The sequence below is a fragment of the Falsiroseomonas stagni DSM 19981 genome (assembly GCF_900114315.1).
In the GTDB taxonomy this organism is placed as follows: domain Bacteria; phylum Pseudomonadota; class Alphaproteobacteria; order Acetobacterales; family Acetobacteraceae; genus Falsiroseomonas; species Falsiroseomonas stagni.
In genome coordinates this window covers 1-54,430 of the sequence record NZ_FOSQ01000014.1, presented here as the reverse complement: position 1 = coordinate 54,430, position 54,430 = coordinate 1, and the positions used below count along the sequence as shown (strand labels likewise).

General features: G+C 71.6%; 52 protein-coding genes, 1 tRNA gene and 1 pseudogene. 35 read left to right on the top strand and 19 right to left on the bottom strand.

The features are described from left to right. The first annotated feature begins 4 nt into the window (after window positions 1-4). From BM041_RS24925 to BM041_RS24915, 3 genes are read left to right on the top strand one after another with little or no spacing between them, the layout of a single operon-like run. On the top strand, window positions 5-340 hold the full coding sequence (locus tag BM041_RS24925; RefSeq protein ID WP_092962627.1) for a PepSY domain-containing protein: 336 nt from the start codon (window positions 5-7) through the stop codon (window positions 338-340). Then, the gene (locus tag BM041_RS24920) at window positions 340-999 is read left to right on the top strand and encodes a response regulator transcription factor (protein WP_092962626.1); all 660 of its coding nucleotides are present in this window, start codon (window positions 340-342) and stop codon (window positions 997-999) included. Before BM041_RS24925 ends, BM041_RS24920 begins: the two co-directional genes overlap by 1 nt. Beyond that, a complete protein-coding gene (locus BM041_RS24915; RefSeq protein WP_092962625.1) occupies window positions 999-2,345 on the top strand; it encodes a sensor histidine kinase in 1,347 nt (448 codons plus the stop codon). Before BM041_RS24920 ends, BM041_RS24915 begins: the two co-directional genes overlap by 1 nt. On the opposite strand, the gene ilvD is transcribed toward BM041_RS24915, so the two are convergent. The 3 genes from ilvD to BM041_RS24900 all read right to left on the bottom strand — a co-directional run bounded on the left by ilvD (window position 2,323) and on the right by BM041_RS24900 (window position 5,819). Continuing rightward, complete coding sequence (gene ilvD, locus BM041_RS24910; protein ID WP_092962624.1) at window positions 2,323-4,179, bottom strand: dihydroxy-acid dehydratase; 1,857 nt, start codon at window positions 4,177-4,179, stop codon at window positions 2,323-2,325. The genes BM041_RS24915 and ilvD overlap by 23 nt on opposite strands. Window positions 4,180-4,266: 87 nt before the next feature. Then, window positions 4,267-4,962 (bottom strand): 2OG-Fe(II) oxygenase, encoded by a 696-nt coding sequence (locus tag BM041_RS24905; protein WP_092962623.1) that lies wholly within the window; start codon window positions 4,960-4,962, stop codon window positions 4,267-4,269. Window positions 4,963-5,009: 47 nt separating this feature from the next. Next, window positions 5,010-5,819: an HpcH/HpaI aldolase family protein gene (locus BM041_RS24900; protein WP_092962622.1), complete on the bottom strand. Its 810-nt coding sequence runs from the start codon at window positions 5,817-5,819 to the stop codon at window positions 5,010-5,012. A 96-nt stretch (window positions 5,820-5,915) separates the two neighbouring features. On the opposite strand from BM041_RS24900, the gene BM041_RS24895 reads away from it, so the two are divergent. From BM041_RS24895 to BM041_RS24880, 4 genes are all read left to right on the top strand, one after another. Beyond that, the gene (locus tag BM041_RS24895) at window positions 5,916-6,260 is read left to right on the top strand and encodes an ArsR/SmtB family transcription factor (protein WP_092962621.1); all 345 of its coding nucleotides are present in this window, start codon (window positions 5,916-5,918) and stop codon (window positions 6,258-6,260) included. A gap of 8 nt (window positions 6,261-6,268) precedes the next feature. Continuing rightward, window positions 6,269-6,694 (top strand): SRPBCC family protein, encoded by a 426-nt coding sequence (locus BM041_RS24890; RefSeq protein ID WP_175534173.1) that lies wholly within the window; start codon window positions 6,269-6,271, stop codon window positions 6,692-6,694. A 42-nt stretch (window positions 6,695-6,736) separates the two neighbouring features. Continuing rightward, window positions 6,737-7,213 carry a DUF1579 domain-containing protein gene (locus BM041_RS24885; RefSeq protein ID WP_092962619.1) on the top strand — a complete coding sequence of 159 codons (477 nt, stop codon included), beginning with the start codon at window positions 6,737-6,739 and terminating at the stop codon, window positions 7,211-7,213. Window positions 7,214-7,321: 108 nt separating this feature from the next. Then, complete coding sequence (locus tag BM041_RS24880; protein ID WP_092962618.1) at window positions 7,322-8,509, top strand: hypothetical protein; 1,188 nt, start codon at window positions 7,322-7,324, stop codon at window positions 8,507-8,509. 12 nt (window positions 8,510-8,521) lie between these two features. Here BM041_RS24880 and BM041_RS24875 read toward each other — a convergent pair whose 3' ends face one another. After that, window positions 8,522-9,514: a PhnD/SsuA/transferrin family substrate-binding protein gene (locus tag BM041_RS24875; RefSeq protein WP_092962617.1), complete on the bottom strand. Its 993-nt coding sequence runs from the start codon at window positions 9,512-9,514 to the stop codon at window positions 8,522-8,524. 5 nt (window positions 9,515-9,519) lie between these two features. Then, entirely contained in the window at window positions 9,520-10,839 is a 1,320-nt protein-coding gene (locus BM041_RS24870; protein ID WP_092962616.1) for a Rieske 2Fe-2S domain-containing protein, read from the bottom strand. A gap of 131 nt (window positions 10,840-10,970) precedes the next feature. Here BM041_RS24870 and BM041_RS24865 point away from each other — a divergent pair, with 131 nt between their 5' ends. The 13 genes from BM041_RS24865 (at window position 10,971) to BM041_RS24805 (ending at window position 24,283) form a co-directional block, all read left to right on the top strand. Continuing rightward, the gene (locus tag BM041_RS24865) at window positions 10,971-11,939 is read left to right on the top strand and encodes a PDR/VanB family oxidoreductase (protein WP_092962615.1); all 969 of its coding nucleotides are present in this window, start codon (window positions 10,971-10,973) and stop codon (window positions 11,937-11,939) included. Continuing rightward, window positions 11,936-13,117 carry a Gfo/Idh/MocA family protein gene (locus tag BM041_RS24860; protein ID WP_245762263.1) on the top strand — a complete coding sequence of 394 codons (1,182 nt, stop codon included), beginning with the start codon at window positions 11,936-11,938 and terminating at the stop codon, window positions 13,115-13,117. The genes BM041_RS24865 and BM041_RS24860 overlap by 4 nt, the downstream gene beginning before the upstream one ends. Before the next feature lie 9 nt (window positions 13,118-13,126). Beyond that, window positions 13,127-13,309: a hypothetical protein gene (locus BM041_RS24855; protein WP_092962614.1), complete on the top strand. Its 183-nt coding sequence runs from the start codon at window positions 13,127-13,129 to the stop codon at window positions 13,307-13,309. 152 nt (window positions 13,310-13,461) lie between these two features. Beyond that, the gene (locus BM041_RS24850; protein ID WP_092962613.1) at window positions 13,462-13,776 is read left to right on the top strand and encodes an STAS domain-containing protein; all 315 of its coding nucleotides are present in this window, start codon (window positions 13,462-13,464) and stop codon (window positions 13,774-13,776) included. Next, window positions 13,773-14,135 carry a response regulator gene (locus BM041_RS24845; RefSeq protein WP_092962612.1) on the top strand — a complete coding sequence of 121 codons (363 nt, stop codon included), beginning with the start codon at window positions 13,773-13,775 and terminating at the stop codon, window positions 14,133-14,135. Before BM041_RS24850 ends, BM041_RS24845 begins: the two co-directional genes overlap by 4 nt. Further along, the gene (locus tag BM041_RS24840; RefSeq protein ID WP_092962611.1) at window positions 14,132-16,108 is read left to right on the top strand and encodes a chemotaxis protein CheA; all 1,977 of its coding nucleotides are present in this window, start codon (window positions 14,132-14,134) and stop codon (window positions 16,106-16,108) included. Before BM041_RS24845 ends, BM041_RS24840 begins: the two co-directional genes overlap by 4 nt. Beyond that, complete coding sequence (locus BM041_RS24835; protein ID WP_092962610.1) at window positions 16,105-16,557, top strand: chemotaxis protein CheW; 453 nt, start codon at window positions 16,105-16,107, stop codon at window positions 16,555-16,557. The genes BM041_RS24840 and BM041_RS24835 overlap by 4 nt, the downstream gene beginning before the upstream one ends. 32 nt (window positions 16,558-16,589) lie before the next feature. Next, window positions 16,590-18,278: a methyl-accepting chemotaxis protein gene (locus BM041_RS24830; protein WP_092962609.1), complete on the top strand. Its 1,689-nt coding sequence runs from the start codon at window positions 16,590-16,592 to the stop codon at window positions 18,276-18,278. Between the two features lie 42 nt (window positions 18,279-18,320). Then, window positions 18,321-20,126: a methyl-accepting chemotaxis protein gene (locus tag BM041_RS24825; protein ID WP_092962608.1), complete on the top strand. Its 1,806-nt coding sequence runs from the start codon at window positions 18,321-18,323 to the stop codon at window positions 20,124-20,126. Between the two features lie 24 nt (window positions 20,127-20,150). After that, the gene (locus BM041_RS24820) at window positions 20,151-20,633 is read left to right on the top strand and encodes a chemotaxis protein CheW (RefSeq protein WP_092962607.1); all 483 of its coding nucleotides are present in this window, start codon (window positions 20,151-20,153) and stop codon (window positions 20,631-20,633) included. Window positions 20,634-20,637: 4 nt separating this feature from the next. Further along, window positions 20,638-21,489, top strand: coding sequence for a CheR family methyltransferase (locus BM041_RS24815; protein ID WP_092962606.1), 852 nt, complete (start codon window positions 20,638-20,640; stop codon window positions 21,487-21,489). Then, on the top strand, window positions 21,486-22,577 hold the full coding sequence (locus tag BM041_RS24810; RefSeq protein ID WP_092962605.1) for a protein-glutamate methylesterase/protein-glutamine glutaminase: 1,092 nt from the start codon (window positions 21,486-21,488) through the stop codon (window positions 22,575-22,577). Before BM041_RS24815 ends, BM041_RS24810 begins: the two co-directional genes overlap by 4 nt. Continuing rightward, window positions 22,568-24,283, top strand: a complete 1,716-nt coding sequence (locus tag BM041_RS24805) for a methyl-accepting chemotaxis protein (protein ID WP_092962604.1) — start codon at window positions 22,568-22,570, stop codon at window positions 24,281-24,283. Before BM041_RS24810 ends, BM041_RS24805 begins: the two co-directional genes overlap by 10 nt. A gap of 26 nt (window positions 24,284-24,309) precedes the next feature. Here the strand turns inward: BM041_RS24805 and BM041_RS24800 are convergent, their stop codons facing one another. The 4 genes from BM041_RS24800 to BM041_RS24785 all read right to left on the bottom strand — a co-directional run bounded on the left by BM041_RS24800 (window position 24,310) and on the right by BM041_RS24785 (window position 27,031). Beyond that, window positions 24,310-24,897, bottom strand: a complete 588-nt coding sequence (locus BM041_RS24800; protein WP_092962603.1) for a HupE/UreJ family protein — start codon at window positions 24,895-24,897, stop codon at window positions 24,310-24,312. Between the two features lie 22 nt (window positions 24,898-24,919). Then, complete coding sequence (locus tag BM041_RS24795; RefSeq protein WP_092962602.1) at window positions 24,920-26,314, bottom strand: amidase; 1,395 nt, start codon at window positions 26,312-26,314, stop codon at window positions 24,920-24,922. Continuing rightward, window positions 26,311-26,502, bottom strand: a complete 192-nt coding sequence (locus tag BM041_RS24790; protein WP_092962601.1) for a hypothetical protein — start codon at window positions 26,500-26,502, stop codon at window positions 26,311-26,313. The genes BM041_RS24795 and BM041_RS24790 overlap by 4 nt, the downstream gene beginning before the upstream one ends. Window positions 26,503-26,593: 91 nt before the next feature. Then, window positions 26,594-27,031, bottom strand: coding sequence for a DUF892 family protein (locus BM041_RS24785; RefSeq protein WP_175534155.1), 438 nt, complete (start codon window positions 27,029-27,031; stop codon window positions 26,594-26,596). Between the two features lie 114 nt (window positions 27,032-27,145). On the opposite strand from BM041_RS24785, the gene BM041_RS24780 reads away from it, so the two are divergent. Further along, window positions 27,146-27,219: transfer RNA gene (locus BM041_RS24780), tRNA-Arg, on the top strand. Between the two features lie 52 nt (window positions 27,220-27,271). On the opposite strand, the gene BM041_RS24775 is transcribed toward BM041_RS24780, so the two are convergent. Together BM041_RS24775 and BM041_RS24770 are read right to left on the bottom strand one after the other, a co-directional pair. Next, a complete protein-coding gene (locus tag BM041_RS24775) occupies window positions 27,272-27,502 on the bottom strand; it encodes a hypothetical protein (protein ID WP_092962599.1) in 231 nt (76 codons plus the stop codon). Then, on the bottom strand, window positions 27,499-27,777 hold the full coding sequence (locus tag BM041_RS24770) for a hypothetical protein (RefSeq protein ID WP_139226174.1): 279 nt from the start codon (window positions 27,775-27,777) through the stop codon (window positions 27,499-27,501). The genes BM041_RS24775 and BM041_RS24770 overlap by 4 nt, the downstream gene beginning before the upstream one ends. A gap of 387 nt (window positions 27,778-28,164) precedes the next feature. Between BM041_RS24770 and BM041_RS24765 the strand changes: the two genes are divergently transcribed. From BM041_RS24765 to BM041_RS24735, 7 genes are all read left to right on the top strand, one after another. Further along, a complete protein-coding gene (locus BM041_RS24765; protein ID WP_092962597.1) occupies window positions 28,165-28,977 on the top strand; it encodes an HpcH/HpaI aldolase family protein in 813 nt (270 codons plus the stop codon). Between the two features lie 118 nt (window positions 28,978-29,095). Continuing rightward, window positions 29,096-30,229 (top strand): OmpA family protein, encoded by a 1,134-nt coding sequence (locus BM041_RS24760; protein WP_245762262.1) that lies wholly within the window; start codon window positions 29,096-29,098, stop codon window positions 30,227-30,229. A 180-nt stretch (window positions 30,230-30,409) separates the two neighbouring features. Then, entirely contained in the window at window positions 30,410-32,032 is a 1,623-nt protein-coding gene (locus BM041_RS24755) for a carboxyl transferase domain-containing protein (protein WP_092962596.1), read from the top strand. 142 nt (window positions 32,033-32,174) lie between these two features. Next, window positions 32,175-34,157 (top strand): acetyl/propionyl/methylcrotonyl-CoA carboxylase subunit alpha, encoded by a 1,983-nt coding sequence (locus BM041_RS24750; RefSeq protein ID WP_092962595.1) that lies wholly within the window; start codon window positions 32,175-32,177, stop codon window positions 34,155-34,157. A 76-nt stretch (window positions 34,158-34,233) separates the two neighbouring features. Continuing rightward, window positions 34,234-35,202 carry a Bug family tripartite tricarboxylate transporter substrate binding protein gene (locus BM041_RS24745; RefSeq protein ID WP_092962594.1) on the top strand — a complete coding sequence of 323 codons (969 nt, stop codon included), beginning with the start codon at window positions 34,234-34,236 and terminating at the stop codon, window positions 35,200-35,202. An 8-nt stretch (window positions 35,203-35,210) separates the two neighbouring features. Next, window positions 35,211-36,194, top strand: a complete 984-nt coding sequence (locus BM041_RS24740; RefSeq protein WP_217648836.1) for a Bug family tripartite tricarboxylate transporter substrate binding protein — start codon at window positions 35,211-35,213, stop codon at window positions 36,192-36,194. Between the two features lie 248 nt (window positions 36,195-36,442). Continuing rightward, window positions 36,443-38,569: a hybrid sensor histidine kinase/response regulator gene (locus BM041_RS24735; protein ID WP_139226173.1), complete on the top strand. Its 2,127-nt coding sequence runs from the start codon at window positions 36,443-36,445 to the stop codon at window positions 38,567-38,569. Window positions 38,570-38,594: 25 nt separating this feature from the next. On the opposite strand, the gene BM041_RS24730 is transcribed toward BM041_RS24735, so the two are convergent. The 6 genes from BM041_RS24730 to BM041_RS24705 form a co-directional block, all read right to left on the bottom strand. After that, complete coding sequence (locus BM041_RS24730; protein WP_092962591.1) at window positions 38,595-39,257, bottom strand: ankyrin repeat domain-containing protein; 663 nt, start codon at window positions 39,255-39,257, stop codon at window positions 38,595-38,597. A gap of 44 nt (window positions 39,258-39,301) precedes the next feature. Next, window positions 39,302-39,658: a hypothetical protein gene (locus BM041_RS24725; protein WP_092962590.1), complete on the bottom strand. Its 357-nt coding sequence runs from the start codon at window positions 39,656-39,658 to the stop codon at window positions 39,302-39,304. 31 nt (window positions 39,659-39,689) lie between these two features. Then, window positions 39,690-41,843: a hypothetical protein gene (locus tag BM041_RS24720; protein ID WP_092962589.1), complete on the bottom strand. Its 2,154-nt coding sequence runs from the start codon at window positions 41,841-41,843 to the stop codon at window positions 39,690-39,692. A gap of 22 nt (window positions 41,844-41,865) precedes the next feature. Continuing rightward, window positions 41,866-44,616, bottom strand: a complete 2,751-nt coding sequence (locus BM041_RS24715) for a DUF4159 domain-containing protein (protein ID WP_175534154.1) — start codon at window positions 44,614-44,616, stop codon at window positions 41,866-41,868. Between the two features lie 106 nt (window positions 44,617-44,722). Beyond that, window positions 44,723-45,601, bottom strand: a complete 879-nt coding sequence (locus BM041_RS24710; protein WP_245762261.1) for a DUF58 domain-containing protein — start codon at window positions 45,599-45,601, stop codon at window positions 44,723-44,725. Further along, a complete protein-coding gene (locus BM041_RS24705; RefSeq protein ID WP_092962588.1) occupies window positions 45,594-46,598 on the bottom strand; it encodes an AAA family ATPase in 1,005 nt (334 codons plus the stop codon). The genes BM041_RS24710 and BM041_RS24705 overlap by 8 nt, the downstream gene beginning before the upstream one ends. A gap of 276 nt (window positions 46,599-46,874) precedes the next feature. On the opposite strand from BM041_RS24705, the gene BM041_RS24700 reads away from it, so the two are divergent. The 6 genes from BM041_RS24700 (at window position 46,875) to BM041_RS24675 (ending at window position 52,597) form a co-directional block, all read left to right on the top strand. Beyond that, entirely contained in the window at window positions 46,875-47,480 is a 606-nt protein-coding gene (locus BM041_RS24700) for a DUF1285 domain-containing protein (RefSeq protein WP_245762260.1), read from the top strand. Continuing rightward, a complete protein-coding gene (locus BM041_RS24695) occupies window positions 47,477-48,130 on the top strand; it encodes a CoA pyrophosphatase (protein WP_092962587.1) in 654 nt (217 codons plus the stop codon). The genes BM041_RS24700 and BM041_RS24695 overlap by 4 nt, the downstream gene beginning before the upstream one ends. A gap of 405 nt (window positions 48,131-48,535) precedes the next feature. Continuing rightward, the gene (locus BM041_RS24690) at window positions 48,536-48,793 is read left to right on the top strand and encodes a hypothetical protein (RefSeq protein ID WP_092962586.1); all 258 of its coding nucleotides are present in this window, start codon (window positions 48,536-48,538) and stop codon (window positions 48,791-48,793) included. Further along, window positions 48,790-50,046 carry a CCA tRNA nucleotidyltransferase gene (locus BM041_RS24685; protein ID WP_245762259.1) on the top strand — a complete coding sequence of 419 codons (1,257 nt, stop codon included), beginning with the start codon at window positions 48,790-48,792 and terminating at the stop codon, window positions 50,044-50,046. Before BM041_RS24690 ends, BM041_RS24685 begins: the two co-directional genes overlap by 4 nt. 113 nt (window positions 50,047-50,159) lie before the next feature. Next, window positions 50,160-51,914 carry an ABC transporter ATP-binding protein gene (locus tag BM041_RS24680; protein ID WP_092962723.1) on the top strand — a complete coding sequence of 585 codons (1,755 nt, stop codon included), beginning with the start codon at window positions 50,160-50,162 and terminating at the stop codon, window positions 51,912-51,914. Next, a complete protein-coding gene (locus BM041_RS24675) occupies window positions 51,911-52,597 on the top strand; it encodes a CatB-related O-acetyltransferase (RefSeq protein WP_092962585.1) in 687 nt (228 codons plus the stop codon). Before BM041_RS24680 ends, BM041_RS24675 begins: the two co-directional genes overlap by 4 nt. Window positions 52,598-52,691: 94 nt before the next feature. Here the strand turns inward: BM041_RS24675 and pal are convergent, their stop codons facing one another. Together pal and BM041_RS24665 are read right to left on the bottom strand one after the other, a co-directional pair. Then, a complete protein-coding gene (gene pal, locus BM041_RS24670) occupies window positions 52,692-53,219 on the bottom strand; it encodes a peptidoglycan-associated lipoprotein Pal (protein WP_092962584.1) in 528 nt (175 codons plus the stop codon). A 133-nt stretch (window positions 53,220-53,352) separates the two neighbouring features. Then, window positions 53,353-54,015 (bottom strand): tyrosine-protein phosphatase, encoded by a 663-nt coding sequence (locus BM041_RS24665; protein WP_408735419.1) that lies wholly within the window; start codon window positions 54,013-54,015, stop codon window positions 53,353-53,355. A 139-nt stretch (window positions 54,016-54,154) separates the two neighbouring features. Between BM041_RS24665 and BM041_RS24660 the strand changes: the two are divergent. Beyond that, window positions 54,155-54,430, top strand: a pseudogene (locus BM041_RS24660) (hypothetical protein); the annotation flags it as partial.

Here is a 54,430-nt window from a genome sequence, read left to right as displayed (position 1 = left end):
TGCCATGCGCCGCGCCCTTCTCCTTCTCTCCCTGCTGCTGCTGGCATCGCCCGCCCGCGCCGATGACCGGCGCGAGGGCCGGAGCGTTGACAGGCGCGGCCATGAACGTGCCCGCGCCGCGCTGGCCGCCGGGGAGATCCGCCCGCTGGCGGATCTGCTGGCGGAGGTGGAGCGCCGCTGGATCGGCCGGGTGATCGAGACGGAGCTGGAGCGTGAGGACGAGCGCTGGGTCTATGAGTTCAAGCTCCTGCCCCCCTCCGGCCGGGTCTTCGAACTCAAGCTCGATGCCGCCACGGGTGCATTGCTGCGCAGCCGCGGCCCGGTGCAGGAACGCCCCTGATGCGCCTGCTGGTGGTGGAGGACCACGCGACCCTGGCCGGGCAGCTTCGCGCGGCGCTGGAGGAGGCGCATTTCGCCGTCGATGTCGCGCCGGATGGGGAGGAAGGTCACTTCCTCGGGGATACGGAGCCCTATGACGCCGTGGTGCTCGACCTCGGCCTGCCGGTGCTGGATGGCATGACGGTCCTGCGCCGCTGGCGCGCCGCGGGGCGGTCCATGCCCGTGCTGATCCTGACCGCGCGCGATGGCTGGACGGAGAAGGTGGCCGGGCTGAATGCCGGCGCCGACGACTATCTGGCGAAACCCTTCATGATGGCGGAGCTGGTGGCGCGGGTGCAGGCGCTGGTGCGGCGCGCCCATGGCCAGGCGCGGGCCGATATCACGCTCGGCCGGCTGGTGGTGGATACGGCCGCGGCGCGCGTGATGCTGGATGGCGCGGCGGTGCGGCTCACCGCGCTGGAATACCGGCTGCTCGCCTATCTCGCGCATCATGCCGGCCAGGTCGTCTCCAAGACCGAACTGACGGAACACCTCTACGCGCAGGATTTCGACCGGGACAGCAACACGCTGGAAGTCGTGGTCGGGCGGCTGCGCAAGAAGCTGGGGGAGGGGATGATCGAGACGCTGCGCGGGCAGGGCTACCGCCTGGCCGCCGGGTGATGCGCTCCCTCACGCTGCGGCTGGCGCTGCTGGCGGGGCTCTGGGTGGCGGCGGGGCTGGGCGGCGCCGCCTGGTTCGTGACCGGCATCGTGACGGCGCAGATCGAGGCCGCGCTGGAAGCCCGCCTCGGCGCCGTGCTCGACAGCCTGGCGGCGGCGGTGGAGGTCGATGCGGCGGGCCAGGCCAGCCTGGCCCGTTCCCCGGCCGGTGCGGATTTCGAGGCACCCTTCTCCGGCGCCTATTGGCAGGTGACGGGGCCGGATGGCGGGGTCGTCACCTCCCGCTCCCTCTGGGACCAGTCGCTGCCGGCGGCATCGCGTGACCATGCCGGGGTGCTGCTGCGCCAGGCCACCGGCCCGCGCGGGGAGCCGCTGCTGATGGCGGAGCGCGACCTGCTGCTGCCCGATGGCGCGGCGCCGCTGCATGTCGCTGTCGCACTTTCCCGCGCCGCGACAATGGCGGAGGTGGCGCGGCTACAGCGCGGCCTCGGGCTGGTGTTCCTGCTGCTGGGCGTGGGGCTCGTGGGCGGCGTGGTGCTGCAGGTCGTGGTGGGCCTGGCGCCGCTGCGCCGCATCCGCCGCGCGCTGGCCGAGGTCCGGGCCGGGGAGCGGGAGGCCCTGGCGATGCCCGCGCCATCGGAGATCGCGCCCCTGGTGACGGAGGTGGATGCGCTGATCCGCCAGAACCGGGATACGGTGGCCATGGCCCGGACCCATCTCGGCAACCTCGCCCACGCCCTGAAGACGCCGATCGCCGTGCTGCGCAACGCGCTGGAGGCATCGCCCCCCGCCATCCCCGTGGCGCGGGCGGAAGCCGCGGCGCTGGATCGCCTGGTGCAGCACCACCTGGCCCGCGCCCGCAGCGCCGCCCTGGCGGCTGGTGCGGCGGAGGTCGCGCCGCTGGCGCTGGTGGAGGAAGTGGCGCAGGCGCTGCGGCGGCTGTTCCGCGGTATCGCCATCACGGTCCAGGGCGATGCCCGCGCGCGGCTGCGCGCCGATGCGCAGGACCTGACGGAGATGCTGGGCAATCTGATGGAGAATGCCTGCCAATGGGCCGGCGCCACCGTCACCGTCACCATCGCCGCGGAGGGCGATACCATGCGCATCGCGGTGGAGGATGACGGCCCCGGCCTGACGCCGGGCCTGGCGGCGGGTGACGCCATGGCGCGGGGCGTGAGGCTGGATGAGGCCAAGCCTGGCAGCGGCCTCGGCCTGGCCATCGTGCGGGATCTGGCGGCGCTGGCCGGCGGTTCCCTGGAACTGGCAGAGGGCGCGAAGGGAGGCCTTCGCGCCCTGCTGGTGCTGCCGCGCCGCGGCGCCGGCGCTACTTCCGGCGCAGGCCGTTGAGGTCCCGCACCGCGCCACGCGATGCGCTGGTCGCCAGCGCCGCGTAGGCCTTGAGCGCGGTGGAGACGGCGCGCTTGCGCGGCTCCGCCGGCTGCCACGCCGCATCGCCCTTCGCTTCCATCGCCGCGCGGCGCGCCGCGATCACGTCATCCGGCACGGCCAGGTGGATGCGGCGGTTCGGGATGTCGATCTCGATGATGTCGCCTTCCTCCACCAGCCCGACGAGGCCGCCCTCGGCGGCTTCCGGCGACAGGTGGCCGATGGAAAGGCCGGAGGAGCCGCCGGAGAAGCGGCCATCCGTCACCAGCGCGCAGGCCTTCCCGAGGCCGACGGACTTCAGGTAGCTCGTGGGGTAGAGCATCTCCTGCATCCCCGGGCCGCCGCGCGGGCCTTCGTAGCGCACCAGCACGATGTCGCCGGCCTTCACCTTCTTGCCGAGGATGGCCTCGACCGAGGCATCCTGGCTTTCGAAGACGCGGGCCGGGCCGGTGAACTTGAGGATGGAGGCATCGACGCCGGCCGTCTTCACGATGCAGCCTTCCTCCGCGATGTTGCCGAACAGCACGGCAAGACCGCCATCGGCGGAGAAGGCGTGTTCCTTCGAGCGGATCACGCCCGTCGCGCGGTCGGTGTCCAGGCTCTCCCATCGTTCGGCCTGGCTGAAGGCGACCTGCGTCGGCACGCCGCCCGGTGCCGCCTTGAAGAATTCCAGCACGCTGTCATCGACCTTGCCGGCGATGTCCCATTCGGCCAGGGCTTCGCCGAGCGTTGGGCTGTCCACGCGGCTGGTGGAGGTATCCAGCAGTCCCGCACGATCCAGCTCGCCGAGGATGGACATGATGCCGCCGGCGCGGTGCACATCCTCCACATGCACATCGGCGACGCTCGGCGCCACCTTGCACAGCACGGGGACACGGCGGGACAGGCGGTCGATATCCGCCATGGTGAAGTCCACCTGGCCTTCCTGCGCCGCCGCCAGCAGGTGCAACACCGTGTTCGTGGAGCCACCCATGGCGATGTCGAGCGTCATCGCATTCTCGAATGCCGTGCGCGTGGCGATGGCGCGCGGCAGGACGGACATGTCCTCGGTCTCGTAGTGGCGGCGCGTGATCTCGACGATCCGGCGGCCGGCTTCCAGGAACAGGCGCTTGCGATCCGCATGGGTGGCCAGGACGGTGCCGTTGCCCGGCAGCGCGAGGCCCAGTGCCTCCGTCAGGCAGTTCATCGAATTGGCGGTGAACATGCCGGAGCAGCTGCCGCAGGTCGGGCAGGCGCTGCGTTCGATGACGGCCACTTCCTCATCCGTCACGCTGGCATCGGCGGCGACGATCATGGCGTCGATCAGGTCCACCGACCGCTTCTTGCCGCGATGGATCACCTTGCCCGCTTCCATCGGCCCGCCGGAGACGAAGATGGCGGGGATGTTGAGGCGCATCGCCGCCATCAGCATGCCCGGCGTGATCTTGTCGCAGTTGGAGATGCAGACCATGGCATCCGCGCAATGCGCGTTGACCATGTATTCGACGCTGTCGGCGATCAGCTCCCGCGACGGCAGGCTGTAGAGCATGCCGTCATGCCCCATGGCGATGCCGTCATCCACCGCGATGGTGTTGAATTCCTTCGCCACGCCGCCCGCGGCCTCGATCTCCCGCGCCACCATCTGGCCCAGATCCTTCAGGTGCACGTGGCCGGGGACGAACTGGGTGAAACTGTTGACGACGGCGATGATGGGCTTGCCGAAATCGCCGTCCTTCATGCCGGTGGCGCGCCACAGGCCCCGCGCGCCGGCCATGTTGCGGCCATGGGTGGTGGTGCGGCTGCGGTACTGGGGCATCGTGGACGGTCCTGTGCCGGGTTTGGGTGCCGGGCAGGCCCGGCCACCAGCCCGATCTAGACCCTGCGCCACGCCTCGGCCAGACGGTCAGGCCGCGTCATGCAGGATGATGCCCAGCGTCCGGCGCAGACCTGCCCGCACGCGGCTGACGCCATGGCGCATGGCGACGCGGTAGATGCCGCGGGTGCCCTGCACCGGCCGGTGGTTGACGGCGAAGATCACGGCCTGGCCCTGCGCCAGGGGCACGACCTCGACCCGCGACTGCATGCGGGGGCGCTGTTCGGTCAGCACGAATTCACCGCCCTCGAAATCCCGCCCCGGTGCCGAGAGCAGGATGGTGGCCTGCAAGGGGAAGACATGCGGGCCATAGAGGTCCTGGTGAAGGCAGTTGTAGTCGCCGGGGCCGTAGGACAGCAGCAGCGGCGTGGGCTTGGCCTGACCGGCCGCGTGGCAGCGCGCCAGGAAGGCATCCAGCGACGTCGGAAAGGGCTCGCCGGCCCCGCCCATCGCCAGGCGCCAGCGCTCCGCCATCGGCGCTAGCCCGGCATAGAGCGCGGCGCGCAGCGCGGGCAGCGGGTCCGGCAGGGGATAGGCGAAGTAGCGGTATTCGCCCCGCCCGAAGCCGTGCCGCGCCATCACGACCCGGCTGCGGAAGGGGGCGGGGTCGTCATACAGCGCGGCCAGGGCCGTGCAGTCGGCGGCGCCCAGCAGGGGCGGCGTCACCGCGCAACCCGTGGCGTCCAGGTCGGCCGCGATGCGCGGCCAGTCGAGCGTCAGGTCCATGCCGGCCAGCCTGCCACGTCCCGGGGTCGCGCGCCTTCCGGCCGTTGCTACGGCAGGCCGTTCCGCCCCGGATCACGCGGGGCGACCTCCGCATCGCGCCCGGCGGTGATGGCGCGGGACAGGGCGTCGCGCAGCAGCATCACCTCATGCCCGATGCAGAGGCAGCGGAAGCCGGCGCCCCGCGCCGCCGCGGCCTGGGCGCCATCCGCGGCCAGCCAGCCGATCGGCTTGCCCTGGGCCGCCGCCGCATCCCGCAGCGTGGCCGCCGCGGCTCGGTAGGCCGGTTCCTCGAAGCGCCCGGGGATGCCGAGGCTGTCGGAGAGATCGAAATGGCCGAGCCACAGCAGGTCGAGCCCCGGCACCGCGGCGATGGCCGGCGCGGCCTCGATCCCTGCTGCGCTTTCCACCAGCGCGATGGTCAGCACCGCCTGGTTGGCGGCGGCCATCTTCTCCAGCGGCGGGCCGGCGGCGTAGCCATCATGCGCCAGGCCGAAGGCCAGGCCGCGGCGCCCCTCCGGCCGGTAGCGGCAGGCATCGACCAGCGCCCTGGCCTGGGCCGCGCTTTCCACCAGCGGCATCATGATGCCCAGCGCCCCGGCATCCAGCAAAGGCGGCGCCAGGCCGGGATCGGGGCGCGGCAGCCGCACCATCGGCACGATGCCCGCCGCCCGGGCGAAGGCGCATTGGGCCTTCACACCCTCGATGCCGAGGCCGCTGTGTTCCATGTCCAGGATGACGAATTCGGCGCCCGCGGCGGCCAGGATGGGCGCGAGGCCCGGGGTGAAGAACTCGAAGGCCATCAGGCCGAAGCAGGTCTCCCCCTGCAGCAGCCGCCGGCGGACCGGATTCGCGATCATGGGCCTGGTTCCTCCCCGTCCCTGCGATGCTGCGCCGGGTCGCGGGGAGGTGGGAAGACTTGACCCGGTGGCGCTTGGGTGTTTATTGTTAACTCTATGGTTAAACAAAATCCCGCTGCCGAACCCCGCCTCGACAAGGTCTTCGCCGCCCTGTCGGACCCGACGCGCCGGGCGCTGATCGCCCGGCTGGATGCGGAGGATGGGCTTTCGATCTCCGCCCTGGCGCAGCCGCTGGCCATGTCCCTGCCCGCGGTGATGAAGCACCTGGATGTGCTGGAAGGCGCCGGGCTGATCGCCCGCAGCAAATCGGGCCGCACCGTGACCTGCCGGCTGACCGCCGCGCCGATGGAGGACGCCATGGGCTGGCTGCTGCGCTACCAGCGCTTCTGGACCGAGAGCCTCGATCGCCTGGCGGCGGCGCTGGAGGCCGAGCAACCGTGACCGCCGTCATGCCGAGCCTGACGCTGGTGAAGCGCATCAAGGCGCCGCCCGCCACGGTTTTCGCCGCATGGACGCGGCCGGCGATGATCGCCCGCTGGTTCGGCCCCCACCACACCAAGGTCGAGCAGGCGGAGATCGAGGCGCGGGAGGGCGGGCGCTTCCTGATCCGGCTGGTGGAGGAGAATGGCGAACGCCACGGCGTCGGCGGCACCTACACGGTGTTCGAACCCGAGCGCCGGCTGGTCTTCACCTGGGCCTGGGTCTCCATGCCCGAACGTGAATCCCGCGTGACCGTCGAATTCCGGCCCATCCCCGACGGCACGGAGGTCACGCTGACCCATGACCGCTTCGCCGATCCCGAAACCGCCACGCGCCATCGCCGCGGCTGGACGGAATCGCTGGAGCGGCTGGAGGCGCTGCACGCAAGCGCCTGACGTGCCTGCCGGCTGAACGAACCGCCGAGGAAGGAACACGGCATGGATATCCCGCAGCCCACGCCCGACCATGAATGGCTGCTGTGCCTGGTCGGCGACTGGATCATGGAGGGCAGTTGCAGCATGGGCGACGGCCAGGGCGAGCAGCTGCTGCGCGGCACGGAGAAGGTCCGCGCCATCGGAAGCCTCTGGGTGCAGGGCGAGAGCCAGGCGGAGATGCCGGGCGGCGGCACCGCCACCAACCTCATCACCCTTGGCCACGACATCGCCCGCGGTCGCTTCACCGGCAGCTTCATCTCCTCCGCCATGTCGATGATGTGGCTCTATGACGGGGTGCGGGAGGGCGATGTGCTGACGCTGGACTGCGAAGGCCCGGACTTCACCGACCCGACCCGGCGCCTGCACTACCAGGACATCGTGGAGATGCTGCCGGATGGCGGGCGCACGCTGTCATCGCGCGTCCGGATGCCGGATGGCCAGTGGCAGCCGATCATGCGGGCGGCGTACCGGCGGATTTGACCGGGTCGCATCGGGATTGACAGGCGCAGGCCGGGTATTGCTTAGTCTTCGAAGTTTATGCCCGGCCCCGCTCCTCGCAAGGCGTGGCCGGTGGAGGAGGAAGCCGCCATGCCCCGCCTGGCCAATCGCGTCGAGGACATCATCGCCGCCCCCACGCGCCGCGGCCTGCCGCGCAAGGTGACGCATCCGCCGGCGGACATCGCCGCCTCCATCAAGGGCATGGACAATTTCTGCCGCGTCATGGCGATCCGGCCCGGCGACCATGTGGTGATGCTGATCGACCCGCTGCTGGACCCGCGCGTGGTGCAGGCGGTGCAGGGCCTGGCGCGGGGGCGTGGCGCCACCTTCATCGCCTATATGGGCGACAGCACGCGCTACGTGACCATCCCGGATGAGGCGAAGGCGCTGCTGGAACGCGCGACCTTCGTCGTCTCCACCTGGTTCGCCAGCGTGATCGATCCCTTCTGCATGGCGCTGCGGAAGAACAAGGGCCAGCGCTGGGTCAAGATCACCTTCTTCCGCGACCTGGACCTGCTGAACACGCCGCAGGCGCAGTTCCCGATCGACCTGCTCGGCGAGATCATCCGCGCGACCTCGCGCCTGTTCCCCGAGCAGGGCGATTTCACGCTGCGCTTCACCGATCCGCGCGGCACGGATTTCCGCATCCCCTACACCGATGCGATGCTGCAGAAGCTGAAGCGCCACAATCGCTGGCGTGGGCACAATGTGGCGGATGAGGATGGCTGCTACGTCCACTATTTGCCGACGCATGGCCCGAACCTGTTCGAGCCCGGCATGGTGGGGCTGAAGCCGGAGGACAAGGTCGGCATATCAGGCACCATCTGGGCGCAATGGGCCGTCGGCTTCGACCACCCCTTCGCGACACCCGTCGGCGTGGAGTTCCAGGACGACGTGGTGCATGCCGTGCATGGCGAGGGTTTCGAGGCCGAGGTGCTGCGCGACTACCTCATTGGCGGGACACTCGAGGAAGTGGGCTGCGGCCACAACCCGAAGGCGCCGCGCTTCGACATCTACCCCGCCGGTCCCAATTCCCCCGGCGCCCTGCATTTCGGCATCAACGCGCTGAAGCCTTCCGAATATCTGCGCCGCGTGATGCCGAACTGGGAGGAGCCGCACATCCACATGGATCTGGTGACCTATGACAGCACGGTCACCGCGGGCAACAGCCCGATGATCGAGGATGGCTACCTGCTGTCCCTGCGCGACCCGAAGGTGGTCGCGCTGGCCGAGCGCTACGGCGATCCGCTGGAACTGCTGGAGGGCTTTCCGGTCTGAGGGGGAAACCCCTCACACCTTGTGCGCTTCCAGCGTGCTCGGGTGGAAGAGTTCCTCCGCCGCCAGCACGCGGTTCGACAGGCCCTGCGCATGGTGGTGGCGCAGGAAGTAGTCGAAGACGTGGCGGTTGGGCGCCAGGCCGTAGCTGAAGAAATCCTCGCCCATCAGCTGCCGTGCGCGACGCAAATTCTCCTCCACGAAGGGCAGCGTGACCTTGGTGGCGGAGGTGTCGGTCAGCCGTTCCAGCGCGATGTCCTTCGACTTCTGGAAGCCCTTCATCACCGCCGTCGGCAGCCAGGGATGCTTGTCCACCAGCGTCCTGCGGATGCCGAGCACATGCATCACCGGGAAGATGCGCGTCTTCCGGAACCAGGCGGTCGCCTCGGCCGTCGGGTCATCGAACAGCCAGCGGATGGCGGGATCACCGCGTTCGAAGCAGGATGGCGCACGCGGGCCCATCACGCCGTCGAGTTCGCCGGCGGCGAGCATGCCGGAGATGGTCTTCCCTTCCGGCGCATTCTCCACCACCACGCCATCGGGCAGCGTCACGCTCAGCTTCTCGATCCGCCCGGGGCTTTCATAGCCGCCGCGCACCCAGGTGATGTCGCGCTGGTTGACGCCGTATTCCTCCTCCAGGATCGCGCGCGCCCAGACATTCGCGGTCAGCTGGTATTCCGGCATGCCGATGCGCTTGCCGCGAAGGTCGGCGGGCGTGCGGATGCCACGGTCGTTGCGCACGACGATGCAGGTGTGGCGGAAGGCGCGGGAGGGAAAGACGGGGATCGCGACATAGGGGCTGTCGCCCCGCGCGACGCGCAGGCTGTAGGAGGAGAGCGAGAGTTCGCAGATGTCGAAGGCCTCATGCCGCATGGCCCGGAAGAAGATCTCCTCCGGTTCCAGCAGCATGAATTGCGGATCGACCGCGTCGATCCGCGCCTCGCCGCGTACCAGCGGCATCATGCGGTCATAGGGGCCGATGGCGACGGAGAGGGAAAGGTTGCTCATCGATCCTACTCGGCAGCCTGGGCCGGTGCGGCGCCCGGGAAGAGGCTGCGCTCCAGTTCGGTGGTGCCGAGGGTGCGCCAATCCGTGGTCTTCGGCACCACGCCCTCGAAGCTCGCAATGTCCTTCTTCGGCACCATCGGCGCCGTCCGGCCGAGTGCGGGCGCGCCTTCCGCGAAGGCTTTCGCGGCCTCGATCATCAGGCGGCGCCACTGCACGATGGCAACGTCGCTGGCGCCCAGCCGTTCGGAGGTGCGGTCCGCGATCAGCCCCATGCCTTCCCACATCGCCATGTCCTGCGCGGGGATGCCCTTGATGCCCGTGAAATTGCCGAGCTTCATCAGGTTGCGGTCCTGCAAATAGTCGTTGTCCCGCACCCGCAGCCTGGCCCAGCCCTTGGCGGGATCGACATCGACACCCGGCGTCAGCGCCAGGAACTTCCGCCATTCGGCCATGGAGGGCACGTCCGGCCCATCCCCCCAGGCGATGAAGTGGAACATGCAGCTGTGGTCGTCGATCGGGATCGTCACCTGCGCCACGTTGTAGCTGGCGTTCGGCGGGATCAGGCAGATCAGCGGCGCGACGAAGGTGGTGATGCGGATGTAGTCGTTCACCGACGCGTTCTGGATCGGCCGGCGGATGGCGGCGTAGCGGAAGCCGTAGGAGGTGAGCTGCACCTGCAGCCGCGGCGCCTTGTCCGTCGAAGGCCGGGTCCACCCCTTCGCACTGGCGCTGGCGCGGCCGACGCGGGCGGGGACCATGTCCGACGAATGCAGCGACGATGAATGGGCGCTGTCGATCTGCCCTTCCACTACTTGCGCCCAGTTGCAGTCCACGCGCGCGGTGCCGATGGAAACGCGCGTCTCCGGCGTCGGCGCGAAGGGCGGGGGCTCGAAGGCCGGCATCGTCGCGCGGTCGCCCATATAGGCCCAGACGAAACCGCCGGCTTCCTCGGTCGGATAGGCGGGGTGCTTGAACTTCGCGGCGGCGCAGGCCTCCGGCGGCTCCGACGGCATCTCGACGACATTGCCGTCGGCATCGACCTTCCAGCCGTGATAGAGGCAGCGCAACCCGCCTTCCTCGTTCCGGCCATAGACGAGCGACGCCTTGCGATGCGGGCAGAATTCGCCGACCAGGCCGACCCGGCCCTCGGCATCGCGGTAGGCGACCAGGTTCTCGCCCAGGATGCGGACGCGGATGGGCTTGCCCTCGGGCTCCTCCACCTCCTCCGACAGGCAGACGGGCAGCCAATGCTGGCGCATCAGGCGGCCCATGGGGGCATCGCCCTCGACGCGGGCCAGAAGCTGGTTTTCCTCATGGGTCAGCATGCCGCTTCCTCCACACTGCAAGGCTGGCCAATACTTAGCGTTCTAAGTGCCGGGCCTGCAAGGCAGGGCGGCCGGGGCTTGACCAAAATTCTTAGATAGCTAAGTAAATCCCGGCAGGGAGGGCCGTGCGCATGGACGAGGATGGGGAGTTCCGCCCCTTGCGGGTGCTGGCCGCCGAGGCGATCGCCGAGGGCATCTTCCGCTTCGACCTGGCCGATCCCGATGGTGCCGACCTGCCTGCATTCACTGCCGGCGCCCATCTGTGCGTGCGACTGCCGAACGGCCTGACGCGCCGCTATTCCCTGTGCAGCGATCCCGCCGAGACGGCCGGCTACAGCATCGCCGTGAAGCGCGATCCCGCCGGGCGGGGCGGGTCCGTCCTGCTGTGCGACCAGGTGAAGGCCGGGGACCTGCTGCCCTGCGCCCCGCCGCGCAACGATTTCCCGCTGGCCGGCAACCCGGCCTCACGCCTGTTCATCGCGGGGGGCATCGGCATCACGCCGATCATGGCCATGATCCGGCACCTCCAGGCCGAGGGGCGCCCGCCCTGGAAGCTCATCTACCTCACGCGCTCCGCGGCCGAGACCGCGTTCCGGGACGAACTCTCGGCGCCCGATCTGAAGGGCAAGGTCACCATCCACCACGATGGCGGCGACCCCGACCGCGCCTTCGACCTCTGGCCGCTGCTCGACCAGCCCAAGGGCCGCCACATCCATTGCTGCGGCCCGCGCGGGCTGATGCAGGCAGTGCGGGACATGACCGGCCACTGGCCGGCCTCCGCCGTGCATTTCGAGGATTTTGGCAGTGGCGGCGGGCAGAAGCGCGCGGATGACGCACCCTTCGCCGTGCGCCTGGCCAGCAGCGGTGCCCGGATCGACGTGCCGCCCGGCACCACCATCCTGGATGCGCTGCGCGGCGCGGGCATCGCCGTCTCCCATTCCTGCGAAAGCGGCACCTGCGGGTCCTGCCGCACCGGGCTGCTGGGCGGGGCGGTCGACCACCGCGACCTCGTGCTCATGGAGCATGAGAAGGCATCGCAGCTGATGGTCTGCGTCTCCCGCGCCGCGCCGGGCACGGAAGAACTGGTCATCGACCTGTGACGCGGCGGCTGCGGCTTGGCGTCGTCGGCCTCAGCCGGGCCTTCACGCTGATGCTGCCGACCCTCGCCGGCCACCGGCGGGTGGAACTCGTGGCCTGCGCCGATCCGCGGCCGGAGGCGCGTGCGCGCTTCACCCGGGATTTCCCCGGCAGCCGCGCCCATGCCGACATCGCCGCGCTCTGCCGGGACGGGGCGGTGGAGGCGATCTATGTCGCCACACCCCACCAGTACCACGCTGCCGACGTCATCGCCGCCAGCGCCGCCGGCAAGCACTGCCTGGTGGAAAAGCCCATGGCGATCACGCTGGACGACTGTGCCGCGATGATCGAGGCCGCGGACCGCGCCGGGGTGCAACTCGTCATCGGCCACAGCCACAGCCAGGACGGGCCGGTGCTGGCGGCACGGCGGCTGGTCGCCTCCGGCACGCATGGCCGCGTCCGGCTGATCACGGCGCTGACCTACACGGATTTCCTCTATCGCCCGCGCCGGCCGGAGGAGCTGGACACGGCACGGGGCGGCGGCGTGGTGTTCAGCCAGGGCGCGCACCAGCTGGACGTGGTGCGCCTGCTGGGCGGTGGCCTGCTGCGCAGCATCCGCGCCCAGTGCTTCGGCTGGGATGCCGGGCGCCCGACGGAGGGCGCCTATGCGGCCTTCCTGCAATTCGCGGACGGCGCGACGGCGACCCTGACCTATAGCGGCCATGGGCGGTATGACAGCGACGAATTGATGGGCTGGGTGGGCGAACTCGGCCAGGCGCGCGACCCCGACGCCTATGGCACCGCGCGCCGCGCCCTGGCCGGCATCACCGATGAGGAAGCGGCCAAGGCACGCCGGGCCTATGGTCCCGACACGCCACCGCTGGCCCCGCCCGCTGCGCCCGCCTTTCACAATCAGTTCGGCTTCCTGCTGGCGAGTTGCGAGCGCGCCGACCTGCGCCTGACGCCGGAGGGGGTGATGGTCCATACCGATGACCGGCGCTGGCTGGAACCGGCCCCCCTGCCCGAGGTTCCGCGCGGGGAGGTGCTGGACGAGTTCTGCGCCGCCGTGCTGGACGGCATCCCGCCGCTGCATTCCGGCGCCTGGGGCATGGCCACGCTGGAAGCCTGTCTCGCGGTGCTGGAATCCGCTCGGAGCGGGCGGGACGTGACACTAAGCCACCAGATTGCCGTACCAGGCTGAGGAGACCGCATGGCCACGCTACGCATCGAGGCGACCCGCGACAGCGCCACGGGCCTCTTCTACCTCCTCGTCTTCATGCCGGCGGAGTCGACGGAGCCCTTCGTCACCACCGCGCCCCGCTACATGAGCGCGGCTGCCGCCGAGCAGGACATGATCGCCACCATCACCGCCACGGCGAACCGGCCGCGGTAGGGCACTATGTGTTCAGATTGAATCATCTGAACGCAGCCTGCTAGCGGCCCAGCCCCCCCTTCGGCACGGGCGGCCGGCGTCGTCCGCATTGGGGAATTGCTAACCTCGATATCGCATACCTGTCCGCCATCCACTCCGGACAGGCGAGCAGCATGTCGACGACCGGCTCCAACCCTGCCGCGCATTGCGTGCGGCTCCACGGACGGCTGACCATCGCCACCGTCCAGGATTCCAGGAACACGCTGCTGGAAGCGCTGCGGGGATCGCCCGCGGTCGAGCTGGATTGCGACGGCGGCACGGCCTTCGACATCGCCTTCGTCCAATTGCTGGAATCCGCCCGCGCCCTCGCGCAGCGCGACGGCATCGGCCTCTCGCTCCGCCAACCCGTCCCGCCACCGCTGGCCGCCATCCTGGCGGAAGGCGGCTTTCGCGACTGGACCTCTCCCGTTGAACGGAGCGCCGCATGAAGACCGTGCTGACCGTCGATGACTCGGCCAGCGTCCGGCAGATGGTGCGCCTCACCCTCTCCGGCGCGGGCTACCAGGTGAAGGAAGCGGGCGACGGGGCGGAGGGGCTGCGGCAGGCCCAGGCGACGCCGATGAGCATGGTGGTCACCGACCTCAACATGCCCGTCATGGACGGCATGACCTTCATCCGCGAATTGCGGAAGCTGCCTGCCTACAAGGGCGTGCCGATCATCTTCCTGACCACCGAATCCGATGCCGCCCGCAAGATGGAAGCGAAGCAGGCCGGCGCGACGGGGTGGATCACGAAGCCCTTCGAACAGGCCCAGCTTCTGGCCATCGTCAAGAAGGTGCTCGGATGAGCGGCGGCGGCGATCCGGCGGAGATCTTCCGCCAGGAAGCGGCTGAGTTGCTGGAGCAGCTTGAGCAGGCATTGCTGGACCTGGGCAGCCGGCCGGATGACCGCAGCCTGGTCGATACCGCCTTCCGTGCGCTGCATACCATCAAGGGTTCCGGCGCCATGTTCGGCTTCGACGCCGTGGCCGCCTTCGTCCATGATTTCGAGACCGCCTTCGACCGCGTGCGTGGCGGCCTTGCACCCTGCACGCCCGCGCTGGTGACGGCGGCGTTGCAGGCGCGCGACCACATCCGCGCCCTGATCGAGGCGCCGGAGCAGGCGCTGCCCGCGCGCGGCACCGAATTGCTGGCGGCCTTGCGCCTGGCCGTGGATGGGGCGGATGCGGCGGCAAGCAGCCCCCAGCCGGCCGCGGCGATGGAATGGCAGATCCGCTTCCATCTGGGGCCGGAGGCGCTGGTCAACGGCACGAACCCGCTGTTGATGCTGGATGAATTGCGGGCCCTGGGGCCGGTCACGGTCGCGGCCCTCGTCGATGCGGTGCCGACGCTCGATGATATGGATCCCGAGACCTGCCACCTCGGCTGGCAGGTCAGGCTGCGCAGTTCCTGTTCCCGCGCGGCCATCGAGGAAGTCTTCATCTTCGTCAGCGACGACGCGAAGATCGACATCAGCCTGGTCGGGGACGCGCCGGAGCCGGCAGCCCCGCCCGCCCCGGCCCCATCCGCTGCCGTGCCGGTCGCAGCGGCACCCGTCCAGCCTGTGGCGGAGCGTGCACGGGGCGAGGGCGACATTGCCCGCGTCGGTGGCAGCCTGCGTGTCCAGGCAGAGCGTCTCGATGCGCTGATGGATCGCGTCGGCGAATTGGTGATCGCGCATGCGCGGCTCAGCCAGCTCGCCACCGGCGGGGAGGCCGGATTGACCGCGGTGGCGGAGGAGATCGGCCGGCTGGTCGCGGAACTGCGCGACACGACGATGAGCATCCGCATGCTGCCGATCGGGTCGCTGTTCAGCCGCTTCCGGCGCCTGCTGCACGACCTGTCGCGCGACCTCGGCAAGCCGGTCGAGCTGGTGACGAGCGGCGAGGAGACCGAGCTCGACAAGACGATGATCGAGCGGCTGGCCGATCCGCTGGTGCATCTGATCCGCAATGCCGTGGACCATGGCCTGGAAGCGCCGGCGGTTCGCCTGGCCGCCGGCAAGCCGGAAGGTGGCAGCATCCGGCTTTCGGCGCGGCATGCGGGGGCGGAAGTGCTCGTCACCGTCAGCGACGATGGCCGAGGCCTGGACGCGGAACGCATCCGCGCGAGCGCGATCGAGAAGGGCCTGATTGCCGCCGATGCCCGGCTGGCGGATCATGAGATCCACCAGCTGCTGTTCCAGCCGGGTTTCTCCACGGCGAAGGAGATCTCCGCGATCTCCGGCCGCGGCGTCGGCATGGATGTGGTGAAGCGGACGGTGGAGCAGCTGCGCGGCTCGATCGAGATCGCGACGCGGCCCGGCCGCGGCACCGATGTGACGCTTCGCCTGCCGTTGACGCTCGCGATCATCGAAGGCCTCCTCGTGCGTGTCGGCGATGGCTGCTACGCGATCCCGCTTTCGGCGGTCGAGGAATGCGTCGAACTGCCGCCGCAGGAGGATGGACGGTCGGCGGGCTACAGCCTGCTGCAGATCCGCGGCGCGCTGGTGCCCTTCCTCCGGCTGCGCGAATTGATGCGCTGCACGACGCCGCCCGATCCGCATCAGAAGGTGGTCATCATCGCCGCGGGCGACCAGCGTCTCGGGCTGGTGGTCGACCAGATCCTCGGCAGCCACCAGACCGTGATCAAGTCGCTGTCGCGGCTGCATGCGGATGTAAAGACCTTCTCCGGCGCGACCATCCTCGGCGACGGCAGCGTGGCGCTCATCCTCGATGTCGCCCATCTGCTGGAGATCGGGGAGGAAGAGGGACGCCGGACACGGATGAGGCAGGCGGCATGACGCGCGACATCCTTTCCGACAGCGCGATCGACGTGCTGACCCTCGGCATCGGCGGCGAGATCTTCGCGATTGAGGCTGCCGATGTGCGGGAAATTCTGGACCTGGTGCCGATCACGGCCGTGCCCGGCGCGCGATCCTTCGTCGGCGGGGTTGTCAATGTCCGCGGTCGCATCGTGCCGCTGGCCGATCTGCGCGTGCAGTTCGGCATGGCGGTGACGGCGCCGACGCCGGATACGCGGATCATCGTCCTTGAACTCGACCTGGAGGGAGAACCGACGCCCGTCGGCATCCTGGCCGACAGGGTCTTCGAGGTGACGCAGATCGTCCCGGCGTCGCTGGAAGCGGCGCCGCGGATCGGCATCCGATGGCGGCCGGAATTCATCCGCGGCATCGGCATGCGCGGCGATGACCTGCTGATCCTGCCGAATCTCAGCCAGATCCTCCACTGATCCTCCCCGTAACCCGACAGGACGCAGGCACCATGCGCATCACCGTGAAGACCAAGCTCTTCGCATCCTTCGGATGCGTCATCATGCTGATGGTCGGCATGGTGGGGTTCGGGCTGAACGGCCTCGCTTCCGTTGGGGATACCTATACAGGCGTGCTCGATGACGCGGTGCCGCGCATCCAGCGGGCGCAGACCGCGCAATCGGACCTGGTCCTGCTGGTTCGCGCGGAGAAGAACGTGATCGTCGCGCCGACCCGCGCGCAATCCGATCAGTTCGTGGTGGAGATGGAGCAGCGCCGGCAGGCGCTTCTCGGTTCCATCGAGAATGCCATCGCCGGCGCCATGGAGGCTGATCGCCCACGCTGGGTGGACGCACGGTCTTCGCTGCAGCAGTACATCCAGGCGCAGGACCAGATCCGGGACTTGGTCCGGGCCGGGGATTCGGCACAGGCGGCGACACTGTCGACCGGCACCGCGCGTCGCCATGTCGCCGAGACGATGGATCGCCTGCAGCAGGTCATCGGCATCAGTGCTGAACTGCTGCGGACGGAGCGCGCGGAGGCGCAGGAGACGAAGGATGACATGCGGCTCGTGCTGTTGCTGGCGGCGGGCGCGGCCCTGCTGGTTGCGATCGGCGCCGCCGTGTGGATCGCGCTGTCCATTGGCGCCGGCTTGCGCAAGGCGGTGACGCTGGCCGATGCCATCGCCACGGGCGACCTCTCCCAGAAGGTGGACCAGCGCGGCAATGATGAGATCAAGGACCTCATCAACGCGATGGAGCGGATGAACACGGCGCTCCGCAGGATCGTCACCGAGGCTTCGGTGGCGGCGCAGAACGTGGCGTCCGGCAGCCAGGAGCTTGCGTCTTCCTCCGAGCAGCTGGCGCAGGGCGCGACGGAGCAGGCTTCGTCGGCGGAGGAAGCCTCGGCCTCGATGGAGCAGATGGCGGCGAACATCAAGCAGAGCGCCGAGAATGCCAGCCAGACGGAGAAGATCGCCCGCCAGTCGGCCGAGGATGCGCAGCGCAGCGGTGTGGCGGTGAGCGAGGCGGTGGTCGCGATGCAGAGCATCGCGGAGAAGATCAACATCGTGCAGGAGATCGCGCGGCAGACCGACCTGCTGGCGCTGAACGCGGCGGTGGAAGCGGCGCGGGCGGGCGAGCACGGCAAGGGCTTCGCGGTGGTGGCGAGCGAGGTGCGCAAGCTGGCGGAACGCAGCCAGGCGGCGGCGGCGGAGATCAGCACGCTGTCGTCGAACACGGTGAAGACGGCGCAGGAAGCGGGGGCGATGCTCCAGCGCCTGGTGCCGGACATCAAGCGCACGGCGGAGCTGGTGGAGGAGATCAGCGCGGCGTGCCGGGAGCAGGACCTCGGCGCCGGGCAGATCAACCAGGCGATCCAGCAGCTGGACAAGGTGACGCAGCAGAACGCCAGCGCGTCGGAGGAGGTCTCCGCGACGTCGGAGGAGCTGTCGACGCAGGCGGAGGTGCTGCAATCCACCATCGCCTATTTCCGCCTCGGCGATGCGGAGGCGCCGCCCGCGGCGCCGGTGGCGGAGACGCGGGCGGTGTCCTTCGCCCGTCCGCAGGCCAAGCCGGCGATCCGCCGCGACCAGCCCGCCAAGGCCCGGCCGGCCAAGGCGCATGGCGGGCTGAACGGCAACGGCTTCGCCCTCAACATGGCCGGTGGCGACAGCCTCGACGCCGAATTCCAGCGGCACTGAGCCGCCTCCCGATCAACGACAATTCCCAGGGAATCGATCGCTATGCGGATCACCGTCAAGGCGAAGCTTTTCGCAACCTTCGGGTTCATCCTCCTGCTGCTGGCCGGGATGGCGGGCCTCGGCTACAGCAGCCTGAACGCGACGACGACCAGTTACGAAGACGTGCTGAATGGCGCGGTGAGCCGCGTCCAGCGGGCGCAGACGGCGCAGACCGACATGGCGCTGCTTGTCCGCGCCGAGAAGAACATGGTGATGTCCACCGATCGCGCGGCGGTCGATCGCTTCGGCGCGGAGATGGAGCAGCGCCGGCAGGCGCTGGTGCAGGCGTTGGAGCAGGGAATCCAGCGGGCTTCGGAGCAGGGGCGGCCGCGCTGGGTGGCGGCGCGGGATGCGTTGCAGCAGTACATCCAGGTCCAGGACCGCATGCGCGAACTGGTGCGTGCGGGTGACCAGGCGCAGGCGATTGCAATGTCCACCACGGTCGCGCTCCAGTCCGTGACCGAGTCGATGGATCGCCTCAACGACGTGATCCGCATCAACCAGGGGCTGATGGAGGAAGCGCGGGACAATGCGTCGGACGAGGCGGTGCATGCGAGCCGTCTGCTGCTCGCCCTTGCCGGCATCGCCTTCGTCATTGCCTGCGGTGCGGCGGTCTGGATGGCGCTGTCGATCAGCCGTGGCCTGGGCCAGGCCCTGCATGTCGTGAGTTCGGTCGCGATCGGCGATCTCAGCCAGACGGCCCGCGTCACGACCAATGACGAGATCAAGGACCTGATCGACGCGATGGGCCGCATGACGGTGGGGCTGCGCGGGACGGCGACGGTGGCGGAGGAGATCGCGAAGGGCAACCTGGCCATCGAGGCGAAGCCGCTGTCCGACAAGGACGTGATGGGCCTGGCGCTGGAGCGGATGCTGGCGAAGCTGCGCGCCGTGGTCAGCGAGGCTTCGGTGGCGGCGCAGAACGTGGCGTCCGGCAGCCAGGAACTGGCGTCTTCCTCCGAGCAGCTGGCGCAGGGCGCGACGGAGCAGGCGTCGTCGGCGGAGGAAGCCTCGGCGTCGATGGAGGAGATGGCGGCGAACATCAAGCAGAGCGCGGAGAACGCCAGCCAGACGGAGAAGATCGCCCGCCAGTCGGCCGAGGATGCGCAGCGCAGCGGCGCGGCGGTGAGCGAGGCGGTGGTCGCGATGCAGAGCATCGCGGAGAAGATCAACATCGTGCAGGAGATCGCGCGGCAGACCGACCTGCTGGCGCTGAACGCGGCGGTGGAAGCGGCGCGGGCGGGCGAGCACGGCAAGGGCTTCGCGGTGGTGGCGAGCGAGGTGCGCAAGCTGGCGGAACGCAGCCAGGCGGCGGCGGCGGAGATCAGCACGCTGTCGTCGAACACGGTGAAGACGGCGCAGGAAGCGGGGGCGATGCTCCAGCGCCTGGTGCCGGACATCAAGCGCACGGCGGAGCTGGTGGAGGAGATCAGCGCGGCGTGCCGGGAACAGGACCTCGGCGCCGGGCAGATCAACCAGGCGATCCAGCAGCTGGACAAGGTGACGCAGCAGAATGCCAGCGCGTCGGAGGAGGTCTCCGCGACGTCGGAGGAGCTGTCGACGCAGGCGGAGGTGCTGCAATCCACCATCGCCTATTTCCGCCTCGGCGATGCGGAGGCGCCGCCCGCAGCGCCGGTGGCGGAGACGCGGGCGGTGTCCTTCGCCCGTCCGCAGGCCAAGCCGGCGATCCGCCGCGACCAGCCCGCCAAGGTCCGGCCCGCCAAGCCGCATGGCAAGCTGAACGGCAACGGCTTCGCCCTCAACATGGCGGGTGGCGACAGCCTCGACGCCGAATTCCAGCGGCATTGAGCCCAGGGGCAGAGGGAGGCGGCGATGGCGGAGCACGACCAGTATGTGACCCTGGGGGCGGCGGAGGAGGTCTTCGCCATCCCCGTCTCCCAGGTGCAGGAGATCCTCGATCTGCGTCCGATCGCGCGCCTACCCCATGCGCCTGCCAGCTTCCTCGGCCTGACGGATGTGCGGGGCCGCAGCGTGCCCGTCGTCGATCTCCGCCGCCTGCTCGGCGTCCCCGCCGCGGAGGCGAGCCAGGGGACGCGCATCCTGGTGCTGGAACTGGATGTCGGCGGCAGGCGGCTCCGCATCGGCCTGCTGGTGGATCGGGTGTTCGAGGTGACGGGCCTGGACGCCGCGCAGTCGGAGCCCGCGCCGGATATCGGCCGGCGCTGGCGGTCCGACTGCATCCGGGGCATCGGCCGGCGCGGGGGCGGCTTCGTCGTCGTGCTCGACATGCCGCGGCTGATCGGCGCGGATGATGGCGCGGCGATGCTGCTGGACGATCCGGCCCTGGCCGCCTGAACCCATGACCGACACGCTGAGCGACCGTCGCTTCAGGCAGGTGGCGGTGCTGATCGAGCGCGACATCGGCATCCAGCTGCCGCCGGCCAAGCGGACCATGGTGGAAGGGCGGCTGCGCAAGCGGGCGCGCAGCCTCGGCATGATGGATGTCGATGCGTATTGCGGCGCGCTGTTCGATGACGGTCTGCTGGAGACGGAATACCAGCACGTCATCGACATGGTGACGACGAACAAGACCGACTTCTTCCGGGAAGCCGAGCATTTCGACTTTCTGTCGCGTGTTGCCGTACCTCAGCTGATGGGCGCACGTGGCCGCGCGGATCGTCCGCTGAAGATCTGGTCGGCGGCTGCGTCCACGGGGGCGGAGGCCTACACCATCGCGATGGTGCTGGCGGAACTGGCGCGCCATGGGCATGCCGGGCTCGGGTTCCGCATCCTCGGCACCGACATCTCCAGCCAGGTGCTGGATGTGGCACGGCGTGCCGTCTATCCCTGGGAGGCGATGGCGCCGGTGCCGCCACCGCTTCGCCAGCGCTACGTCATGCGGCACCGGGACCCCGGCCGTGCGGAATGCCGCATCGTGCCGGAATTGCGCGCCGCGGCCAGCTTCCACCTGCTGAACCTGATGGAGACCAGCTACGGCGTGGATGGCGACATCGACGTGATCTTCTGCCGCAACGTGCTGATCTACTTCGACCGGCCGACCCAGGAAGCGGTGCTCGCTCGGCTGTCCTCGCATCTCCGCCCCGGCGGATTCCTCATCGTCGGCCATTCGGAAACCGCGGCGGGCGCCGCGCTCCGCGGCATGCGCAGCGTGATGTCCACCATCTGGCAGCGAGAGGAAGGCAGGTCATGACGGGACTCTCCGGCCGGCCGATCCGCGTGCTCATCGTCGATGACAGCGCCGCGGTACGCCAGGCGCTGACCCGGATCATCGCCGATGCCCCGGATATCGAGGTGATGGGCACCGCGCAGGATCCGTTCTTCGCGGCCCAGCGCATCCAGCAGGAGATGCCCGATGTCATCATCCTGGACATCGAGATGCCGCGGATGGATGGCATCACCTTCCTCCGCCGCATCATGGCGCAGCGCCCACTGCCCGTGATCATCTGTTCCTCGCTGGCGGAGGAGGGGTCGGAGACCCTGCTGCAGGCGATGGATGCGGGGGCGGTGGATGTGATCGCCAAGCCGCGGATGGACACCGCGCAGTTCCTGATGGAATCCGCCGTTCGCGTCTGCGACGCGGTGCGCGCCGCGGTGCGCGTTCGGCCCGGCCGGCGGATGGCGGCGGCGGCCGGGCGCCAGGTGGAACGCAAGCTGAGCGCGGACGCCATGCTGCCGCCGCCCGTGAGCCGCGCGATGGCGCGCACGACGGAACGCGTGGTCTGCATCGGCGCGTCCACCGGCGGCACCGAATCGCTGGCCATGGTGCTGCAGGCCCTGCCGGCGGACAGCCCTGGCATCGTCATCGTCCAGCACATGCCGGAACGCTTCACCGCCGCCTTCGCGCGGCGGCTGGATGGCCTGTGCCGGATCGATGTGAAGGAGGCGGAGGATGGCGACGCGGTGCTGCCGGGCCGCGCCCTCATCGCGCCGGGCAACCGGCATACGCTGCTGCAGCGCGGCGGTGCGCGCTACCATGTCGCCGTGAAGGATGGGCCGCTCGTCTCCCGCCACCGTCCGTCGGTGGACGTGCTGTTCCGCTCCGCCGCGCAATATGCCGGACCCAACGCACTCGGGATCATCATGACGGGCATGGGCGATGACGGCGCCCGCGGCCTGCTGGAGATGCGCCAGGCCGGGGCCCATACGGTGGCGCAGGACGAGGAAAGCTGCGTCGTCTTCGGCATGCCCAAGGAGGCCATCGCGCTTGGCGCCGCCGAGCGCATCGTGCCGCTGGACCGCATCCCCACCCTGCTGGCGGAGGTGCGGCGATGGAGCTGACCGCACCGGCGCTGCGCGCGCTGCGGGACCGGCTGGTCCCGGCCTTCGCGCCGGTGGATGACGACCTGCTGGCGGTGGGCAGCCGGCTGGGCGATGCCGCAGGCCGGATTGATGGCATCGGGGAGCGCTTCGGCGATCTGCGCCAGTTGCTGGAGGGCGAGGCGCTGGAGGCCGCGACCACGCAGCTCGACCTGGCCGCGGCGCGCATGGCCACCCTGGCGACGCAGGCGCAGGAGGAGAATGCGACGCTGGCCGAACTCGGCACGCGCCTTCGTGGCGTGGGCGCGCGGATCGCCTTCCTGTCCCGCATCAACGAGGCGCTGGGCGTCCTCACCCTCAATTCCGCCATCGCGAGCAGCGGCCTGGATACGGACAGCCGCGACATCGCGACCTTCCAGACCGAATTGCGTCGCCTGACCGACCTTGCCGCGCAGACCGTCCGGCGCTTCGGGCAGTTGCACGCCGCGGCGGTGAAGGATCTCGCCGCCGTCGCGGGCCAGCAGGCCGCCTTCACGCACCAGCATGGCGCCAGGCTGCGCGACGTGTCGGCCCGCATCCGGGCCGGGCTGAACGCCATCACCGCCCTGCGACGCGAAGCCAGCGCCATGGCCGTGCAGACGCAGGAACGCGGCCGGGCGATCAGCGCCGCCATCGGCACCGTCGTCACCGCCCTCCAGGTCGGCGATGCCACGCGGCAGCGGCTGGAACATGTGGCGGACGCGCTGGGCCAGGTCCTGGCCGGGCTGGGTGGGGAGGAACGGCCCTGGTGCCGCGACCTCGAGCCCGCCCTGCGCGACGGGCTCGCGGCGCGCGCCATCGCCCTGCAGGCCGCGCTGCTGCACGATGCCGGCGGCACGCTGGCGTCGGAGATGCGCAGCATCAATGCCTCCCTGGCCAGGCTGGGGACGGAAGTGCGCGGCATGGTCGATGAGGGCCAGGCCCTGTTCGGGCGGGGCGGGCGGGATGGCCGGTCGTTCCTCGGCGCGCTGGACGGGGATCTGGGCGAGGCGGCGACGCTCGTGGGCTCCAGCAAGGCCAGCCGGGAGGCCCTGGATGCGACGATGGTCGCCATCGATGGCCATATGCGCAGCCTCCGCGCCGGACTGGCCGACATTCGCGGCATGGAGATCGACCTTCGCGTCGCGGGGCTGAACGCCGTCTTCCGCTGTGCCCGGCTGGGCAAGCAGGGCGCGGCGCTGGGCGCCGTGACGATCGAGTTGCGTGCCTACGCCAAGCAGATGGCGGAGGGTGTGGACGGGCTGGCCGAGTCGCTGGAGGCCGCGCTGCAGGCCGGTGCTGCGCTGATAAGCGCGGGCGGAGACGGCCAGGGCAGTGCGCTGGATGAGATGATGGCGGCGATGCGCGGCGGCCTGTCCCGGCTGGGCTGTGCCGGCCGGGCCATGGATGCTGCCATCGGCGGCCTGCGGCAGGATGGCGGCGGGGTGCCGGAGGAACTGGCCGCGATGGTCGAATGCCTCGGCGCCGCCCTGGCGCTGGCCACCGACATGGCGGCGATGGGGCAGGAGATGGAGGCGCTATCCGCCGCCATCCCGCCACCCCCGGCGCCCGTGCTGCGGGACCGCCTGCTGCTGGTCCATGCCGTGCCCTTCACCATGGAGCGGGAACGGGAAATCGCCCGCGGCTTCGGCGCGGATGTGCCGCAGGTCGCCGTGGCCACGCTGGAACTGGACGACTTCCTGTTCTGACCGGCGCCGGCCTTGCCGGGCCGGGATCAGGCCAGCAGCGCCGCCGCCCCGACGACCGCGACCAGCACGCCCGCCAGGCGCGGCACCAGGCCGAGGGAAGGCCGTTCCGCCACCAGCCTGGCGATGCCAAGCACCAGCGCGCCCTGCACCACGGCGAGGCCGGCGAGGTAGGACAGGACCGGCGTCGCCTCGGCCCCGATCACTGCTTCCGCGAAGGCCTGCCCATGGGCCAGGCCCGCCACGGCCAGCAGCGCGGCCCAGGCGCCGGCGGGGGCCTCGACCCGCGCCAGCAGGGCGATGCCGATGCCGATGACGGACAACGCCACCAGGACCTCCGCGCCCGGCAGCGCCAGCCCCATCCAGGCCGTGGCGACGCCGGCCAGCGACCCCAGCACGAAGATAACCACCCGCATCGCGCCCCAGCCGGCCAGCCCGGCCACCAGGGCAAGGCCGAGCAGGAAGGCCAGGTGGTCCAGCCCGATCACGGGATGGCCGAGGCCGGAGAGCAGCCCCTCCATCGCCGTGGCCGGCATGGCGCCCCCCATCGGGTGATGCGCGGCGGCGGGGCCGGCGGACAGGGCCAGGGCGGCGATGGGCAGCAGCAGGCGGTTCATGGCGCGGTTTCTCCGGCGTGCATCAGGCGGCGAGGGCGGGGCGGCGCTGGCGCCAGGCGGTGGCGCGTTCGAAGGCATGGCCGGCGCGCAGCACCACCGCATCCCCGAAGGGGTGGCCGATGATTTGCGCACCCACGGGCAGCCCGCCCTCGCCGAAGCCGGTGCAGACCGTCATGGCGGGCTGGCCGGTCAGGTTGAAGGGGATGGTCAGGCCCGGGGCCTCCAGGCTCGCGAATTTGGAGACCTGGTCGATCGGCGGCGCCTCGCTGGCCTGCGCCGCGGTCAGCAGCAGGTCGCAATCCAGCATCGTGGCCGCCATGGCGCCGCACAATTCGCGGCGCCGGCGCTGCGCCTGGACGTAGTCGGCGCCGGAGACGAGCGTCGCCAGTGCCAGGCGTTCGCGCAGGATCTCCCCATAGTCGCGGAAGCGGGTGCGCAGCCAGGGCTCATGCACCGCCAGCGCCTCCACCATCAGGATCAGCCAGCCCGTGGCGTTCCAGTCCATCAAGGGCGGCAGGGTGATGTCGCGGACCTCCGCGCCCTCCGCCCGCAGCACCTCCGCCAGGTGGTCCACGCCGGCCCGCACCGCGGGGGTCACCACCAGGTCGGCCTCATGGAAATGCCGGATCACGCCAATCCGCAGCCCCTTCACCCCATCGCCGAGCCCCGTCAGCAGGTCCGGCGCCGGGCGGTTGGCGGAGGAAGGGTCGGCCGGATCATGCCCCGCCATGGCCTGCAGCAGGAGGGCGCAATCCTCCACCGTCCAGGCGATGGGGCCGGTGGTGTCCAGGCTATGGGCGAGGGGCAGCACGCCCGTGCGGCTGCACAGCCCGTAGGTGGGCTTGATGCCAGCCAGCCCGCAGAGCCCCGCCGGCCCGCGGATGGACCCGCCCGTGTCGCTGCCTGTCCCCGCCGGCACGATCCCGGCCGCCACCGCCGCGCCGGTGCCGGTGGAGGAGCCGGCCGTGAAGCGCGTCGTGTCCCAGGGGTTGCGCGCGGGCGGCCAGGGCAGGTCGAAGGAAGGCCCGCCCCAGGCGAATTCATGGGTGGCGAGCTTGCCGACCGTCACCATCCCGGCTTCCGCCCAGGCGCGCACCACGGTCGCGTCCTTCGCGGGTACATGGTGTTCCATCACCCGGGAATGGCCCGTGGTGGGGATCCCGGCGGTCTCGAAGATGTCCTTGTGGCCCACGGGGATGCCATCGAGTGGCCCGCGCAGCGCGCCCTGCATCTGCCGCGCCTCCGCGGCCCGTGCCTGGTCCAGCGCCACCTCCGGCGTCAGCCGGATGAAGGCGTGCAGCGCGGGGTTCAGCCGTTCCGCCCGCGTCAGGGATTCGCGCGCGAGGTCGACCGGCGAGAGCTTCCTGGCCGCGATCAGCCGGTGCAGGTCCGCGATGGTGCCGGGAAGGGCGCTCATGTGTTCTGCCCCGGCACGAAGATCGTCGCGGGTTCCAGGCCCACCGGCCGTTCCGTGCGGATGCGGGCGGTGCTGGCGGCGATGTGGCGCGACACGCCGATCAGCGTGGCACGCTCGGCCTCCGTGAGCACGATGCCGGCCCGCGCCATGGCGGCGTCGAAGACGGCTTCGGGATAGGGGTCTGCCACGGCGCGCCTCCGGGAATGGTCGCCGGCAGTATGCGCGCCCTGGCCCCAGCGTGAAGGGGAGGGGGCTTGCGGCTGCCCCCGCCCGGCGCGCTCAAACCCCGGCGGTCTGGCCCGTACTCTCCCGTTGCGTGGTGCGGCGGGTGGTGGCGTCCAGATGCTCCTCGATCCACCGGGCCAAGGCCATCTCGTCCCGCAGGTTCTGTTCCAGCAGGCGCGGCGCGCCGGTATCGCCGGCGGCCTCCGCCATGGTCAGCACGGACCGGTAGCTGGCGATCGCCGCGACATTGCCCATCAGCGAGGTGCCGATGTCCTTGCAGCCGAAGGGCGAGGTGCCGAGCGCGTCCAGGATCTGCGCCACGCGTTCCTGCAGGCGCCTGCTCTCCTCCCCATGCAGGCGGAGGCGCTCCCGCATCTCCGGGTGGTTCTCGATCCGCTTGACCTGGCGGTTGATGGGCTGGATGGCCTGGGCTTCCAGCGCATGCGCGTTCGTGAGGCCGGCGATGTCGATGTCACGGATGCTGCTGGCCATGGTCCCTCCCTCGGTCGTTCGTGACGGGACCTGGGGCGACGAACGGGCTGGCGTCGCGCGGGATTTCCGCCCCCCTCGCATGGCGCAGGCGGCCTGTGCTATCCGGGAGGGGGCGTCCTCGTAGCTCAGCAGGATAGAGCACCAGATTCCTAATCTGGGGGCCGTGGGTTCGAATCCCGCCGAGGACATTCCCCTTCCCCCGGGTTGCGCGCCGCACGCCTCGCCCCCGCCTGCCGCTCGCTAGGGGGCCGGCGGCGCGGCCAGGACTTCCGCCACGCGTTCCATCGCCTCGATCAACCCGCCGCAGCGCGCCATGCCGCCGCTGCCGTCGGGCCGGCGCCACAGCAGGGTCACGGGCACCACGCTGCGGCCGCCCTGGCCGACCACCGGGCGGGTCCAGAGGCGGAAGCGGATGCCCCCGCCCTCCCACTCCCACCGGGTCTGGCCGAGGATGCTCGGCGGCGGGGTCATGGCGCGTCTCCCTCGGTCCGCGCCGGCCTGGCGGCACCCGTTGCCAGCAGGGCCGCCTCGCTCAGCAGGGCCGCGGGCAGGGCGGGGTAGCGCGCGGCCGCCACCTCCCGCGCCAGCGCCGTGGGATCCTCCGACGGCCCGGCCCCGGCGGCGGCCCTGCCCATCAGGGCGAAGGTGGCCGCATCCAGCCAGGCCGGGCAGGCCCCGGGCTTCGGGGCCGACAGCGGCAGGAGGGCGGCAGGCAGAGCACCGGGGGGAAGGGGCGCTTCGGGCATGGCCCCAGCATGGCGCGAGTCATGGAACGAATCAAGAACATCAACGTGGCCCGCCGCGCGGCGTTGCAGCACCATGCCACCCGGGCCCGGCGGATGCCTCTCCGCGCCGCGCCTTCGGGCCGCGACTCGGGGAGGCGCGCGCGGCCCTGGCCGCGCGGCAGGATCCCGGCCGGCTGGAGTCGCTGTGCCTGCCCCTCTTCGCGGCCTTCGCGCCGATCCCCCCCCGGAGGCCGCGGGCCGGGCGCGGCTCGACCTGGGCCGCATCGCCCGCGCGGATTGCGGCGGATGAGGAGCGGTGCCTAGGCTTGCGCCAACAAGGGGAGGGGATCGCCCGCGGCCGCTGCCATCCGGCCGCCCGGCCCCGCCCGCCATCCCGGAGCCCGCCGCATGACCGTCCAGCCCGCCGACATCCTGCGCAACCTGGTGCGGGAGAAGCTGGCCCGGGACGAGGTCGTCGCCTCCATGACCGTGCGCCTGGTGCGCGGGATCGAGATCGCCCAGATCGCGGCCAGCGCGGGCTTCGACAGCCTTTATGTGGATATGGAGCACAGCCCGCTGACGCTCGACATGACGGGGCAGGTCTGCATGGCGGCGCTGGCGGCGGGCATCACCCCCTTCGTTCGCGTCCCCGCGCTGACGCCGGAGTATGTCGGCCGCGTGCTGGATGCCGGCTCGCTCGGCATCATCGCCCCCCATGTCCGGTCGGCGGAGGATGCGAAGGCGGTGGTGGCCATGGCCCGATTCGCGCCGCTCGGCACGCGATCGGCCGCGGCGCCGCTGCCCCAGTTCGGCTTCCGGTCCTTCCCCGCCAGCCTCGCCAACCCGGTGCTGGACGCCGCCACGATGGTGATCCCGATGGTCGAGACGCTGGAGGCCCTGGACCGGGTGGAGGAGATCGTGGCGGTGGAGGGCGTGGACATGGTGCTGGTCGGCACCAACGACCTGACCGCGGAAATGGGCATCCCCGGCCGCTACGACGATCCGCGCGTCCGCGATGCCTATCGCCGGATCATCGATGCCGCCCGGGGCCGGGGGAAGCATGTGGGGATCGGCGGCCTGGCCTCCCGCCCCGACCTTGTGGCGGAGATCGTCGGCATGGGGGCGCGCTATGTCTCCACCGGGACGGATCTGGGCTTCCTGGCGGCGGCCTGCGCGGCGAAGGCGCGGGAGGTGAAGGCCCTGTGTGGCAAGGGTGCTTAAGGGGTGTGGCCCTGGGGCCACAGACACACGCGACCCGCGAGGTTCCCGGCAGGTCCCTCTCGCCTTGGGCGCCCGGCCGTTCTACATAAGCGTCGATCCGGCAACCGCGTCAGCGGTAATGACCGACCCCCCCGGCGAAGTCGGGGACAAAGGAGCGATGATGATGCGTATTCGCAACGCCCTTCTGGCGGCGACCTTCCTGGCGCTGCCGCTGGCGGCCCAGGCCCAGCCCATCAGCGGCCTCTATGTCGGCGCGGGCGCCGGCGTGAACCTGCTGCAAGAGTCGGACGTCTCCATCTCTGGCCCGCTGGCCGCTGGCCTGACCCGCGCTGACCGCTCGGCTACCGTCGAGTTTAGCTACGGCTGGGTTGGCGTCGTCAGCCTCGGCTATGGCTTCGGCAATGGCGTCCGCGCTGAGCTCGAAGCCAGCTACCGCACCAACGAGGTGGACAGCATCACGGGCTTCAACACCCGCCCGCTGCGCTCGAGCGGCACGGCGACGTCCTACGGCATCATGGCGAATGCCCTGTATGACTTCGACCTGGGCGCCGGGTCCTTCATGACCCCGTATGTCGGCGTCGGTGCCGGCTATCAGTGGCATTCCTACGACGGTGTCCGCGCCCGCTCGTCCAACGGCGCGTCCGTGACGATTGATGGTGACGACGGCCAGTTCGCCTACCAGGCCATCGTCGGCGCGGCCTTCCCGATCGCCGCGGCCCCCGGCCTGGCGGTCACCGCCGAATACCGCTTCATGGGCACGCTGCAGCCGAACATCGACGTCCGGACCACCGGCACGACCACCCGCGGTTCGACCGATGTGGACAACTACAACCACAGCCTGCTCATCGGCCTGCGCTACGCCTTCGGCGTGACGCCGCCGCCGGCCCCGGTCGTCGCCCCGACGCCGGTCGTCGCCCCGGCCGCCCCGCGCACCTACCTGGTGTTCTTCGACTTCGACCGCGCCGACCTGACGGACCGCGCTCGCCAGATCATCGGCGAGGCCGCGACCAACAGCCGCACCGGCACGACCCGGATCGAAGTCTCCGGCCACGCCGACCGTTCCGGTACGCCGCAGTACAACCAGCGCCTGTCCGAGCGCCGCGCCGCCGCCGTGGCCGCGGAACTCGAGCGCCGTGGCGTTGCCCGCTCCGCCATGGCCATCCAGGCCTTCGGCGAGAGCCGCCCGCTCGTCCCGACTGCGGACGGCGTGCGCGAGCCGCAGAACCGCCGCGTCGAGATCGTCCTGCGCTGATCAGCGCGCGACCTTCGCGAACGAGGCTACGGGTTGGGGGCGCCGAAAGGCGCCCCTTTCCTTTTTTGGGGTGTTCCACCCCAGGATTGACGCCACGCCGCCCGCCGTGCGGCACTAGCACCCGAAGCAAGAAGGGGGGCATCGCGTGGCAGGCTGCGTGGGATTCCGGGCGGGCCCGCCATGGGCGTGATCCCGACCAGCGCCGACCCGCGCAGCGACAGCTTCCGCGCCAATGCTGCCCGCATGGCGGCCCTTGTCGCAGATCTCCGCGCGACGGTGGAACGCATCCGGCTCGGCGGCGGTGAAACCGCCCGCAAGCGCCATACGGACCGCGGAAAACTCCTGCCGCGCGACCGCATCCGCACCCTGATCGACCCGGCCTCCCCCTTCCTCGAATTCAGCCAGCTCGCGGCGCAGGGGATGTATGGAGAGGAGATTCCCGCCGCCGGCCTCATCACCGGCATCGGCCGCGTCTCCGGCCGCGAATGCGTCATCGTCGCCAATGACGCGACGGTGAAGGGCGGCACCTACTACCCCATGACGGTGAAGAAGCACCTGCGGGCGCAGGAGATCGCGGAAGCCAACCGCCTGCCCTGCCTCTATCTGGTGGATAGCGGCGGCGCCAACCTGCCGAACCAGGATGAGGTCTTCCCGGACCGCGACCATTTCGGCCGCATCTTCTTCAACCAGGCCCGGATGTCCGCCGCGGGGATCCCGCAGATCGCGGTGGTGATGGGCAGCTGCACAGCCGGCGGCGCCTATGTCCCCGCCATGTCGGACGAGGCCATCATCGTCCGCAACCAGGGCACCATCTTCCTGGCCGGCCCCCCCTTGGTGAAGGCCGCGACCGGGGAGGTCGTCTCCGCCGAGGATCTCGGCGGCGCCGACCTCCACAGCCGCACCTCCGGCGTCACCGATCACATGGCGGAGAGCGACCAGCACGCGCTGGGCCTGGCGCGCCGCATCGTCGCCGGCCTAAACCGCGCCAAGCCGGCGGGCTTCGCCGACATCGCCGAACCCCGCCCGCCGCTCTACCCCGAAGCCGAGATCGGCGGCGTCATCCCGGCCGACCTGCGGGAGCCCTATGATGTGCGGCAGGTCATCGCCCGCCTGGTCGACGGCAGCGAGTTCGAGGAGTTCAAGCCGCTCTACGGCACCACCCTCGTCACCGGCTTCGCCAGGCTCTGGGGCTACCGCATCGGCATCGTCGCCAATAACGGCGTGCTGTTCGGGGAATCCGCGCAGAAGGGCGCGCATTTCATCGAACTCTGCGACCAGCGCGGCATCCCGCTGGTGTTCCTCCAGAACATCACCGGCTTCATGGTCGGCCGGAAATACGAGGCCGGGGGCATCGCCAAGGACGGCGCCAAGATGGTGACCGCCGTCGCCACCGCCCGCGTGCCGAAATTCACCATCATCATCGGCGGCAGCTTCGGCGCCGGGAATTACGGCATGTGCGGCCGCGCCTACGGCCCGCGCTTCCTCTTCATGTGGCCCAACGCCCGCATCGGCGTCATGGGCGGCCCCCAGGCGGCCAGCGTGCTGTCCACCCTCCGCCGCGACGTGATCGAGGCCAAGGGCGGCCAGTGGAGCGCGGAGGAGGAGGCGCGCTTCAAGGCCCCGATCGAGGCGCAATACGAGACCCAGGGCAACCCGACCTATGCCAGCGCGCGACTCTGGGATGATGGCGTGATCGCGCCGGAGGATACGCGGATGGTGCTGGGGCTGTGCCTCTCGGCGGCGCGGAACAACCCAGTGCCTGGCTGGCAGGGCGAACCCCGCTTCGGGGTGTTCCGGACGTGAGGGGCACTGTCGAGGCAGGGGGGCGCCGCCCCCCTGCACCCCCGGCCAGGGGCGAACCGCCCCTGGACCGTCTCCAATTGCCGATGGTCCAGGGGGCTCTGCCCCCTGGCGGATGGGGTATGGGGAAGGCAGGGCCTTCCCCATGACCACCTTCGCCACCCTCCTCATCGCGAACCGCGGCGAGATCGCCTGCCGCATCATCCGCACCGCCCGCGCCATGGGGCTGCGCACTATCGCCGTCTTCAGCGATGCGGATGCGCAAGCGATGCATGTCGCCCTGGCCGATACCGCCATCCGCCTCGGCCCGGCGCCCGCCCGCGAAAGCTACCTCTCCATCCCCGCCCTGATCGCCGCCGCCCGCGCCACGGGGGCGGAGGCCATCCACCCCGGCTACGGCTTCCTCTCGGAAAACGCCGATTTCGCCGCCGCCTGCGCGCAAGCCGGCCTGGTCTTTGTGGGCCCGCCCCCCGCCGCCATCCGCGCCATGGGCAGCAAGGCCGCCGCCAAGGCGCTGATGGACAAGGCCGGCGTGCCCCTCGTGCCCGGCTATCACGGCGCGGACCAGGCGGACGCCACCCTCCGCGCCGAGGCCCACCGCATCGGCTTCCCCATCCTGGTCAAGGCCAGCGCCGGCGGCGGCGGCAAGGGCATGAAGGTCGCCACCGACGCGGCCGCGCTGGACGAAGCCCTCACCCTGGCCCGCGGCGAGGCCCGCGCCGCCTTCGGCGACGACCGCCTCCTGCTCGAACGCTATCTCACGAAGCCCCGCCATATCGAGATCCAGGTCTTCGCCGACAGCCACGGCAATGTCGTCCACCTGCATGAACGCGACTGCTCCATCCAGCGCCGCCACCAGAAGGTGGTGGAGGAAGCCCCCGCCCCGGGCATGACCGCCGAACGCCGCGCCGCCATGGGGAAGGCCGCCTGCGATGCCGCCCGCGCCATCGGCTATGTCGGCGCCGGCACCGTGGAGTTCATATCCGAAGGCGACAGCTTCGCCTTCATGGAGATGAACACCCGCCTCCAGGTCGAACACCCCGTGACGGAGGCGATCACCGGCCAGGACCTGGTCGAATGGCAACTCCGCGTCGCCATGGGGGAGCCGCTTCCCCTTTCCCAGGCCAAGATCCCCCTGGCCGGCCACGCCATCGAGGTCCGGCTCTATGCGGAGGACCCGGCGCGGGACTTCGCCCCCTCCATCGGCGTGCTGCGTCACCTGGCCCTGCCGGATCACCTCCCCGGCATCCGCATCGATTCCGGCGTTCGCCAGGGCGATGCCGTGCCCATCCACTACGACCCGATGCTGGCCAAGATCATCGCCAGCGGGCCGGACCGCGCCACGGCGCTGCGCCGCCTCTCCCGCGGGCTGGACGCCGCCGCCGTCGCCGGCATCCGCAGCAATCTTCCCCTGTTGCGGGCCATCGCGGCCCACCCGGCCTTCGCGCGGGCGGATCTCGACACCGGCTTCATCGCCCGCCATGCGGCGCAGCTGCTGCCCGAGGCCGTGCCGGCCCCCCGCGCGGCGCTGGCTTCCGCCGCGCTGCGCCTGCTGCGGGATGCCGGGGCGCGGGATGCGTCGGACCCCCATTCCCCCTGGGGCGCCGCCAATGCCTGGCGTCTCAACGGCGATGGCTACCAGGATCTCCTTCTGTTCGACGGCGATTCGACCGTGACGCTCCGCCTCCACCCCGGCCGCGGCATCGATTTCGCCGATGGCGGCGCGGCGCTGGACCACCCGCGCTGGGACGGCGATGCCCTGTCCTTCTCCCTGGACGGCCGCGCCATCCGCGCCACCGTCGCGCGCGACGGCGACCTGCTGATGGTGGTGCTGGATGGCGCGACGCATGAGCTCCGCTTCCTCGACCCCCGCGCGCCCTCCGGGGAGGAACAGGCCGGTGGCGGCCGCATCCTGGCCCCCATGCCCGGCCGCATCCTCCAGCTTCTCGCCGCGCCCGGGGACCGGGTGCTGCGGGGCGCCGTGCTGCTGGTGATGGAGGCGATGAAGGTGCAGATGCGCATCACCGCCCCCATCCCGGGCACCGTCCAGGCCCTGCGCTGCCAGGTGGGCGATTTGGTGGAGGACGGCGCCGAACTGGTCGTTGTCGAACCCGATCCTCCCGCTTGACCGGAACCTCCCACGCCCCGATGCTTAGGCACTGAAGCAATTCCGCCACGGTTCACGCGGCGGGGAGGGGACGTTCATGACCATCCGCATCACGCGCCGCCTGGCGGTGGCCGCACTCGCCATGCCCGCCCTGTCCCGCGCCACCCTGGCGCAATCCACGCGCAGCACCCGCATCGTCGTCCCCTATCCCCCCGGCGGCACCACCGACCTGACCGCGCGCCTCATCGCGCCGCGCGCGGCGGAACTGCTGGGCCAGAACTGGGTGATCGAGAACCGCTCCGGCGCCAATGGCGCGGTCGGCGCGGAGACCGTCGCCCGCAGCGCGGCGGATGGCACCACCTTCCTCTATTCGAACGAGGTGCTGACCGTGCTGCCCTTCGTGCAGCGCAACGTGCCCTTCGACCTGCAGGCCGATTTCACGCCGATCGCGCGCACCGTCTCCGTCCCCTACGTCATCGTGGGCGGCACCGCCCTGGCGCCCAGGACCCTCGACCAGCTGCTCACCGCCATCCGGACCAGGCCGGATGATTTCTCCTTCGCCGGTTCCTCGCTGGGCTCGGTCGGCCAGCTGGCCACGGCGGCGATCTGGCAGAAGCTGAACGTCACGACGACCTTCGTCAGCTATCGCGGCACGGGCCCGGCGATGAACGACCTCGTCTCCGGCGCCGTCAGCCTGTTCATCGCCCCGCTCGGCCCTTCCATGCCGCTGATCCGGGACGGGCGGCTGCGCGCCTATGGCGTGCTCTCCGCCGCGCGGCAGCGCGTGCTGCCGGATGTGCCGACGATGGTGGAGGCCGGCTTCGCCGACATGGTGCTGGATGGCTGGACCGGCATCTGGGGCCCGCGGGGCCTGGCGGCCGACATCGTCACCCGCATCAACGCCCAGGTGAACCAGGCGGCGATGGAGCCCGCGGTGAATGCCCGCATGGCGGATCTCGGCCTGACGCCGGTGGCGGAATCGCCCGACGCCTTCGCCCGCTACATCGCGGCCGAGATCCCGCGCAACCAGGCCCTCGTCGCCGCTGCCCGCATCCAGCCGGAATGACCATGGCCATGCTGACCCGCCGCCACCTCCCGGCCCTGGCCGGGATGCTCGCCCCGCTTGGCATCAACCTGCCCGGCATCGCCCGTGCCCAGGGCAATTGGCCGGACCGCCCCATCCGCGTGGTGGTGCCCTTCGGCGCCGGCGGCCCGACCGATGTGGTGGCGCGGCTGCTCGCGGAACCCGTCGGCGCCGCGCTCGGCCAGCCTCTGGTGATCGAGAACCGGGCCGGCGCCGGCGGCAACCTCGGCAGCCGGATCGTCGCCCAGGCGGCGCCGGATGGCTACACCCTGGCGCTCAACGCCTCCTCCCCCCTGGTCATCAACCAGTTCCTCTACCGGGACCTGGGCTATGACCCCGCCACGGCCTTCGCGCCGATCTCGATGCTCACCACCGGCCCGCTGCTGGTCGTGACCAACCCGCGCCTGCCCTTCGCCACCATCGCCGACCTGGTGGCGGAGGCGAAGCGCCGCCCAGGCGCGCTGAACTACGCGACAGCCGGCAACGGCACCGTGCCGCATCTCGCGACCGAGATGTTCCTGCGGGAAGCCGGCATCCAGATGACCAACGTCACCTACCGGCAGACGCCGGATGCCACGCAATCGGTGATGCGCGGCGACACGGCGGTGTTCTTCGACAGCCCGCAATCCATCCAGCATGTCCGCGCCGGCCTGCTGAAGGCGCTGGCCGTCACCACGCCCCGCCGCTTCGGCGCCTTCCCGGAGGTGCCGACCATGGCCGAATCCGGCGGCCCCGCCATCAGCGTGGAAGCCTGGTACGGGCTGCTCGCCCCGGCGGGCACGCCGGCGCCGATCATCGCCCGGCTGCATGACGTCTTCGCCACCGCCATCAAGCGGCCGGAGGTCGCCAGCCGGATCGCGACGCTGGGCTTCGAGACGGTGGGCAACACCCCCGCCGAATTCGCCCGCTTCCTGGCGGCGGAGCCTCCCAAGTGGCGCGACGTGATTCGCGCCGCCGATGTCCGCCTGGAATGACCGGCCGGCCCGATGGGCCAGGAGACGCGGTAACGGCCATGTGAAGCCGCGGCGATTCCGCCGCGGTTCAAGAAATATCCTTGTCTACCGCGGCCTATTGCCGGATCTGGTTGCGCTCTGTTGATGATTTTCGCGTTCCGGTAGAAGCATGGGATGACGGCACTACATCCGATGCTGTAATCGGTGCCTGGGCGCCCGGTGGATCGGCTACCGCCGTCGCGATCCCCAGCGGAAGGTGCAGCGCCAGCGTGCCAGAAATCGTCACGCCATCACCCCTCCCCGAGGAGGGCGGGTCCTGGTTCTCCCGCAGGTTGCTGTCCCGGCTGACCCTCTTTGCCCCTTTCCTGGCCGTCCTTCCGCTGGCGGCCTTCGGCCTGATGCTGTCGCTGGCCCTGCGGGCGGAGCGGGAGGCAGACCGGCAGGCCGACCTGCAGCGGGCGGCCACGGCGCTTTCCGTGGCGCTGGAGGCCGAACTCCGCGGCGGCATCCGGGTGCTGGAGGCGCTGGCCGGCTCGGCGCGCCTCGCCGCCGGGGACCTCGTCTCCTTCCGGGCCGAGGCGCAGCGCGCCATGGCGCGCGATTCATCCTGGTTCACCATCGTCCTGATGGATGGCGAACGTCAGTTGCTGAACCTTCGCTACCCCGTTGAAGCCGTGCTGCCGCCGCTGCGCGACCCGGCCTCGGTCGCCAGCGTGCTGCGCACCGGCCGCGCCATGCCGAGCGGCCTGCTGGACGGCTTCGTGGCGCTGCGGGTTCCTGTCCGGGTCGATGGCCTGGTGCGCTTCTCCCTCATGGGGGCGGTCGAGGCCTCGGCCTATGCCCGCGTGCTGGACCAGGCCGACCTGCCGCGCGGCTGGTCGGCGACCCTGCTGGATGCCGAGGGCCGGATGATCGCCCGCGCCGCCAGTGGCACCGCGGCGCCGGAGGATCTGCGCCTGGCGCTGGCGCAGCCCCGCCAGATGCTGTCGCTGCCCTCGCTCACCGCCTATGCGATGCCGGTCGGCGATTCGCGCTGGACGCTGGTGGCCGCCGCCACGCCCGACACCTTCGCCGCCACCGTGCTGGGCTGGCTGGTCCTGGCCACTGGCGCCGCCGCCGTGATGGCCGGCATCGGCGTCGCCGCCCGCATCGCATCCCGCCACCGGGGGCAGGAGGCGATGCGCCATCGCAGCCAGGCCGAAGCCCTGGCCCGCGCCGCGGATCATGACCGCCGCCGCACCGACATGCTGGCGACGGTCAGCCATGAGCTGCGCGCGCCGCTGACCGGGCTGCTCGGCTACACCGACCTCCTCGCCAAGGCCGACCTGCCCCCCACCGCCAAATCATGGGTGGAGCAGCAGCGCCGGGCCGGCCAGGCGCTGCTGGCGCTGATCGGCGATGTGCTGGACTTCGCCCGGCTGGATGAAGGCGCGGTGGAGCTGGAAGACGCGGATATCGAGATCGCGCAGCTGCTGGAGGATTGCGCGGGGCTGATGCGCAGCGTCGCCCAGCAGAAGGGGCTCGGCCTGCGGGTGCAGCTGGACCCCGGCCTGCCGCGCTGGATGCGGGGCGACCCGATGCGGCTGCGCCAGATCACCACCAACCTCATCAGCAACGCCATCAAGTTCACGGAGCGTGGGGAGATCGTCGTCTCCGCACGCCTGACCGCGCGGCCGGAACGGGTGGAGGTGGCCGTGGTCGATACCGGCATCGGCATCGCGCCGGAGGCCCTGCCCCGCATCTTCGACCGCTTCCGCCAGGAAGGCGCCGATACCGCGCGGCGCTTCGGCGGCAGCGGCCTCGGCCTTGCCATCTGCCGGCGGCTGGTGGAGGCGATGGGCGGCGCCATCGGCGCCGAGAGCAAGCCGGGGGCGGGCAGCCGCTTCGTCTTCTGGGTGCCCTACCGCCCCGGGGCCGCGCCGCTCGCCCCCGCCCATGATGCCGCGCTCCGCATCCTGGTGGCGGAGGATGTGGCGGCCAGCCGCCTGCTGCTGACGGCGGTGCTGGAACGCGCCGGCCATGCCGTGACGGCGACGGAGGACGGGCCGGCGGCGCTCGCCGCGCTGCATGGCGCGGCCTTCGACCTGGCGGTGCTGGACCTGCACATGCCGGGCCTCGATGGCTTCGGCGTCGCCGCCGCGCTGCGGACCCTGCCCGGCGAACAGGGCCGCGTGCCGCTGATCGCACTGACGGCCGAACAGCCGGAGGAGGTGGAGCCCGCCTGCCGTGCCGCCGGCTTCGATGCGGTGCTGCGAAAGCCCTTCGAGACGCGCCGCCTGCTCGGCCTGATCGACGCGCTGCGTGGCCGGGTGGCGGACCCGGCGGCCCGCCCCGCCGCATCCCCCGCCGGGGCGGTCGATCAGCGCCCGGGCGTCCGTTCAGCCGGGAACGACTGACGGCGCGGCGCGCGGTGGATCCGGCTCAGCCGCGCGGCGCGCGGCGGGCAGGCGCGGCCTCGGCCGGGGGTGCGGCGCCGGCGGGACGGCCGGCATCGAAGCCGAGGAAGCCGATCTCCGGCTGCGGCGCGCCGCCATTGCCGGCCCAGAGCGTGGCCGAACGGGGCTGTGCCACCGCCGCCGCGGCGATGGGCGGCGTGTTGAGCGGCGCCGCCTGCCGGACCGGGCGCGGGGGCGGCGCGGGGGGCGCGGCGCTGGCGCGGCCGGCGGCGGGGGCCCGCGCCTGGGTGCCGCTGCGCGACACGTCGCGGGCCGAGAGCAGGTAGAAGGCGATGTCGTTGCGCCCCTGGTCCACCGCCGCATCCAGCGCCGTCAGGCCGAGCGCGTTCCGCGCCTCCACATCCGCCCCGCGCGACACGGCATCGCGCGCCGCGGCGATGTCGCCGCGCGCCACCGCATCGAACAGCGCAGCATTGGGGGACAGGTTCGCGGCGGGATCGCCCGGGATCGGCGCCACGGCCCGCCGCGCCGCCAGGCCCGGCAGGGCAGGGGCGGGGGCCTGCTGGGTATTGGCGGCCGGCGGCGGCCGGATCATCTCCTGCGCCGAAGCCGGCGGCGTGGCCATGAAGGCGCCGCTGGCCAGCAGGGGGGGAAGCAGCAGGGCGGGCAGGCGGGGGATGCGTCGCATGGCCCGCAACCTACGCACTTCCCCCCGGCCGAGGAAGGGCCCGATCACCGGCAGCCCTCGCCGCGGGTGGAAAAGCCCTGGACCCGGCCTTCCTGCAATTCGAAGGTGATGTCGCAGCCGATGACCGCGTAGCCCGGCGGCTGCGGCCACTGGCTGAAGCGCGGTCCGAAGCGCCCGTAATAGGGAAAGGGCTGGGGCGCGGCCACAGCCACGGTGCGGCGCTGCTCGAACTGCAGGAAGCGGCGTCCCTCGGCCTCATGCACGCGCACCGGCACGCCGAGGGCGGCAACGAGGTCACCCTCCCCCTGGCCCATGAAGACCGAGAGGCGCTGTTGCAGCGTCGGCCCCTGCGCGCAGGCACCGAGCAGGAGGAGGGCTCCGAGAGCGGCTGTCCGGGTCATGCCTGGCATGTAGGATGCCGGCCGCGAAACGTCAGCGCCCCTCCCGCCGCCAGGCCACCAGGGCCAGGCCCAGCACCAGCGGCAGGGCGAGCCAGGGCGGCAGCAGGGGCAGGGCGGTGATGCCGGTCACGGTGTGGTCCGCGTTGCGCCGCAGCCCGATCCAGCCGGGGCCGGGGCTGGCCCCGCCATGCTGGTCCCGCCCCAGCGCCACGCGGCGGAGTTCCGGCACCAGTGGCTGGGCATCGGTGCCGAGCCAGCGCACCGCGCCGCCCGTCGCCTCCGCCAGGGGCCGCAGCCGCGTTTCGTCGGCGCGGAGGTCCGCCACCTCCATCGGGTTCGGGGCCTCGGCCGCGGCGAAGGCGGTGCGGCGGCCATCGGCGGCCTGCCAGACGCCGGCCTGCACCGCCGGCATCTCCACCACCGCGCGGCCACCGCCCCGGGCTTCGGCGGCGCGGCGGGTGATGCTGCCATCGGGGGCGGTGATGGTGATCTCGGGCGGCGGGCCGGCTTCCAGGCTGCGGCGGACGACGGTCAGGTGGCCCTGGTCGATCCGCGCCGTCAGATCCTCCTCCTCCAGCTCCGGCTCCTTCATCGTCCAATGGGCGATGCGGCGGAGCAGTTCCTGCTGCGGCCCACCGCCATCATGGCCGCGGGACCACAGCCAGATGTGATCGGAGAGCATGAGGGCGACGCGGCCCTCCCCCACCCGGTCCAGCACCATCAGCGGCGTGCCGTTCGGCCCTTCCATCACGGTGTTGCCGGCCCGCGCATCGGCGCGCATGGCGCGGTACCAGCGGCCCCAGGTGGCATCCGCCAGGCCGGCGCCCAGCACATTGGCGCCGGGCAGGCCCTCCGTCACCGGATGCCGCGCCCCCGTCTCCGTCACCATAGGCCGGAAGGGCTGTTCGAGCAGCGCGGCCTGCGCGGCGCCGGCGCCGGTCGGCGGGCGGGCCGGCAGGATCTGGCCCAGCGGCGTGGAGGCGAGGCTCGTCGGCCCCGCGAATTCCGGCCCGACCGACATCAGCAGCGCGCCGCCGCCGCGGACGTAGTCCGCGATGTTGCGGAGGTAGACCGGCGGCAGCAGGCCGCGATTGGCGAAGCGGTCGAAGACGATGAGGTCGAATTCCCGCAGCTTGACCTGGAACAGCTCCCGCACCGGGAAGGCGATCAGGGCGAGTTCATGCAGCGGTGTCAGATCGTCCTTCTCCGGCGGGCGAAGGATGGTGAAGTGGACGAGATCGACGTTCGGATCGGCCTTCAGCAGCCGCCGCCAGGTCCGCTGCCCCGCATGGGGCTCGCCCGAGACCAGCAGCACCCGCAGCCGGTCGCGCACGCCGTTGATGGAGACGACGGCGCGGTTGTTGATCTCGCTGACCTCCCCCGGCCGGGTTTCGGCGGTGATCTCCACCACGGTCGGCCCGCCCCGCTCGATCGGCACCGCGATGCGGTGTTCGCGGCCGACGGCGACGGATTCGACGCGGGGCGGCTGGCCGTCCCGCCGGATGGTCAGGCGCGCGGCACCGCCGGGCGGCGCGCCCTGGTCCTCCACCACCACCCGCAATTCGACCGGGCGGCCGACGATGCCGAAGCCCGGCGCCTCCACCACGCGAAGCCGCCGGTCCACCTCGCCCGGCCGTCCCGACAGCAGCAGGTGAAAGGGGGCGTCCAGCGCCGGGGCGGCGGGGATGTCATGCACCTGCCCATCCGTCAGCGCCATCACGCCCGCCAGCCTGGCGCGGGGGATGTCCGCCAAGGCGCGTTCCATCGCGCTGAACAGCCGCGTGCCCTGGTTGCCGCCCTCCGGCACCTCCACGGTGCGGAGTTCGAGTTCCGGCAGGCGCCGCGCGCGGGCCTCGATCGCTTCCCGCGCCGCGGTGATCTGCGCCTCCCGCGGGCCGAGCACGGCGCTGTCGCTGCGGTCGACGACGAGCAGCGCGATGTCGGGCCGCGTCTCCCGCGTCTCCTCCACCAGGCGGGGATTGGCGAGAGCCAGCACCAGCGCGCCGAAGGCGAGCGCGCGCAGCCAGATGCCGGGCGCCGGGGCCCAGCTTGCCGCGCCCGCGCTGTTCCGCACCACGCGCAGCAGCCCCGGCAGCAAGGCCAGCAGCGCGAGCCCCGCCAGCGCCGCGAGTAGCCACAGCGGGATGACGGGCGCGAAGTCGATGCCAGCCAGCGCCTGCTTCATGGGTTCATTCCCTCAAGCGCCCTCAATTCCCCAGCCTTTCCAGGATGGCCGGCACATGCACCTGGTCGCCCTTGTAGTTGCCGGTCAGCGCGTACATCACGAGGTTGGTGCCGAAGCGGTAGGCCAGAATCCGCTGCCGCGCCCCGCCGGGGATCACGGCATAGGGGTTGTTGCCCCGCGCATCGATCGCCCAGGCGGAGGCCCAGTCATGCCCCCCGATGATGACGGGGCTGACGCTGTCATTCGCCCGGTCCTGTTCCCGCGCCACCCAGACATTGCCGCCGGTGAAGCGGCCCGGCAGGTCCTGCAGCAGGTAGAAGGCGCGCCGCAGCACATGGTCCTCCGCCACCGGCGCCAGCGGCGGGATCGAGAGATCCCTGGTGAGCCGCCGCAAAGCGGCGCGCGAACCCGGAGAAAAGCCCTCGCCCGATCCCTCATCCCGCGTGTCGAACAGGATGATGCCACCATTGCGCATGAAGCCGTTCAGCGCGGCGGCGGCGGCGGCGCTGGGCTGGGGCGCGTCCCCCAGCACGGGCCAGTAGAGCAGCGGGAAGAAGGCCAAATCGTCGCGCCCCGGCGTCACCGGCAGCGGGTCCGCCAGCGCGGCCGCCGTCCGCCGGTTGACGAAATCCGACAGCCCGACGAGGCCCGTGCGGCTCACCTCATCCACCGCCGCATCGCCGGTGACGACATAGCCGAGCCGCGTGGCCAGCGCCGCATTGCCGTCCTGCGCCGCCACCGGGCCGCCGGCCAGCATCGCGCCCAGCAGGATCGCCCCCGCCCCCATCCCGGACATCGCCCGGCTGCGCCCGCGCCCGACCAGGCCGCGCAGCAGCAGGGACAGGATCATGTCCACCACCAGCAGCAGCATCGCCGCCGCCAGCAGCCAGGGGCCGAGGTCCCGTTCCGCCGGCACGCCGCCGATGGTGCTCATCGATGTCCCCGCCGGGATGCCGGTGGCCAGCCGTGGCGGGGCCACCCCCGCGCCGAGGTTCAGCGCGCGGCGATGCGCGGCCTCTCCCCCCGCGCCGCTGCCGTACCAGCCCGGCGGGTGGCGGGGCGATGGCGCCTCGTTCTCGATCCGCGCGGGCGGGATGGGCTGCGCGCCGGGCTGGGGCGGGCCGAGCCGGCCGAAGCCGTCCAGCGTCTCGAAGGGCGGCAGGGGGGCTTCCCCATCGGCGCCGCCGACCCCGGCGGAGAGGGCGACCAGGCGCTTCATCATCTCCACGAACAACCCTGACAGCGGCAGGTTGGACCATTCGGCATTGGCGGTGACGTGGAACATCACGATCCGCCCCGCGCCCCGGTTGTCCCAGGTCACCAGCGGCGTGCCATCCGCCAGCCGCGCCCAGGTATGGCCGGTGAGGCGCGCGGAGGGCTCCGCCAGCACCTGGCGTTCCACCGTCACTTCCGGCGGCGGCATCAGCCCCTGGAAGGGCGAGCCTTCCGGGAAGGGGGCCAGCGTCTGCGGCCTTTCCCAGGACAGCGCGCCACCGAGCTGCCGTTCGCCGGCGCGCAGCGGCACCGGCATCAGCGTGTCCGGTGCCTCCGCCAGCCGCGGCCCGGCGAAGCGCAGCAGCGTACCGCCGGCCTCGATCCAGCGCGTCAGCTGTTCCCGCTCCCGCCCCTCCGTGATGGGCCGGTCGGCCAGCACCAGGACGGAAAGCCGCCGCGCCAGCAGCGCCTCCACACTGCCCCGCCGCAGCTCGGCATGGGGCGCCAGCGCGCGGTCGAGGTAGAAGAGCTCCCCGATCAGCGGCACATCCGCCGCCGCTTCCTCCCCGCCCGAGATCAGCCCCACCGGCCTGCGACGAAAACGTTCATCCAGCAGCACCGTGGCATTGGCGCCCGTGATGCCATCGAGGTCGAGCCGCACCACCTGGTTGCGGATTTCCAGCGGCAGCGGCATCGCTGCCTCGGCCTCCGTCGCCCCGGCGGGGATCGGCACCACGGCGCGGTCCAGCGTCCGGCCATCCCCCGTCCGGGCCAGCACCACGGCCTCCGAGGCAATCGGCAGCGGCGTCGTGCGGACCGTCAGCACCAGGCGGTCTGCCTCGCCGCGCGGCGGCGGCAGCACCCGCGTCGGGCGGCCCTCCGACCGCGCCAGGGTCAGCGTGCCGCCGGCGGCCAGGGCCTCCGCCAGGGCGGGGAAGCCGCGCGCCTCGGCCCCCTCATGCTCCACGCCGTCCGCCACGTAGAAGGTGGCGAAGGGGCTGGCATGCTGCGCGCGCCAGGCGGCCAGGGCCTCCCGCGCGCCGGGCCGGTCCGGCGCCCAGGGCTTGGGCCGCAGCGCGGCGAGGCGGGACCGCAATTCCTCCGCCGGCATCAGGCCGGTGATGCGCGGGGCCTCCGGCACGGCAGGCGGCGCCGTCAGCAGCAGGGCGGTGCGGCGGCCGCTGCGCGCGGCGGCGTCCAGCACCGATTCGGCGGCGGCCAGCCGGTCCGGCCAATCGGCGGCCGCGGCCCAGCCATCATCGATCGCGATCAGCAGCGGACCGTCCCCGCCCTCGCCCGCCGTCGCGTTCCACACCGGGCGCGCCAGGCCCAGGATGATCAGCGCCGCCGCGGCCAGCCGCAGCGCCAGCAGCCACCAGGGGGTGCGAGAGGGGGTTTCCTCCGGCGCCGGCAATTCCTGCAACAGCCGCAACGCCGGGAAGGATTGCCGCTTCGGCGCCGGCGGCGTGACCCGCAACAGCCACCAGAGGATGGGCAGCAGGGCGAGGGCGACCAGCAGCCAGGGGGCGGTGAAGGCGATGGGGCCGAGCGTCAGCATGGGGCGGTGCCCGTCCAGCAAAGGAGCGACCCGGGGAAGGCTCTGCCTTCCCCGGACCCCATCCGCCAGGAGGCAGAGCCTCCTGGACCGTCGTCAATGAGAGCACTCATGGCGGCGCCAGCGCCTGGTGCAGGGCCAGCAGCGCGGCCTCCGGCGGCTGGTCGGTGCGGTGGGTGGCAAAACTCCAGCCGGCGGCGGCGGCAATGGCAGCCAGGCCCGCGCGGTGGCGCGTCAGCCGTTCCAGATAGACCTCCCGCACCGATTCGACGCGCGGCACCAGCGCCGCCGCCAGGCCCGCGGCCACCTCCTCGAACCGGATGCGGCCGGCATAGGGCAGCGTCTCCTCCGCCGGGTCGATGACCTGCACCATGTGGCCGCGCACGCCCTGGGCGGACAGCGCGCCGACCGCGCGGCGGGTCTCCTCCAGCCGCCCCCAGAAATCCCCGAACAGCACGGCGCGGGCGTGCCGCGCGATGCGCGGATCCTCCGGCACCGGCGCCATGGAAGCCATGGAATCCGCGATCTGCGGCAGGGCACCGCGGCCGGCGAAGGGACGCGGCAGGCCGAACAGGCGCACCCTTTCGCCGCCGCGCAGCAGCAGCGCCGACAGCGCCAGCAGCAACAGGTCGGCGCGCAACTGCTTGGGCGGCACCTCCGGCCCGCTGCGCCAGGCCATGCCGGCATCGGCGGCGCGCCACAGCGCGACCGTCTGCGCGGCCTCCCACTCCGTCTCCCGGATGAACAGCCGGTCGGACTTGCCGGACTGGCGCCAGTCGATCCGGCTGGCTTGGTCGCCGGCGACATAGGGGCGGAACTGCCAGAAGGCCTCCCCCGGCCCGGCGCGGCGGCGGCCATGGATGCCGGGCATCACGGTGGCCGCCACCCGCTCGGCCTCCACCAGCAGCGGCGGCAGGCGCGCGCCGAGCTGTTCCGCCCAGGGGATCGTCAGCCGGGCGGCGGAGGGAGGGGGCGCGGGGCTAGCCAAGCTGCGCCTTCAGCACATCGAGCACCTCCGGCAGCTTCACCCCATCCGCCCGCGCCGAGAAGTTCAGCGCCATGCGGTGCCGCAGCACCGGCTCCGCCAGCGCGATCACGTCGTCGATGCTGGGGGAAAGCCTGCCCTGCAGCACGGCCCGCGCGCGCGTCGCCAGCATCAGCGCCTGGGCGGCGCGGGGGCCGGGGCCATAGGCCAGGTTCTGGCGGATCTGCTCGATCTCCGTCGTCTCCGGCCGGGCGCTGCGGACCAGCTTCAGGATGGCCTCCAGCACCTGCTCCCCCACCGGCAGGCGGCGGATCAGGTGCTGCGCGGCGGCAAGCTCACTGCCCGTCATCGCCGGCACCGGCTTCGCCTCCTTCGCGCCGGTCGTCGCCAGCAGCATGGCGCGTTCGGCGGCGAGGTCGGGGTAGCCGACATCGATCTCCAGCAGGAAGCGGTCGAGCTGCGCTTCCGGCAGGGGGTAGGTGCCCTCCTGCTCGATCGGGTTCTGGGTGGCGAGCACATGGAAGGGGGCGGGCAGGGGGTGGACCTCACCCGCGATCGCCACCTTGTGCTCCTGCATCGCCTGGAGAAGGGCGGATTGGGTGCGGGGGCTGGCGCGGTTGATCTCATCCGCCATCAGCAGCTGGCAGAAGATCGGCCCCTTGATGAAGCGGAAGTGGCGGCGGCCATGCGCATCCTCCTCCAGCACCTCCGACCCCAATATGTCCGACGGCATGAGGTCCGGCGTGAACTGCACCCGGCGGGCATCGAGGCCGAGCACCGTGCCCAGCGTCTCCACCAGCTTGGTCTTGCCGAGGCCGGGGACGCCGACGAGCAGCACATGGCCGCCGGAGAGCAGGGTGATGAGCGTGCGCTCCACCACCGTTTCCTGCCCGAAGATGACGCGGCCGACCCCTTCCCGGACCCGGGCCAGGCGATCGGCGAGGGATTCGGCCTCCCGGATGAGAGATTCCGCCTCCGCGGCGTCGGCCACTTCCACCATGCGGGTCAGGCTCCCTATATGCGGTCAGTTCGATATGGGGCGAGTATCCACCTCGCCCATCCCCGGCGCCACATCGCAGTGCATCAAAGCGTCACGCTTCGATGGCCGCGCGGTGGATCGGGGGTCTTGCGTGGTGTGGCTGGGGAGCCAGGGGCCGAGAGGCCTTAGGGGTCACGGGGTGCGGAAGGTGTGATGAACGAAGCGCGACGTGACGCGGCGCCCCAAGGGGCGCTGATGGGCGCGGGGCCGGAAGGGCGTGAAGCCCGGATGCCCGCGATGCCCCGCCTGAAACAGACCCAGGCCGCGGAGCGGCCGAACCAGAATTGCGGCGATTTCTCCATGCGGATCGCCAAGGACGGGACCTGGTTCTACCGGGGCAGCCCGATCGGGCGGAAGGAGCTGGTCTGCCTCTTCGCCTCCGTCCTGAAGCGGGAGGAGGATGGCAGCTACTGGCTGGAAACGCCGGTGGAGCGCGGGCGGATCGAGGTGGATGACGCCCCCTTCGTGGCGGTGGAGATGTGGTGGCGCACCTGCGCCGACCCCTTCGCCCCGCTGGGCGCCGCCGCGGCCGAGCCCCGGCAATGCCTGACCTTCCGCACCAACCTCGATGAGATGGTGACCGCGGATGCGGAGCACCCGATTCGCGTGACCATCGACCCCGTGTCGCGGGAGCCGCGCCCCTACATCACCGTCCGCCCGGGGTTGGAGGCGCGGATAAACCGCGCCGTCTTCTACGAACTGGTGGCGCTGGCCCAGCCCGAGACGGTGGAAGGCCGCGCCGTGATCGGCGTGTGGTCGGAAGGCGTCTTCTTCCCGATCGACGATGCGCCGACGGCCCAGCAGGATGACGAGGACGATACCTACGACCAGGCGGCGGAGTGAACGCCAAGCCCGGTCAGGCCCTCATCACCCGCCCGGGCCTGCCGAGCCGGGAGGAGATCGCCGCCCGCCTCGCCGACCCCGCCGCGCACGACCGCGCGAGGGACGCCACCTTCGAGGAACGGGACATCTTCGTCATCCGCCCGGACGGCCCGGTGGCCGCCGCGGTCCTCATCCCGATCGTCTGGCACGAATCCGGGCCGGGCATCCTGCTGACCCTGCGGTCCGACCGCCTCTCCTCCCATGCCGGGCAGGTGGCCTTTCCCGGCGGGCGGATCGAGAAGGGGGAGACGGCGGAAGCCGCGGCGCTTCGGGAGGCGGCGGAGGAGGTGGGGCTCGACCCCCGCCTGCCGGAAATCGTGGGATCGCTGCCGGAACATCTGACGGGGACGGGATACCGGGTGACCCCCGTGGTCGCCTTCCTCGACCCGCCGCTGTCCCTGTCGCCGGAACCGGGGGAGGTGCAGGCGATCTTCGAACTGCCGCTCGCCACCGTGCTGGACCCCGCGGCGCCCGCGCTGAAGTCGCGGGAGGTGCGGGGCAGGATGCGGGACTACTGGGTCTGGCCGCATGACGAACACCTGATCTGGGGCGCCACCGCGGCCATGCTGATGGGCCTGGCCCGGGTGTTGAGGGGCCAAGAGACCGCTTGAGAACACCGGCGGGTCGGTTTCGCTGGGCTTTTCCGCGCTGGGGTCGTGCGGTTCGCACGCCTGCGGCATGACCCCGGACTAGCCGATGCAACCAGCATCGGCTGCGCCCGGCTCCTGCCCAGCACGAAAAATCCCCCGCGAACCCTCAGCCGCCGGCATTCTCAAACGGTCTCGAGGCCGCCGCTTCGGGTTGCGCCAGGGGATGAAGCCTTCGGTCAGCACATGGGCGCGCGCCGTCGGCCATTGCGCGGCGGCGAGGGTGCGGGCCAGGGCGGGGGGCAGCGGCTTCACGGGCATCGGACACCTTCCAGGTCGTGCCGGGAAGGCTAGGATCGCGGCCTGGCGTGGGTCGAAGAGACGCTTCCTGTCGCCGCCATCGGCAACGCCTTTAGGAATCATCCGGTCATGATGGCGGTCGCCGATATCCTGCTGATGCTGCTGCCGCTGGGCCTGTTCCTGGCCTGGCGCAGGCTGCGGCCGCGCACCTCCACCGGGCCCTCGCCGGGGCTGGTGCTGGCGCTGGCCGTCGGCGCGGCGCTCGGCATCGGGGCGGCGATCTGGTTCGGGCAGGAAGGCGCGATGGGGCGGGGGGAGGCCTATGTGCCCGCCACCCTGGCGCCGGATGGCAGCATCACGCCGGGGCATGGGGAGCGGCGGCCGTGACCGACGCGCCGCAGGGCCGGATCCCGCCGCCGCCCTTCCTGGCGGAACCCGCCCCCGCCGCCGTGCTGGCGGCCCTGCCGGGCAGCCGGGCGGTTGGCGGCTGCGTGCGGGATGCGCTGGCGGGCGTTGCCGTGCATGATGTGGACGTCGCCGCACCCTTGCCGCCGGCGGACATCGCCGAACGGCTGAAGGCGGCGGGGCTCAAGGTGTTCGAGACGGGGCTCGCCCATGGCACCGTCACCGCTGTGCTGGGCGGGCAGGCGGTGGAGGTGACGGCGCTGCGCCGCGATGTCGCGACCGATGGCCGCCACGCCGAGGTCGCCTGGACCACCGACTGGGCTGAGGACGCTGCCCGGCGGGACTTCACCATCAACGCCATGTCCTGCGACGGGGAAGGGCGGCTCTGGGACTATTTCGGCGGCCGCGAGGATCTGGCGGCAGGCCGCGTCCGCTTCGTCGGCGATGCCGCCACCCGGCTGGCCGAGGATTTCCTCAGAGCGCTCCGCTTCTTCCGGTTCTGGGCGCGCTATGGGCGTGGGGCGCCGGATGCCGCGGCGGTGGCGGCGATTCGCGGCGCGGTGGAGGGCCTGGCCAGGCGCATCGCGGTCGAGCGCATCTGGATGGAACTGAAGCGGCTGCTGGAGGCTGCGGACCCCGTCGGCGCGCTGCTGCTGATGGAGGAAACCGGCATTCGCGCCGCCGCGCTGCCGGAGGGCGCGGACCCCGCCACGCTGGCGGCCGGCCTGGCGCGCGGCCTGCCGCGGGACCCGGTGCTGCGGCTCGCGGTGCTGGTGCCGGACGGCGCCGCCGATGCGCGCCTGCCGTCGCGGCTCCGCTGGTCGCGGGAGGAGGCCGGGCAATACGCTGCCGCCCGCGCCACGGCGCGCGTGCGGGGTGCGCTGGACGATGCCGCCCTGCGGCGCCTGCTGGCGGATGTCCCCCTCGCGCGCCTGCTCGATGCGTCCTGGGTTGCCGAGTCGCGCGGCGAGGCCGGCGATTGGCCGGGGCTCCGCGCGCGGCTGGCGGCAATTCCCGTGCCGGTCTTCCCGCTGCGGGGGCAGGATGCGATCGACCTTGGCCACAAACCCGATGCGCGGATCGGGCAGGCCATGAAGGCGGTGCGGGCCTGGTGGATCGAGGGCGGCTGCGTCGCGGACCGGACGGCCTCCCTGGCGCGCTTCGCCGCCGAGCTGGAGAGGTCCGGGGCGGCGGACGGGCCCACCGCCCCGGGAAGGAAAAACCCGGGGTCCTGACTCCCTGGGCCTCACCGGAACGAATGAAGAACTAGCATCGGCCAGCCTGGGATGCAAGTCTTGACGGGCGCGGCGACATGGCCCTCGACGCGCGCTTGGACTACACGGCGCGCATGGCCCGACCTGCCTTCGATGCTGCCTCCCTGCCGCTCGTCCGTCGCCTCTGGCGGGACTACATCCGCCGCCATCCCGGGGGCGTCGCGATCGCCATCGCCTGCACGCTGGGCGTGGCGGGGACGACGGCGCTGTATCCGCTGATCATCCAGCAGGCGTTCAACCTGTTCGCGGCCGGCGATGCGCGGGTGGTCTGGGCGCTGCCGCCCGTCATCATCGCCGTCACCCTGGCCCGGGCGCTGACCATGTATGGCCAAGCGGTCGCCATGCAGAAGGTGGTGCTGAGTGTCATCACGGATCTGCAGCGGGACCTGTTCCGGGCGCTGACGCGGGCCGACCTGGCCGCCGTGGCGCGGGATGCGCCGGCCCGGCACGCCGCGCGCTTCACCACCGATGCGGCCCTGATCCGGGAGGCGCTGTCCAAGGCCATCAGCGGCATCGCGGATGTGCTGACGGTGGTGGGCCTGGTGGGGTCCATGCTGTGGATGGACTGGAAGATGGCGCTGCTGGCCTCCCTTCTCTATCCCATCGCCATCGTGCCGATCCTCCGCATCGGCAAGCGCATCCGCCGCGCCTCCGCGGGGATGCAGGACCGGGTGGGGGAGACGGCGTCGCTGCTGGTGGAAAGCTTCGGCGCCGCCCGCGTGGTGCGCAGCTACCGGCTGGAGGCGCAGGAGGAAGCGCGCGCGGAGGCCGCCTTCCTGCGGCTGCGGGACAGCCAGCTCGCCATCCAGCGCACCCGCGCGCGGTTGGATCCGGTGCTGGAGGCACTCGGCGGCTTCGCGGTGGCGCTGGTGCTGGGCTTCGTCGGCTGGCGGGTCTCGACGGGGCTCGGCACCATCGGCGACTTCACGGGCTTCGTGGCCGCCCTGCTGATCGCCGCCCGGCCGGCCCGCGCGCTCGGCAGCCTGAACGCGGCCTTGCAGGAGGGCCTGGCCGGCCTGTCACGCACCTTTGCCAGTGTCGATGAGCGGCCGCGCATCCTGGACGCCGCCGATGCCAGGCCGCTGCCGGCCGGCGAGGGCAGCGTGGCGTTCGAGGGTGTGGGCTTCACCTATGAGGGCGTGCCCGATGCCGCGCTGCGCGGCCTGACCTTCACCGCCGCACCCGGGCGCACCGTGGCGCTGGTCGGGCCCTCGGGCGCCGGCAAATCCACCGCGCTGGCGCTGGTGCCCCGCCTCTACGAGGTGACGGAGGGCGCGATCCGCATCGATGGGGCCGACATCCGCGGTGTGTCGCTGGAAAGCCTGCGCGACGCCATCGCCTATGTCGGCCAGGACGCCGTGCTGTTCGACGACACCGCCTTCGCCAACATCGCCTGCGGCCGGCCGGGCGCCAGCCGCGCGATGGTGGAGGAAGCGGCGCGGGCCGCGGCCGCGCATGACTTCCTCGCCTCGCTCCCGCAGGGCTACGACACGCCGCTCGGCACCGGGGGCAACAGGCTCTCCGGTGGGCAGCGGCAGCGCGTGAGCCTGGCTCGCGCGCTGCTCCGCAACCCCCGCGTGCTGCTGCTGGATGAGGCGACGAGCGCGCTGGATGCGGAGAACGAGGCGCTGGTGCAGCAGGCGCTGGAACGGCTGCGCGCCGGGCGCACCACCCTCGTCATCGCCCACCGCCTTTCGACCGTGCGCGACGCCGACCTCATCGTGGTGATGGAGGGCGGGCGCGCGGTGGAACAGGGCACCCATGCGGAGTTGATGGCCCAGGACGGGCTCTATGCCCGCCTCGTCCGCACCCAGGCCTTCGCTGCATGACGCGGTCGAAGGCGGAGGCGGAGGCGCTGCCGGACCCGGATGCGATCCATCCCATCCCCAACAAGCCGCGCATCGTCTTCCTGAAGCCGTTGCTCGACAGCCTGGCGGAGATCCGCAACGTCGAGGTCGGCGCCTTCACCTATTACGACGACCCGCTGCACGCCCGGGACTTCTTCCGGCGCAATCTGCTCTACAATTTCGGCGCTTCCGGCGCCCGGCTGCGGATCGGGCGCTTCGGCGCCATCGCGACGGCGGCGCGCTTCATGTTCCCGGACGCGATGCATGCGATGGAGGGGCCCTCCACCTACCCCTTCGGCATCCTGGGCGGCGGCTTCCTCGGCGCGCTGCCCTTCGCCGACTACCCCTTCAAGCCGGGGCGGGACACGGTGGTGGGCCACGACGTGTGGGTGGGCATGGAGGCGCTGGTGATGCCGGGCGTGCGCATCGGCCATGGCGCGGTGATCGGCGCGCGGGCGGTCGTGGCCTCCGACGTGCCGGACTATGCCGTGGTGGCGGGCAATCCGGCCCGGGTGGTGCGCCGCCGCTACACGGAGGAGGAGGCCGCGCGGCTGGTGGCGATCGGCTGGTGGGACTGGCCGGTGGCGCGGATCGCCCGCGCCATCCCGCTGCTGGTCAAGGGCGGCGTCGCGGCGCTGGAGGATTTCGCCGCGCGCCAGCCGTGACCTTTAGGTCACTAACCCTCTTTAGCCGATTATGAGGATTAGCCGTCTTTAGCACCGATTCCGGGGCTTTCGCCCCGATGAATCGGCCACTTGTCTAGCGAACCACCGTCACCGCGCGCCGGTTCTGCGCCCAGGCCGCCTGGTTGGAGCCGAGCTCCACCGGCCGGTCCTTGCCGTAGGAGATGGTCTGGATCCGCGTGCTGGCCACGCCATCGGCCACCAGCAGGTCCCGCGCCGCATTGGCGCGGCGCTGGCCGAGCGCCAGATTGTATTCCCGCGTGCCGCGTTCGTCGGCATGGCCCTCGATCGTCACCTGCACCTGGCGATGGCGGTTCATCCACTCCGCCTGGCGGGACAGGATCGGCCGCTGGTCGGCGCCCACCTGCACCGAATCAGTGGCGAAGAGGACGCGGTCCCCGATGCTGCCGGCCAGTTCCTCCTGTGATCCCGGGCGGAAATTGCCGCCACCGGGGCCGCCCAGCGGCGACTGGCCGATGCCGCCCGCTCCCCCGGCGCCGCCCGCGCCGCCGCGGCCGGCGGCGGCCGAATCGGTGTCGGAGCTGGACGAGCAGGCGGCCAGGCCAAGGGCCAGGCCGAGCACGGCGAGGGAGGCGATCTTCATGGTGGGCAACTCCGCGTATGGCGTTTCGCCTGTGATCCCAGAGCGCGAGGGGCGCTTCAAGGGGCGGGGGCACTCATTCCGTGCGGGGGCCAGGACGAAAGGACTATATTCCTTGTCGCCGCCGACCGCAAGCCTATTCGCGCCGCAGCACCCCATCCACCAGCCGGTCTGCCCAGGCCTTCGACCGGAAGCGGGCGCGGAGATCGGCCTCGTCGTAGTCCTCGGTCAGCCATTCGAGAAAGGGCTTCGGGCCGTGGGCGGCCTGGTGGGCGGCGTAGTCCCGGAAGAAGGCGTCGAGGATGCCGGTGCGGCTGGCGGCGATGTGGCCGAAGCGCCAGTGCAACTGGCCCAGTGCTTCGGCCACGGAATGGCCATTCAGGATGAGCCAGATGCCGGCGACCAGGCCGGTGCGGTCGGCGCCCGACTTGCAATGGATCAGCAGGGGTTCCGGCAGGGTGGGCAGCAGCGCCGCCAGGCGCAGGATGCGGTCCTTGTGGGGGGCGCCGCGGCTTTCGAAGGGGGCATCGGCATGGATCAGGCCGAGTTCGCCGGCCCGCGCCCGGCCGAGCGCGTCTGACCCGCAATCCAGCCGGTGGCCGCGCAGGTTCAGGACGGATTTCAGCCCGAAGCGCCGCTGCGCGGCGGCGAGCTGCCAGGGCAGGGGGTGGTTGGAGCGGTAGAGGCGGCCGCGCGAGACCTCACCCCAGTTGCGCCAGGAGATGCGCAGGACCGCGTGGTCCACGAGGAGGGAGTTGAGCCAGGCGCGCTGGCGGCTGGCGGGGGAGGAGAGGTCCACGGGCGGGATATGGCGGCTCGGCGCGGCGAAGGCCAGCGGGGGGGCGCCGCCCTCGATGCTTGCCCGCAGGGGGGCGCTGCCCCCATACGCGCTAAAATAGGTCTTGCCCCGACGCGGTTGGATCTGATTCTGGGGGCGGATGTCCGATCCGACCCCTGCCCTGCACGATCAGTTTCCGGAGTTGCTGGCGCGTCTCCCGCCGGGTCTCGACCTCGACGCGCTGGCGCTGGAGACGAAGGCGATCCAGCGGCGGCGCGAGGTGGTGGATGGCGCCGGCTTGCTGCGGATCGCGCTCGCCCGCGGCCCGGGCGGGCTGTCGTTGCGGCAGACGGCGGCGTGGGCGGCGCTGCGGGGGATCGCCGAGCTCAGCAATCCCGGCGTCAAGTACCGGCTGAACCAGGCGGCGGGCTTCCTC

What these genes read in the sequence shown, in the direction of transcription:
- BM041_RS24925 (WP_092962627.1), top strand. Translation starts at nt 5, where the DNA reads ATGCGCCGCGCCCTTCTCCTTCTCTCCCTGCTGCTGCTGGCATCGCCC.
- BM041_RS24920 (WP_092962626.1), top strand. Translation starts at nt 340, where the DNA reads ATGCGCCTGCTGGTGGTGGAGGACCACGCGACCCTGGCCGGGCAGCTT.
- BM041_RS24915 (WP_092962625.1), top strand. Translation starts at nt 999, where the DNA reads ATGCGCTCCCTCACGCTGCGGCTGGCGCTGCTGGCGGGGCTCTGGGTG.
- ilvD (WP_092962624.1), bottom strand. Translation starts at nt 4,179, where the DNA reads ATGCCCCAGTACCGCAGCCGCACCACCACCCATGGCCGCAACATGGCC.
- BM041_RS24905 (WP_092962623.1), bottom strand. Translation starts at nt 4,962, where the DNA reads ATGGACCTGACGCTCGACTGGCCGCGCATCGCGGCCGACCTGGACGCC.
- BM041_RS24900 (WP_092962622.1), bottom strand. Translation starts at nt 5,819, where the DNA reads ATGATCGCGAATCCGGTCCGCCGGCGGCTGCTGCAGGGGGAGACCTGC.
- BM041_RS24895 (WP_092962621.1), top strand. Translation starts at nt 5,916, where the DNA reads ATGGTTAAACAAAATCCCGCTGCCGAACCCCGCCTCGACAAGGTCTTC.
- BM041_RS24890 (WP_175534173.1), top strand. Translation starts at nt 6,269, where the DNA reads ATGCCGAGCCTGACGCTGGTGAAGCGCATCAAGGCGCCGCCCGCCACG.
- BM041_RS24885 (WP_092962619.1), top strand. Translation starts at nt 6,737, where the DNA reads ATGGATATCCCGCAGCCCACGCCCGACCATGAATGGCTGCTGTGCCTG.
- BM041_RS24880 (WP_092962618.1), top strand. Translation starts at nt 7,322, where the DNA reads ATGCCCCGCCTGGCCAATCGCGTCGAGGACATCATCGCCGCCCCCACG.
- BM041_RS24875 (WP_092962617.1), bottom strand. Translation starts at nt 9,514, where the DNA reads ATGAGCAACCTTTCCCTCTCCGTCGCCATCGGCCCCTATGACCGCATG.
- BM041_RS24870 (WP_092962616.1), bottom strand. Translation starts at nt 10,839, where the DNA reads ATGCTGACCCATGAGGAAAACCAGCTTCTGGCCCGCGTCGAGGGCGAT.
- BM041_RS24865 (WP_092962615.1), top strand. Translation starts at nt 10,971, where the DNA reads ATGGACGAGGATGGGGAGTTCCGCCCCTTGCGGGTGCTGGCCGCCGAG.
- BM041_RS24855 (WP_092962614.1), top strand. Translation starts at nt 13,127, where the DNA reads ATGGCCACGCTACGCATCGAGGCGACCCGCGACAGCGCCACGGGCCTC.
- BM041_RS24850 (WP_092962613.1), top strand. Translation starts at nt 13,462, where the DNA reads ATGTCGACGACCGGCTCCAACCCTGCCGCGCATTGCGTGCGGCTCCAC.
- BM041_RS24845 (WP_092962612.1), top strand. Translation starts at nt 13,773, where the DNA reads ATGAAGACCGTGCTGACCGTCGATGACTCGGCCAGCGTCCGGCAGATG.
- BM041_RS24840 (WP_092962611.1), top strand. Translation starts at nt 14,132, where the DNA reads ATGAGCGGCGGCGGCGATCCGGCGGAGATCTTCCGCCAGGAAGCGGCT.
- BM041_RS24835 (WP_092962610.1), top strand. Translation starts at nt 16,105, where the DNA reads ATGACGCGCGACATCCTTTCCGACAGCGCGATCGACGTGCTGACCCTC.
- BM041_RS24830 (WP_092962609.1), top strand. Translation starts at nt 16,590, where the DNA reads ATGCGCATCACCGTGAAGACCAAGCTCTTCGCATCCTTCGGATGCGTC.
- BM041_RS24825 (WP_092962608.1), top strand. Translation starts at nt 18,321, where the DNA reads ATGCGGATCACCGTCAAGGCGAAGCTTTTCGCAACCTTCGGGTTCATC.
- BM041_RS24820 (WP_092962607.1), top strand. Translation starts at nt 20,151, where the DNA reads ATGGCGGAGCACGACCAGTATGTGACCCTGGGGGCGGCGGAGGAGGTC.
- BM041_RS24815 (WP_092962606.1), top strand. Translation starts at nt 20,638, where the DNA reads ATGACCGACACGCTGAGCGACCGTCGCTTCAGGCAGGTGGCGGTGCTG.
- BM041_RS24810 (WP_092962605.1), top strand. Translation starts at nt 21,486, where the DNA reads ATGACGGGACTCTCCGGCCGGCCGATCCGCGTGCTCATCGTCGATGAC.
- BM041_RS24805 (WP_092962604.1), top strand. Translation starts at nt 22,568, where the DNA reads ATGGAGCTGACCGCACCGGCGCTGCGCGCGCTGCGGGACCGGCTGGTC.
- BM041_RS24800 (WP_092962603.1), bottom strand. Translation starts at nt 24,897, where the DNA reads ATGAACCGCCTGCTGCTGCCCATCGCCGCCCTGGCCCTGTCCGCCGGC.
- BM041_RS24795 (WP_092962602.1), bottom strand. Translation starts at nt 26,314, where the DNA reads ATGAGCGCCCTTCCCGGCACCATCGCGGACCTGCACCGGCTGATCGCG.
- BM041_RS24785 (WP_175534155.1), bottom strand. Translation starts at nt 27,031, where the DNA reads ATGGCCAGCAGCATCCGTGACATCGACATCGCCGGCCTCACGAACGCG.
- BM041_RS24775 (WP_092962599.1), bottom strand. Translation starts at nt 27,502, where the DNA reads ATGACCCCGCCGCCGAGCATCCTCGGCCAGACCCGGTGGGAGTGGGAG.
- BM041_RS24770 (WP_139226174.1), bottom strand. Translation starts at nt 27,777, where the DNA reads ATGCCCGAAGCGCCCCTTCCCCCCGGTGCTCTGCCTGCCGCCCTCCTG.
- BM041_RS24765 (WP_092962597.1), top strand. Translation starts at nt 28,165, where the DNA reads ATGACCGTCCAGCCCGCCGACATCCTGCGCAACCTGGTGCGGGAGAAG.
- BM041_RS24760 (WP_245762262.1), top strand. Translation starts at nt 29,096, where the DNA reads ATGACCGACCCCCCCGGCGAAGTCGGGGACAAAGGAGCGATGATGATG.
- BM041_RS24755 (WP_092962596.1), top strand. Translation starts at nt 30,410, where the DNA reads ATGGGCGTGATCCCGACCAGCGCCGACCCGCGCAGCGACAGCTTCCGC.
- BM041_RS24750 (WP_092962595.1), top strand. Translation starts at nt 32,175, where the DNA reads ATGACCACCTTCGCCACCCTCCTCATCGCGAACCGCGGCGAGATCGCC.
- BM041_RS24745 (WP_092962594.1), top strand. Translation starts at nt 34,234, where the DNA reads ATGACCATCCGCATCACGCGCCGCCTGGCGGTGGCCGCACTCGCCATG.
- BM041_RS24740 (WP_217648836.1), top strand. Translation starts at nt 35,211, where the DNA reads ATGCTGACCCGCCGCCACCTCCCGGCCCTGGCCGGGATGCTCGCCCCG.
- BM041_RS24730 (WP_092962591.1), bottom strand. Translation starts at nt 39,257, where the DNA reads ATGCGACGCATCCCCCGCCTGCCCGCCCTGCTGCTTCCCCCCCTGCTG.
- BM041_RS24725 (WP_092962590.1), bottom strand. Translation starts at nt 39,658, where the DNA reads ATGACCCGGACAGCCGCTCTCGGAGCCCTCCTCCTGCTCGGTGCCTGC.
- BM041_RS24720 (WP_092962589.1), bottom strand. Translation starts at nt 41,843, where the DNA reads ATGAAGCAGGCGCTGGCTGGCATCGACTTCGCGCCCGTCATCCCGCTG.
- BM041_RS24715 (WP_175534154.1), bottom strand. Translation starts at nt 44,616, where the DNA reads ATGCTGACGCTCGGCCCCATCGCCTTCACCGCCCCCTGGCTGCTGGTC.
- BM041_RS24705 (WP_092962588.1), bottom strand. Translation starts at nt 46,598, where the DNA reads ATGGTGGAAGTGGCCGACGCCGCGGAGGCGGAATCTCTCATCCGGGAG.
- BM041_RS24700 (WP_245762260.1), top strand. Translation starts at nt 46,875, where the DNA reads ATGCCCCGCCTGAAACAGACCCAGGCCGCGGAGCGGCCGAACCAGAAT.
- BM041_RS24690 (WP_092962586.1), top strand. Translation starts at nt 48,536, where the DNA reads ATGATGGCGGTCGCCGATATCCTGCTGATGCTGCTGCCGCTGGGCCTG.
- BM041_RS24680 (WP_092962723.1), top strand. Translation starts at nt 50,160, where the DNA reads ATGGCCCGACCTGCCTTCGATGCTGCCTCCCTGCCGCTCGTCCGTCGC.
- BM041_RS24675 (WP_092962585.1), top strand. Translation starts at nt 51,911, where the DNA reads ATGACGCGGTCGAAGGCGGAGGCGGAGGCGCTGCCGGACCCGGATGCG.
- pal (WP_092962584.1), bottom strand. Translation starts at nt 53,219, where the DNA reads ATGAAGATCGCCTCCCTCGCCGTGCTCGGCCTGGCCCTTGGCCTGGCC.